Raw genomic sequence first — 55,363 nt, 5'->3', positions numbered from 1 at the left:
GAGTACCCCGCCCCGCCCCTTCGTCGGCCGGCGAGGACGACCGGGCCGGCTGTGGCAGCGCGGCCGCTCCTCATGTATTCCGTTCGTCCCCTTTGAGTAAAGAAACGGCTCTCTCCATGGCGTCCACTTCCGTGGATATCTCCGCCCCGGCCACGGCTGCTTCCGCCCGGCCGAAGCCCGCGGGCCGCCGGGGCAACCCCTGGCTCTCCCTGATCGCGGTGTCGTTCGGCCTGCTCATGGTGCAGCTCGACGGCTCCGTCGTCGCCATCGCCAACCCGGCGATCGGCAAGGACCTCCATGCCAGCACCGCGGAGCTGCAGTGGGTCACCAACTCCTACCTGCTCGCGCTCGCCGCCTCGATGATCCTCGGTGGCAAGCTCGGTGACCGGTTCGGCCGGCGCTTCTACTATCTCGTCGGCGTCGGCGGGTTCGTCGTCACCTCGGTCGCCATCGGCCTGTCCGGCAGCATCGAGGGCGTCATCGCCTTCCGTGCCCTGCAGGGTCTGTGCGGCGGCATCCTGATGCCCAACACCCTGGGCATCCTGCGCGCTGTCTTTCCGCCGAGGAAGTTCGCGTCGGCGGTGGGCATCTGGGGCATGGTCTCGGCCGTCTCGACCTCGCTGGGCCCGATCGTCGGCGGTCTGCTCGTCGAGCACGTCGACTGGGCGGCGGTCTTCTACCTGAACGCGCCGATCGGCGTCGTCGCGCTGCTGTTCAGCATGGCGGTTCTCGCGGAGTCCAAGAACTCCACCGGTCATCACCGCTTCGACATCGCCGGTGTCGTCCTGCTCGCCGCGGGTCTGCTCGCGCTCGTCTTCGGCATCGTCAAGGGCGAGACCTGGGGGTGGACTTCCGCCGGAACCCTCGGCTCCATCGTGCTCGGCCTGGTTCTCCTGGTCCTCTTCGGCTGGTACGAGACCCGGCAGGAACACCCGCTGCTGCCGATGCGCCTGTTCCGCAACCGGTCGCTGACCACCGGTGCGGTCATGACCCTGCTGAACTTCTTCGTGATGCTCGGCGGCATCTTCTTCATCATGCTGTACCTGCAGAACGTGCGCGGCTACACGCCGGTCGAGGCCGGTATCAGCACGCTGCCGATGTCGATCGCCTCGCTGTTCGCCTCTCCGATCGGCTCTCAGCTGACCGCCCGCTTCGGCCCGCGCGTCACGATCCCGCTGGGTCTGGTCCTGTCGGCCGCCGCCATGTTCTCCATGCTCACCTGGAGCGTCGACTCCTCCTACGCGACCATGTGGCCGCCGTACGTCGCGATGGGTCTCGGCGTCGGCATCGTGCTGCCCGCCACCGCCGCCGCGATCATCGGCAACGCACCGGTCAGGGACGGCGGTGTGGCCTCCGGCCTGCAGTCCACCATGCTGCAGATCGGCGGCGCTCTCGGCACCTCCGTACTGGTCACCGTGATCGCCGGCAAGGTCGGTTCCTCGCTGTTCGGTGAGCTCACCGGCGCGGGTGTCCCCCCTGCCGTGGCCCACGGTCTCGAGAAGGCCGAGGACGCCGTCGCGATGGGCATCGCCCCGGTCTCCTCCGACATGCCGACGCGGATCAGGGCCGCGGTCGTCGAGGGCAGTGGCCAGGCGTTCGTCAACGGTCTGCACTCCGCCGTCGCCGTGACCGGAATCCTGTGCCTGATCGGTGCCGTGGCTGCCGTGATCGGCATCAAGAGCCGTGCCGAGGAGGCGAGGAACGGCGCGGGCGACGTACCGGGCGTCGCCGCGCACTGAGCGACGGCACACGCGCGGGAGAGCGGCACCGCCGGGGCCGGACGTGGCCCGGGCGGTGCCGCTCTCGCCTGTCCGCTCCGGCTCACGCCGCCGTACGCCGGCCCGCGTGAACAGGCCGTCGCCTTCAACGACCGGATGAACGAAGGCGGGTTCGTCCGGCCGAGGGCCTTGCGCGGTCGGTTGTCCAGCCTGTCGGCCCGGGAACACCGACACGAAATCCGGACCCCATGAAACACCCCCTCCCCCGAACAGTCCGGTACTGCCGAAGCGCCCGGAGTGCCGGGACACCGGATGTACCGATGCCGCGGCCGGTGACGTGTCACCAGGTGATCTCCGTCCGCACTGGCCACATCCAGCAAGATGGCGCCGCGCATGGCCAGCATGCCAGGCATCGGGATATCAAGTTGGTTCGCGATCGGGAAACCGCTTGACCCGCTCACCCCGGACGACAGCATTCTCGTTGGGCATGTACCACCCGGGGCGAGCGAAGCGCGAAAGCGGTCCGCGCTGCCCGGGGTGGGCAGCCTCAAGGCCGTCCACGATGTCGTGGCCCAGCAGGGCGGCCGGCGGAACGGGGACCCTTTCCCACCACAGCGACGACGTCACGAGGGAAGAGAGCAGACGGCGGGCATGAATGTTCCAGCAGTTCGGGAATCCGGCGGACGGCCAAGGCCCTGGGCCGGATACGCGGCCGCGGTACTGGCCTTCGTCTTCGGCCTGTTCAGTTTCTACTGGGCGGCCGGAGGCACCTTCGGCCTCGACACCCTCGGCGGCGTGATCCAGCGGATGGCCGGACGGCGGGACCCCGGATTCATCGCCGTCGTCTGGATCACCGGCGCACTCAAGATCGCGGGCGCTCTCTTCTCCCTGTCGCTCGTCCGGCCGTGGGGCCGCGTCGTCCCCCGCCCGCTGATGCTCACCGTGGGCTGGGGCGGCGCGGCACTGCTGACCGTCTACGGAGCCCTGCAGGTCGGCAGCCTGCTCCTGGTGGCGCTCGGCGTGGTCACCCCCTCCGGCCCCGTCGAGTGGAAGCCGCTGCTGTGGCGCCTGTTCGTCTGGGACATGTCGTTCCTGGTGTGGGGGATCCTGCTCCTGCTCGCCACCCGGACCTACGTGATGAACCATCCGCGGCGTCCAGAAGGCGCGTGAGGCATTGAGCCCGGCACGCGGGCCGGGGCACCGGCGGGGTGGCTGTGTTCTCTCCTGTCGCGTGCCCCGGCAACGGACGGGTCCGCGGTCAGTGCCGAGCAGGTCGCCCCAGGGGCTGTTCTGTCGCCGGCGGCGTACAGGCAGGGGGGTGGTCTCCCGGCCGGTTGCGCCGGGCCAGGGAGAAGTTCAGGGCGGTGGCGTACAGACACCAGGCCGCATAGGGGGCCAGGGCTTTGGCGGCCGAACGATCGGTGACGGCCATGCGGCGGATGAGCTGGGCGTTGCTGAGGTCCAGCAGAAGGGTGCCGGCCAGACCGGCCCTCGGGCTCTTTCGCCGGAAGAACAGGTGGTTCCAGGCCGCGTTCAGCGCCAGATTGACCGTCAGGCCGGCCGCCAGCCCCGCACGGTCACGGCCGCGTGCCCGGCCGAGCCCCCGTCCCGCGGCCCAGGCGATCGTCGCGTACAGCGGTGTCCACACCGCGCCGAACGCCCAGGAGGGTGGCTGCCATGCCGGCTTGTCCAGTGATCGGTACCAGGTGCTGTCGGCGTCGACCGCGCGGGCACCGGCCACTGCGGTCGCGGTCACGGCGACGGCCGCGCAGGCCGTCCACGGGCCGCTCCTGGTCCGCTGCGGGCTCTCACTGATGATCCTCACAGCTGTACCTGTACCCGCCACGCCGCGCCGGATGTGAGACCCCGGTGCGCTGCCTTCACACCCCCGCCCGGCGTCCGGGACCTGGTCGGCGTGCACCGGGGCCGGGCGCGGGTCGGGCTGCGCCGCATCGGCCGAGCCGCCCGTCCCGGCGCCGGTGGCAACGTCGTGCGCGCCGGTCGGCCTGTCCACCGGTGGAGCGTCGGGCTCGGCCGACGAGCTCGTGGCCCGCCTCGTCGACGGCGGCTCGGACGGCCGCCGACAGTGGTGGGCCGGGGGCTGCGCCTTGTCAGGGGGTGGTGCAGGTTCGTGTGAGGTGTCCTGTGCGGACGAAGTCGTTGAGCAGGCTTGTGGCACAGGGGCCGTGGTCGGAGGTGTGGCCTGCCCCGGGGACGAGCACGAAGGTGGAGTGGCGGAACTGGGCGGCGGCCTGCCGGCCGTAGGCGGCGCCGGTGTTGGTGTCCAGGTCGCCGGCCAGGACGGGGACGTCGGGCATGGGCCCGGTGGGCCGGTAGGTGGTGTCCGTGCGGCCGGGCCGGCGCAGGCAGGCGTCGACGGTGTCCATGGAGCCTTCGGTCCAGCCTGCCGCCGAGAAGGGGGCGAAGGGCCGGTCGCCGATCCCTTGCCGGCCCTGGAGGAGCTGGTCCTGCCGCACGGGCAGGGACGCGCCGCGGTCGTGCGGGACGGCGTAGTCGTGGCAGACCACGGAGAAGGCCATCGCCGCGAAGTGGTGGGTCCCGGCCGTGCGGAGGTCGGAGACGGGTGCGTAGAACTCCTTGGCCGGCCGGACGAGTGCGTCCGGGTGTCCGTGCAGTGCCTGCCGCACGGCGGTTGTCAGGCGTGGCCAGAGGTCCGGGGAGCCGCCGGCGTGCGGACGTGATCGCCTCGGTCCACCTGGATCCAGGCGGTGGGGAGGGGCCGTTAGCCCACCTGGCGGGGCGTGGCGGAGCGGGTCACGGGTCCGTGCTGTCTGTCGTGATTCCATCGCGCCAGGAGGCAGACGGCATGACTGATCAGCGACAGCACGAGAACCGTTTTCGATGCACCGCGTCCCGGCGCCGAGCACTGGCCGCCGGGCAGGGGAACCGTGCTCTCGCCGAGCCCGCGGACCGGCCGGGTGTCCGGTGGGTTCGTCCGCACGCCCACGGCCACGCCCCTGCCGCCCTCGCCCGCGGTCCGCGTGCCGCGCTCAGCGGTGCCCTGGTGACGATGGCCGGGGAGGTCCAGCCCGTTCTCACGGCCTGCGGCACGGCGGGGCTCGCACGCGCCCTTCGCCGGGCCGTGGGCACCACCGACGTCGTACCCCTGCCCGGAGGAGCCAACTGATGACCGGCGAGAACGAGACGGTCAGCTGCCCGTTCGACTTCAGCGAAGCCCTGGAGTTCGACCCCGCGCTCGCGGACCTGATGCGCCGTGAGTCCCCCGCACGGATCCGGCTTCGCTACGGCGACGCCGACGCCTGGCTGGTCACCGGCTTCGACGCCGTCAAGCAGGTGACCACCGACCACCGCTTCAGCCGGGCGGGCATCATCGGCCACGACTACCCCCGGATGACGCCCGAGCCCATCGTCTCGCCCGAGTCGATCAATGTGATGGACCCGCCGCACAGCAGCCGCGTCCGTCACCTGGCCTCGCAGGCCTTCACCCAGCAGCAGGTCGAGCGCATGCGGCACCGGATCGTCCGGCTCGCGGACCAGCTGCTGGACGAGATGGAACAGGCGGGCCCGCCGGCGGATCTGGTCCAGCACCTGTCCGACCCGCTTCCCCAGCAGACCGTGCTGGACCTCCTCGGCATCGAACGGCAGGAGTGGCCCCGCCTCCAGGAGTCCGTGCGCCAACTGCTCGTCGTGGGTGCGGACAACAAGGAGGCCTCCGCGAGCGCCAAGGCCGATCTGACGACCTACTTCGCCAAACTCGTCGAACAGCGCCGGAGCTCACCCGGCGCGGACCTCATCAGCGCGATGGCCGCGGCGCGGGACGGTGAGGAGCAGCTCGACGACAGGGAGCTGGCGGTCATGGCGCTCACACTGGCGCTCAGCGGCCAGGACACGGCGACCTGCGAGATCAGCGACATCGTGTATCTGCTCCTGACCCGCCCCGAGCTGATGGAGCGCCTCAGGAGCCGGCCCGGGACGCTGACCGACGTCCTGCACGAGCTGCTCCGCCACATCCCGTTCCGCAAGGGCGTGGGGATTCCCCGGGTGGCTCTGGAGGACGTGGAACTGGACGGTGTGCTGATCCCGGCAGGCGACTTCGTCCACGTGTCGTACCTGACCGCCAACCGTGACCCGCGGCGCTACTCGGATCCGCACGCCATCGACCCCGACCGGCCGGTCCGCCCGCACATGACGTTCGGCTGGGGCGGGCACCGGTGCATCGCGATGCCCTTGGCCATGGCGGAGCTCGAGGTGGCCGTCGGGCGGCTCGTGGAGCGCTTTCCCGGGCTGCGGCTCGCGGTGCCGCCGCAGGAGGTGCGGTGGGACACGGAGACGATCAGGCGGTTTCCCCTGGAGCTGCCGGTGGCCTGGTAGGCACTGCCGTCATGCTCAGGCCGGCAGCCGCGGCACGCTGTCGATCAGGCGGTGGGTGTACGGGTGCGCGGGCCGGCCCAGTACCTGGGCGGTGTCGCCGTGTTCGACCACGCGGCCGCGTTCCAGGACGGCGGTGCGCTCGCACAGGGAGGCGACGACCGACAGGTCGTGGGAGACCATCACGAGCGTCAGCCCCTGCTCCTGCTTGAGCTCGGCCAGCAGGTCGACGACCTTCACCCGGGTGGTGACGTCGAGCGCGCTGACGGGTTCGTCGGCCAGCAGGACCCGCGGTGAGCAGACGGTGGCGCGGGCGATGGCGATCCGCTGGCGCTGTCCGCCGGAGAACTCGTGCGGGTAGCGGTCCGCCGCGTCCGCCGGCAGACCGACCCGCTCCAGGGCCGCGGCCACCTTCGGCCCGGCCGTGGCGCGGCGGTCGATGCCGAGGGAGAGCAGCGGTTCCGCGACGGTGGCGCCCACGCGGCGGCGCGGGTCGAGCGAGGAGTAGGGGTCCTGGAAGACGCACTGGACGCTGCGCCGGAAACGGCGCGTCTGCTGCCGGTCCCGTCCGGACAGCGCGGCGCCGTCGAAGCGGACCTGGCCGGCGGTGGGGCGGGTCAGGCCCAGCAGCAGCCGCAGCAGCGTGGTCTTGCCCGCTCCGGACTCGCCGACCAGGGCGAGGCTCTGTCCGGTCTCGACCGCGAGGGAGACGTCCTCGACCACGTTGTGCGTGCTGCCCCGGTGGCGCAGCGCGACGTCGGACAGTTCGAGTACGGGGGTCATCGCGCGCTCCTCAGGTCCAGGGCGGACTCCAGTTGCCGGGCGCTGGCGACGAGGGCCTTGGTGTACTCCTCGCGGGGCGCGCCGACGAGGGTGTGGACCGGGCCCTCCTCCACCGCCCGCCCGTCCTTCAGCACCAGGGCGCGGTCGGTCACCTTGGCCACCACGGCGAGGTCGTGGCTGACGAACAGCACGGCCATCTCGCGCTCGCGGACGAGCGTGTCGATGAGTTCCAGCATCTCGGCCTGCACGGACACGTCCAGGGCGGTGGTCGGCTCGTCCGCGATGAGCAGCTTCGGTTCGCAGGCCAGGGCCATGGCGAGGGCCACGCGCTGGCGCTGCCCGCCGGAGATCTCGTGCGGGAACGCGCGGATGATGCGCTCGGGGTCGGGCAGCCGTACCTGTGCGAGCGCGTGCGCCACCGCCCGCCGCAGGTCCTTGCCCTTGAGGCCGGTGCGCCTGCCGAGGGGTTCGGCGATCTGGCGGCCCACGCGCATCAGCGGGTCGAGCGCGGTGAGCGGTTCCTGGAAGACGACGGCGGCGTCCCGGCCGCGGACGGCGGTGAGCCGTTTCTCGGGGGCGCCGATGATCTGGGTGCCCGCGAGTTCGACGCTGCCGGTGGCGGTCATGCCGTCGGGCAGCAGGCCGAGCACGGCGAGTGTGGTCAGGGACTTGCCGGAGCCGGACTCGCCGATGAGGCCGAGGCGTTCGCCGGCGGCCACGGTGAAGGACAGGTCGTCGACCAGGGTGCGGCCGTCGCCGGTGCGGACGGTCAGCCCGCGTACGTCGAGGAGGGTCATGCGCGCCTGCCGCGGGTGGCCGGGTCGAGGGTGTCGCGCAGGCCGTCGGCGATGAGGTTGACGCCGATGACGAGCAAGACGAGCAGGATGCCGGGGGCGAGGGCGCCCGCCGGGGCGGTGGTGAAGGTGGCCTGGGCCTCCTGGAGCATCCGGCCCCACGAGGCGTTCGGCGGGGGCGCGCCGAGCCCCAGGTAGGACAGTCCGGCCTCGGCCAGTACGGCGAGCCCGAACTGGAGAGCGAGGTTGACCACGAGGGTGGGCCAGATGTTGGGCAGTACGTGGCCGGCCACGGTCCGGGGCCAGGAGGTGCCGGAGGTGCGGGCGGCGGTGATGTAGTCCTGCGCCAGCACCCGCTTGACCAGGACGCGCACCAGCCGGGCGACGACCGCGCTCTGCGCCAGGCCGATCGCGAGGACGGCCGAGCCGAGGGTCGCCGAGCGGGCGGCGACGATGAGCATCGCGAGCAGCAGCGTCGGGAAGGCGATCAGGATGTCGAGGAACGCCGCGAGGGTGTCGTCGAGCCAGCCCTGTGCGAACGCGGCGAGCACACCGAGGGTGACGCCGATCGCGGCGGCGATGAGCACCGATCCCAGGCCCGCCTCGACGGCGATCCGTGAGCCGGTCATCACCTGGGCGAACAGGTCGCGCCCGAGCTTGTCGGTGCCCAGCAGGTGTCCGTCCCCGGGGCCGGCCAGCCGTCCGCCGGAGGTGTCGTCGGCGGGGTAGGGCAGCCAGAACAGGGAGACCAGGGCGAGCAGCGCGATGAGGCCGGCCAGGAGGCAGCCGGTGACGAGGGTGGCGGAACGCCGCGGCCGGCGCCCGCGCGGCGGGGCCTTCTCGTCCCGTACGGGTCCGAGCACGTCCGCCCGGGTCATCGGGCACCTCCCGAGAGGCGGCCGCGCAGCCGCGGGTCGATGATCCGCTGGGCCAGGTCGGCGACGAAGCCGATGAGCAGCACGGCCAGGGTGGAGACGAACAGCACGCCCTGGACGACCGGGTAGTCGTGCTGGGCGATGCCGGTGGCGAGCAGGGAGCCGAGTCCCGGCAGCGCGTACACCGACTCCACGACGACCGCGCCGAGCAGTGTCGAGGCGAGTTCGATGCCGAGGACGGAGATGACCGGTACGGAGGCGTTGCGCAGGCCGTGCCGCCACATCGCCTGTCCGAACGACGCTCCCAGGGCGCGGGCGGTGCGCAGGTGGTCGCTGCCGAGGACGTCGAGGGTGGCGGAGCGGACGTAGCGGATCAGGGACGCGCTCATCACCAGGGCGATGGTGACGACCGGCAGGACGAGTGCGCGGATCGCCTCGGCCGGCTCCGACCAGCCGTCCGGGGGGAAGCCGCCGGCCGGGAGCCAGCCGGCGTTCAGCGCGAAGACGGCGATGAGGATCATGCCGAGCCAGAACACCGGGACGGCGATGCCCAGCTGGGACACGCCGCTGAGCAGCGCGCCGTACCAGGTGTGCCGTTTGTGCGCGGCGACGAACCCGGCGGGTACGGCGATGAGGACGGCGAGGACGAACGCGGCGAGGGTCAGCGGCACGGTGACGTGCAGCCGGGAGGTGACCTCGGGTCCGACGGGCAGCGAGCTGACGAAGGAGGTGCCCAGGTCGCCGTTCGCCAGCTGCCCGAGCCAGTGGGTGAACTGCTCGGGCAGCGGCCTGTCCGATCCGATGGACCGCCGTGCCGCGGCGATCTGTTCCGGGCTCGCGCCCACCGCGGTGAGCGCGTTGGCCGGGTCGCCGGGCAGCATGCGCAGCAGGGCGAACAGCACCACGCTCGCCAGGGCCAGCGACACCACCAGGAAGGCGAGGCGGCGCAGGAGGTAGCGGGCCATCAGCCCTTCTTCTTGATGTCGTAGGCGTGGAACTGGGAGTTGAGTCCGTTCACCGGGTAGCCGGACAGCTTGCTGCTCGCGACGACGATCTGCGGGTAGAGGTAGAGCCAGTCGCTGGCTGCGTCCTCGGCGGTCTTGCGGTTGACCTTCTTCAGCAGTTCGGTCTGCTCGGCGGTGGTGGAGGCCTCCTCGGCCTGCTGGACCCACTTCGTGACCTGCTTGTCGTCGTAGCCCCAGTAGAAGTCGGGGTTGCCGTACCAGACGAGGTCGCGGTCGTTGACGTGCTCCTGGAGCGTGGCCGTGAAGTCGTGGTTCTTGTAGACCTTCGTGTACCACTCGTCCGGCGTGATCGTGTTGATCTTGACGTCGATGCCGACCTTGGCGAGCTGGGACTTGATGAAGGTCGCGGCGGTGGGGTGCGGGTCGTAGTTGGGAGTGTCGAGGGTGAAGCTGAAGCCCTTGGCGTAACCGGCCTCGGCGAGCAGCTTCTCGGCGCGGGCCGGGTCGTAGGCGTTGACCTCGGTGAGGTCCTCGTACCAGGGGTCGGTGGGCGGCACCATCGAGCCGATGAGCTTGCCGTAGTCGCCCCAGACGGACTGCAGCAGCTTCTTGTCGTCGATGGCGGCGGAGACGGCCTGGCGCACCTTGACGTCGGTGAAGGGCTTGGCCTTGTCGTTGAAGGCGAGCAGCAGCTTGGTGGTGGAGTTGCCGTCGGTGACCTTGTAGTTCGGGTTGTTCTTGAACTGGTCGAGGGCGTCGGGCGACTGCTCGCTGGTGACCACGTCGACGGCGTTGGTCAGCAGCGCGTTGTTCAGGGCGGTCGCGTCCTTGTAGTAGTGGAAGACGACGCGCTTGTTGCTCGCGGCGTCTCCCCAGTAGCCGGGGAACCGGTCCAGGCTGAGGGCGGAGCCGCGGGTCCACTTGGCCAGGGTGTAGGGGCCGGTGCCGTCCTCGGTCGTCTTCAGGTTCTTCGCCTGGGAGTTGACGATCCAGACGTAGGAGAGGTTGTAGACGAAGGAGATCGACTTCTTCGACAGCGTGACCTCGACCGTCCGCGCGTCGGGGGTGGCGATGTCCTTGATGACCTGGAGGTTGCTCTTGCGGGCGGACTGGGAGTCGTCCGCGATGACCTTCTCCAGGCTGTACTTGACGTCCTGGCTGGTCAGTTGCTTGCCGCTGTGGAACTTCACGCCGTCGCGCAGGGTGAAGGTGTAGGTGAGCCCGTCGTCGCCGACCTTGTGGTCCTCGGCGAGCAGCTTCTCGACCTTGCCGCCGTCGGTGAGCCTGAAGAGCCCTTCGTAGACGTTGCCGTTGAGGGCCTCGGTCACGCCCTGGCCGCCGCCGGCGGTGTTGTCGAGGTTCTGCGGCTCGTACAGGGAGCCGATGTTGACGGTGGCGTTCTTGTCCCAGGTACCGCCCGAGGCGCTGCCGCCCGAGCCGGAGCCGCCGCAGGCGGTGAGGGTCAGGGCGAGGGTGGCCGCGGTGGCGGTGCCGTACAGGAACGTCTTGTTGGTGCGCATGGGTGAGGGGCTCTTTCGTGCTGTGGTGCGGGAAGCTACGGGGCGATCAGTGCTGTGCGGGGAAGCCGCCGCGGAAGACGGGGAGCTTCTCGCCGGCCTCGACGGGCAGGTGGAAGCGGTTCTGCCGCGGCGGCATCGGACAGTTGTACTGGTCGGAGAATCCGCAGGGCGGCACGAAGGCGCGGTTGAAGTCGAGCAGGACGCGGTGGTCGTCCCCGGTGCGCCGGACGAAGAGGAAGCGGCCGGCTCCGTAGGTGGTGCCGCCGTTGGTGGGGTCGCCGAAGACGAGCAGCAGGGAGCCGTCGTCGTCGAAGGCGCTGAGGGTGTAGGCGCGGCCGTCGACGGTGAGGGTGATGTCGCCGGGGACGACGAGGTCGCGGGTGCCGCCGTTGTCCCGGATGTGCTCGAAGGGGACGCGACGGGCGCCGGGTACGGGCGTGTAGGTGGCCTCGAGCACCCAGGCGGGGTCGTAGGGGAAGGCGTCGACCCGGTCGAAGTGGCGGACGGCGGGCGAGTCGGCGTCCCAGAACCGCAGGCCGTGCTCGGGCTCTCCGGTGACGAGGTCGGTGCGCTGGAGCGTGGTGACGGTCACCGTGTGCGGCCGGCCGGTGCGGGCGGCCTCGGCGTCGGGGCGCTCGCCGGCCGGCAGCCAGCGGGTCTCGACGAGGGCGAGGTTCCCGGTCGGCGAGGTGAGGGCGCGGTGGCGCTCCGCGCGCCAGGCCTGCCACTCCCCCACGGGAGCGGCGGCGGACCGGCCGGAGGCGGACTGGGACATGTCAGGACTCATTCATTCACGCAGCGTTCGTCGTCATCACGCCGCAGATGTCACGCCGCGTGAACAGATGGCCAAAGCATCACCTTTATCTGCCATAAGGACCTCTAATGTCAAACGAGATGCCCAGGTCAGGTGGCCTTTCTCACAGCCGCGCACAGCGGTCGGCGCCCCGTGACCGCCCGGCCCGGCGGTCACGGGGCGCCGGGCGGTCACGCTCAGCTCTTGGCCCGTGTCGGAACGGCTCGGCCGAGGCCCCGGGCCACGGCGGTCCGATCGGTGGCGGCCGTGCGCACGGACTCCAGCCGCCGGTCAGGAGCGGAACCGAGCCCAGTACGTGAACTCCTGTTCGCAAGGCGGGATTTCCCCGATCGCGGCATCAAGACGCTGGTGGTCGCACCCGGCGGACCCGAGGCGCCGGGGCCGGACGGGTGCGCGCACGGCTCAGCGGAAGACGCCGCTGTAGGCGTTGAGGGCGGGCTGGCCGCCGAGGTGGGCGTACAGGACGTTGGAGTCCTTGGGGATGTCTCCGCGCCGGACCAGGTCGATGAGTCCGGCCATGGACTTGCCCTCGTAGACGGGGTCGATGATCATGCCTTCGAGGCGCCCGGTGAGCCGGATGGCGTCCAGGGTGGACTGGACGGGGATGCCGTAGAGGTCGCCGGCCCAGCCCTCCAGGACGGTGATCTCGTCGTCGCGCAGGTCCCGGCCGAGGCCGATGAGTTCGGCGGTGTTGCGGGCGATCTTCGCCACCTGGGCGCGGGTCTCGTCGATCTTCGCCGAGGCGTCGATGCCCAGCACGCGGCGGGGCCGGTCCTGACCCGCGAAGCCGGCGATCATGCCCGCGTGGGTGCTGCCGGTGACGCTGCACACCACGATCGTGTCGAAGAAGACCCCGAGTTCGCGTTCCTGCTGCTGGACCTCGTAGGCCCAGTGGGCGAAGCCGAGGCCGCCCAGGGGGTGGTCGGAGGCTCCGGCGGGGATCGCGTACGGCGTGCCGCCGGCGGCCCGGACGTCCTCCAGTGCCTGCTGCCAGCTGTCCTTGAAGCCGATGCCGAACTCCGCCTGGACCAGGCGTACGTCGGCGCCCATGACGCGGGACAGCAGGATGTTGCCGACCTTGTCGTTGACCGCGTCCGGCCAGTCCACCCAGCTCTCCTGGACCAGGACGGCCTTCAGACCCGCCTTCGCGGCGACCGCGGCCACCTGCCGGGTGTGGTTGGACTGGACCCCGCCGATGCTGACCAGGGTGTCCGCGCCCTGCCGGAGCGCGTCGGGGATCAGGTACTCCAGCTTGCGGGTCTTGTTGCCGCCGTAGGCCAGCCCGCTGTTGCAGTCCTCCCGCTTGGCCCAGATGCGGGCGCCGCCGAGGTGGTCGCTGAGCCGGTCCAGCGGGTGGACCGGGCTGGGGCCGAACAGCAGGGGGTAACGCTCGAAGGCCTCGAGGGACATCTGTGGCTCCTTGCAGGGTGCGCCCGCCGTGGGCTGGGGGCTGTGGGTCGTCGGTGTGCTGGGTCAGTGCGGGGAGGAGACGCCGCCGGATCCGCCGTCCGGCTCGTCGCCGTCGGGGAGCACGGTGTCGAGCAGGGGCAGCAGCGTCTGCCAGTTGGCGCGGGTGGCGGCTACGGCCCCCTCGACGTCCCCGGCTTCGCACAACCCGATGATCCGGTCGTGCTGGGCGACCGAGCCCCGGCCGCTCAGCGAGGAGAAACGCAGCCTCTCCAGCCGCCGCAGCACCGGCGTGAACTGCTCCAGGACGGTGCGGACGGCCGGATTGGCGCAGGCGGTGACGGCGACGCCGTGGAAAGCGTCGTCGGCCGCGATCGCCGCGTCGACGTCATTGCGGCGCAGAGCCTCGGCGAAGCGTGCGTTGGCCTCGCGCATGGCGTCCAGTTCGGCGGCGGACAGGTGGGGCATTGCCTCGCGGACGGCGAGCTCGTGCATGGCCGCCGTCACCGACTGGGCCGCCCGCACGGCGCGGACGTCCAGCGGGCTGACCATCGTGTAGCGGCCGGGCTTCGTCAGCACCAGGCCGGCCTGCTCCAGACGCGCCAGCGCCTCCCGGACCGGCGTGCGGCTGACCCCCAGCCACTCCACCAGGTCACTGTCGTTGAGGCGCTCCCCCGGTGCGAGCGTGCCGTCGACGATGGCGTCCCGGATCGCCCGGTAGGCGTTGTCCCGGAGGAGTGACCTGGAGACGAGTCCGCGACCCTGTGGCACTGGCATGCAACATATTGCACGCTGCATGACAGACGCCTGTCAAGACCCCTCCCCCGGCGCCGCCCGGCCGGAAGCCACGGCCACAATGAACGGGACCCTTCCTCCGCTCGGCCGGCGTCCTGCCGACGGAGCACATCGGCGCGCGGTGGAGACGGGCGCCGGCCCGCACACCGCCATCCGCGACGGCACCCGCCTCCCCATCGCCACGGCTCGTGACCGGACGCACGGCTGCCGGCACCGAGCCGGCCGACCCCACGATCGTCGCCGTCGAGCGCGAGGGCACGGGCCGCCGCACCGCCCGCGAACCGCGCCTCGGGGCCCGGGGCCCGCCTGGAACTGACCGAACCGTCCGGCCCGGTCGCGTACGACCACCACGGTGGCGCATCCAGGTGGCGGGCCCGCGTCGACATCGCGGAGGGCGGCGAACCGCACTGGGACGCCAGGCCGTTCGTGGTCTGCGACGGGGCTCGGGTGGAGGCTCGATGGACGTCACGCCGACGGCCACCCGTGTCACGTACGACGGGCACGAGCTGCTGATCGAGGAGCTGGACCTGGCGGAGCCGGTCCTGCGGGAACTCCCCGGAATCCTGGGACCCGGCCGCGTCATCGGTTCGGTCACCGTCCTCGGCTGCCGCCCCCAGGGTCCACCCCACCCGTACCGCACGGAGCCGGCCGCGGTCTGGCGGAACTGGCAGACCGCGGCCGGCTCCGTGCGTCGACGCCTCAGCCGGTCTTCGCGGTTTCGCCGGTCGCGTCGGCGCGATGGGGATGCGTCCGGCAAGGACGAGCGGATGGAGGCCCGTTCCTCAGATGCCGCCGGAGAAGGTGTCGCACCGGGCCGGGGAACCCGTGGTGTACCCGGTGGTGAACCAGTGCACGCGCTGCTGGGAACTGCCGTGGGTCCAGCCCTCCGGATCGACGCGGCCCTGGACGCGCTCCTGGATGCGGTCGTCGCCGACGGCCCCCGCGGCGTCGAGGGCCTCGCGGATGTCGTCGTCGGTGAACGGCTTCTCGTAGAAGCCGGTGGCGACGGCGTTCTTGGCCCAGACTCCGGCGTAGCAGTCGGCCTGCAGCTCCAGACGGACCGACGCGCTCTCCGCCCCCGTGCGGTCCCGGCCGACACGGTTCATGGTGCCCAGCAGGTTCTGCACGTGGTGGCCGTACTCGTGGGCGATGACGTACGCCTGCGCGAACGGGCCGCCCTTGGCGTCGAACTTCTCCTCGAGCTCCTGGAAGAACCCGAGGTCGAGGTAGACCCCGTGGTCGGCCGGGCAGTAGAACGGGCCCACGGCGGAGCTTGCCCGGCCGCACCCCGTGCTCACGCCGCCGGAGAACAGCACCGTCCGTGCCTGGCTGTACGACTGCTGGGCGTGCTCGGGCAGGGCGCCCCGCCAGTAGCGCTGGATGCTGTTGACCACCCCGACCACGCGGCACTTCTCGGACTGGTCGGCATCGCTGCCCGTCCGGCACTGGGCGCTCAGGTCCGACCCCTGCCGCGGTGCGCCGGAGTCCGAGCCGGAGCCGTCGAGGAGGCCGGCGGGGTTGACGCCCAGGAGCAGTGCGACGATCACGGCGACGATCCCGATGACGCCGCCACCGATGGCGAGCCCGCCTCCGGGCAAGCCGCTGCCGCGGTCTTCGACCTGCGAGGCATCAAGATCCACATCGTCGCGGAAGTCCATCGTTCCTTCGTCTCCTGAGCGTTGGCGATCACCCCATTGTGCCCAAGAGACTCACCGGGTCACACCGGCCAGTGGTGGCCGAGGGTGAAGTCCACCGTGACCGCGAACGTCAGGTACATCAGCCAGGCGCCCGTCAGGATGCGCACCAGGCCGAGCGCGCGCTCGGCGAGGGCGATGCCGACCGAGGCGAAGAGGTCGCTGAGGTGGACGGCGAACTGGCCGAGGAAAAAGATCCCCACCGGCCAGTCCCCCACGGAGAAGAACACGGTCGCGCCCAGCGCCGAGAGGACCATGTAGGCGATCGCCGTGCCGGCGTCCGGCCGGGGATCGTCGCCGCGGCAGCGGTTCCACCCGAGGGCGAACCAGTGGACGCCGTAGGCCGAGAACGCGAGCGCGGCCATGTACAGCAGCGGTTCCCTGAACACCTGGAACCAGGTCAGGCCGACGAACAGGATGACACCGGTGACGAACGGGCAGAGTCCCGGCAGCCAGATTCCCCACATGCCGAGCGACCGGTCCACCCGTTCGTCGCGACGGGGTCGGCCGACCAGCTCCGTGGGTCCCCAGATCAGGTAACCGGTGCCGAGGCCGAAGAAGCCGAGAGCCAGCGGGGGGAACGCGGAGGGCTCGAGAACCACCACCCTGTCCTCCTCTTCCTGCGAAGCGAGGCGTCACAGCGACCATTGTGATCATTCAGTATTCATGCAGCTTTCGGCATTCGGTGCAGCAGCTCGCCTCGCCCGCATCATCGACTTGCGGAACCCCGCCCCCGCGTTAGCGTCGAAACCGGTGAACGCCCCGAAGAAGGAGCAGGCACATGAGCCTGGAACGGTGGATCGGCGCGTGGCCGGTGTACCGGCAGATCACGGGGGCGGACCGGCTGGGGCGGGGCAAGGCGGCCGAGTCCCGGCGCTCGGCGGGGCTCGCGCCCCGCACGGACACCGCGGACCGTGTGGTGGCCTCCGTCTGCCCGTACTGCGCGGTGGGCTGCTCGCAGCGCGTCTATGTGAAGGACGAGCGGGTCATCCAGATCGAGGGCAACCCGGACAGCCCCATCTCGCGGGGCCGCCTGTGCCCCAAGGGGTCGGCCAGTAAGCAGCTGGTCACCGGCCCCCAGCGTGAGCAGAAGGTGCTGTACCGGCGGCCGTACGGCACCGCCTGGCAGGAACTGGACCTCGACACGGCCATGGACATGGTGGCCGACCGGGTGCTGGACGCGCGCCGCAGGGGCTGGCAGGACACCGACTCGGCCGGCCGCACGCTCCGCCGCACCATGGGCCTCGCCAGCCTGGGCGGCGCCACGCTCGACAACGAGGAAAACTACCTGATCAAGAAGCTGTTCACCGCCCTCGGAGCGTTGCAGATCGAGAACCAGGCGCGTATTTGACACTCCGCCACCGTTCCCGGTCTGGGAGCCTCGTTCGGACGCGGCGGCGCGACCGACTACCAGCAGGATCTGGCCAACGCCGACTGCATCGTCATCATGGGCTCGAACATGGCCGAGGCCCATCCGGTGGGGTTCCAGTGGGTGATGGAGGCCAAGGCGCGCGGTGCCAGGGTCATCCACATCGACCCGCGCTTCACCCGCACCAGCGCGCTGGCCGACCAGCACGTCACCCTGCGCACGGGCACCGACATCGCCTTCCTCGGCGGCGTGATCAACCACATCCTGTCCCACGGGCTGGAGTTCCGGGAGTACGTGCGGGCGTACACCAACGCCCCGTTCCTGCTGAGCGAGCGCTACCGGGACACCGAGGACCTGGACGGCCTGTTCAGCGGGTACGACCCGGCCACCGCCTCCTACGACGCCTCCAGCTGGGCGTACGAGAGCGTCGAGGCGGAGGAACGCGGCGGCGCCCGGCACAAGGAGCAGGCCGCGCCGTACCAGCACGGCGCCGGCGGCCCGTCCGTCGAGGGCGGCGCGGGCCGCATCGCGAGCGACCCGACGCTGGAGCATCCCCGCTGTGTGTTCCAGGTGCTCAAGCGGCACTTCTCCCGCTACACGCCCGAGATGGTGGAGCGGATCTGCGGCGTGCCCCGGGAGCGTTTCCTGGAGGTGTGCCGGGCCTGGACCGAGAACTCCGGCCGGGAGCGCACCGCAGCGCTGGTGTACAGCGTGGGCTGGACCCAGCACTCGGTCGGCGCCCAGTACATCCGGGCGGGGTCGATCATCCAGCTGCTGCTGGGCAACATCGGCCGTCCCGGCGGCGGGGTCTTCGCGCTGCGCGGGCACGCCAGCATCCAGGGGTCCACGGACATCCCGACCCTGTTCAACCTGCTGCCCGGCTACCTGCCGATGCCGGACACCACGCACGAGAACCTGGCCGGCTATCTGGACAGCATCCGCCGCCCGGGCCAGAAGGGGTTCTGGGGCAACGCGGACGCCTACGCGGTCTCGCTGCTCAAGGAGTACTGGGGCGAGGCGGCGACGGCGGAGAACGACTACTGCTTCGACTACCTGCCGCGGATCAACGGCGACCACGGCACCTACCGCACCACCATGGACATGATCGACGGGAAGGTCTTCGGCTACTTCCTGCTCGGCCAGAACCCGGCGGTGGGCTCGGCCCACGGCCGTCTGCAGCGGCTGGCCCTGGCCAACCTCGACTGGCTGGTCGTCCGCGACCTCACCATGATCGAGAGCGCCACGTTCTGGAAGGACGCCCCCGAGACCGAGACCGGGGAGATCGTGCCCGAGCGCTGCCGTACGGAGGTCTTCTTCTTCCCCGCCGCCTCGCACGTGGAGAAGTCCGGCACCTTCACCCAGACCCAGCGGATGCTGCAGTGGCGGGACCAGGCCGTCGAGCCGAGCGGCGACCAGCGTTCGGAGCTGTGGTTCTTCTACCACCTCGGCAGGCTCGTCAAGGAGAGGCTGGCCGGCTCGGCCGACGAGCGCGACCGCCCCGTCCTCGACCTCGCCTGGGACTACCGGACCGAGGGCGACGAGCCGTCCGCCGACGACGTGCTGCGCCACATCAACGGCATCGACCTGCGCAGCGGACGCACGGTCGACGGCTACGCCGACCTGAGGGCCGACGGCACCACCGCCTGCGGCTGCTGGATCTACAGCGGGGTCTACGCCGACGAGGTCAACCAGTCCCGGCGCCGCAAGCCCGGGTCCGAGCAGGGGCCGTACGAGGCGGAGTGGGGCTGGACCTGGCCGCTGAACCGGCGCGTGCTGTACAACCGCGCCTCGGCCGACCCCGAGGGGCGGCCCTGGAGCGAGCGCAAGGCCCTGGTGTGGTGGGACGAGGAGCGCGGTGAGTGGACCGGGCACGACATCCCGGACTTCGAGCGGACCAAGCCGCCCGGCCACCGGCCTCCCGAGGGGGCTTCGGGGCCCGAGGCCCTCGCCGGTGACGACGCGTTCATCATGATGGCGGACGGCAAGGCGTGGCTGTTCGCCCCGGCCGGGCTGGTCGACGGCCCGCTGCCCACCCACTACGAGCCGCACGAGTCACCCGTGCGCAACCTGCTCCACGGCCAGCAGGGCAACCCGGCGCGCAAGGTGTACGGGCGGCCCGACAACCCGTCCAACCCCGCTCCGCCCGAGGCGCACGGCGAGGTGTTCCCCTTCGTGGTCACCACGGCGCGGCTCACCGAGCACCACACCGCGGGTGGCATGAGCCGTCAACTGCCGTACCTGTCGGAGCTTCAGCCGGAGCTGTTCGTGGAGGTCTCGCCCGAGCTGGCGAGGGAGCGCGGCCTGCGCCATCTGGACTGGGCCCATGTGATCACCAGCCGGACCGCGGTGGACGCCCGGGTCGTGGTCACCGACCGGCTGGCGCCCCTGCGGGTCGAGGACCGGGTCGTGCACCAGGTCTGGCTGCCCTACCACTGGGGTCCGGTGGGACTCGTCAGCGGCGACGTGGTCAACGACCTGTTCGGCGTGGTGGCCGACCCCAATGTGTTCATCCAGGAGAGCAAGGTGGCGACCTGCGACATCCGTCCCGGCCGCAGGCCGAGGGGCCCCGCCCTGCTCCAGTACGTGCAGGACTACCGCCGCCGGGCCGGGATCACCGCTCGGACCGGCACCCGCATCGTGACGGCGGGCGGCGAGCACAAGCCGACCCACACCGAACCGGACGGCCCGGAGGAATCCCCATGATGGACGAGAACAGCCTGTACGGGCCCCTCGCCGACCCCGCCGCGGACGCCGGCCACCCCGACCCGCCGCCCCGGGTGGGCTTCTTCACCGACACCTCCGTGTGCATCGGCTGCAAGGCGTGCGAGGTGGCGTGCAAGGAGTGGAACGACGTTCCCGAGGACGGCCTGGACCTGCTCGGCATGTCGTTCGACAACACCGGAATGCTCGGCGCGAGTTCCTGGCGGCACGTCGCCTTCGTGGAGCAGCAGCGCCCGCTGGGCCGGCAGGACGCGGGGCTGTCCGGCCTGCCCACCGGCCCCTCCGGCACCGAGGCCACGGACCGGGTGGTGGCCGGCGCCCTGCGCGACTCCGAGCGGGGCGGCGGCGAGCTGGGCACCGGTCCGGTCGATCTCGGCTTCCCCTCCTTCGGCCTGCCCGGCGCCTCCGGCGGCGCCGAGAGCCGTACCGAGTTCCGCTGGCTGATGTCCTCCGACGTGTGCAAGCACTGCACCCACGCGGGATGCCTCGACGTCTGCCCCACCGGGGCGCTCTTCCGCACCGAGTTCGGCTCGGTCGTGGTGCAGCCCGACATCTGCAACGGCTGCGGCTACTGCGTCTCCGGCTGCCCCTACGGGGTCATCGACCGGCGGCCCGACGACGGGCGGGCCTGGAAGTGCACCCTGTGCTACGACCGGCTGCGCGGCGGTCTGGAACCCGCCTGCGCCAAGGCCTGTCCCACGGACTCCATCCAGTTCGGCCCGCTCGACGAGCTGCGGGAGCGGGCCGACCGGCGGCTGGAGGAACTGCACGGGGCGGGCGTGGGCGAGGCACGGCTGTACGGCCGCGACCCCGACGACGGCGTGGGCGGCGACGGCGCCTTCTTCCTGCTGCTGGACGACCCGGAGGTCTACGGGCTGCCACCGGACCCGATCGTGCCCACGCGTGATCTGCCGTCCATGTGGAAGCACGCGGCGGTGGCTGCCTCGGCCCTGCTGGCCGCGTCCGCCGCCGTCTTCTGGAAGGGAGGCCGGCGATGAGTGGGGGCGACGGAACCCCGCGCGAACCGCGCAGCGACGCCGGAGCCGGCGACGTCCACGCCCGCCCGTTCGGCTCGGGCGCCCGGACGGCGGACGGCGAGCGGCCCGCCGAGCCGCGCCCGGAGTTCCGCTCCTACTACGGCCGGCCGGTGCTGAAGCCGCCGGTGTGGACGTGGGAGGTGCCGGCCTACCTGTTCACCGGCGGGCTGTCGGCCGGTTCCGCCCTGCTCGCCGCCGGCGCCGACCTCACGGGGCGTACCGCCCTGCGCCGGGCCGGACGCCTGGGCGGCTTCGGCGCACTGGTGGCCAGCACCGGACTGCTGATCGCGGACCTCGGCCGGCCCGAGCGGTTCCACCACATGCTGCGGGTCGCCAAGCCGAGTTCGCCGATGTCCGTCGGTACCTGGATCCTCGTGGCCTACGGGCCCGGCAGCGGGCTTGCCGCCGTGGCCGAGCTGCTGCCCGCCCGGGTGCGCGCCGGCCTGCCCGGGCGGCTGCTGTGCCGGGCCGCCCGGCCGGCCGGTCTGTCCGCGGCCGCCTTCGCGCCGGGACTGGCCGCGTACACGGCCGTGCTGCTCTCCCAGACGGCCGTACCGGCCTGGCACGACGCCCGCCGGCAGCTGCCCTTCCTGTTCACCGGGTCGGCGGCGGCGAGTGCCGCCGGGCTCGGCATGCTGGTGGTGCCGCCGGCCGAGGCGGGCCCCGCCCGCCGGCTCGGCGCGATCGGCGCGGCGGCGGAGGTCGTCGCGGCCCGGCTCATCGAGCACCGGCCCGGCCTGGTGCCCCGGGCGTACACCACCGGCCGGGCCCGCCGCCTGCGCCTGGCCTCGGAAGGCCTGACGCTGGCGGGAGCGCTCGCGGCCGTGTCCGCCGCCCGGCGCAGCCGCCCGGCCGCGGCCGCGGCGGGACTGGCCCTGCTCGCCGGGAGCGTCCTGCAGCGCTTCGGCACCTTCGAGGCGGGCGTCGCCTCCACCAGGGACCCCGCCTATGTCGTCGTCCCGCAGCGCGAACGCCTGGACGCGGCCGGCGCCGGCCGGGAGGTCCCGTGACACCTCAGACGATCGGCGTGGACACGGTGCCGATCCCGTCGATGGTCACCTCGACCCGGTCCCCGGCCTTCAGGTACTGCTGCGGCGTGCGGGCCCTGCCCACTCCCCCGGGCGTGCCGGTGAGGATCAGGTCCCCGGGACGCAGCGGCAGCATGGTGGACACGTAGGCGACCAGGTGAGCGGGCGTGAACAGCAGGTCGGCGATCCGGTGCTCCTGGACGGGGACGCCGTTGACCGTGGTACGCAGCACCGCGGTCGCGGGATCGAAGTCGTCGGATGCGGCCATGACCGGACCCACGGGGGTGGAACGCGCCCAGATCTTGCCCTGCAGCCACTCCGTCGAGCGGTACTGCCAGCCGCGCATCGAGATGTCGTTCGCCACCGTGAAACCGGCGATGCACTCCTCCGCCTCGTCCTCGCCCACTCGGTACGCGGTGCGTCCGACGACGACGGCGAGTTCGCCTTCCCAGTCCATCTCGGGATCCTCCGCCACGGCCTCCACCGGATCGGTGGGGCCGGTCAAGGAGTCGGCGAACTTCGCGAAGAGGGTGGGGTACGCGGGAAGGTCCCTGCCCATCTCCTGGATGTGGCTGGTGTAGTTGAGGCCGGTGCACAGCACCTTCGACGGGTTCGGCACGAGCGTGTGCAGCCCGGCCTCGCCCATGCGGCGCTCCCGCCCGGTGGCGTTGCCGGCGATCTCCCGCCAGTTCTCCTGCGCCAGCAGGGAACCGACGTCGCCGTATCCGGGTATCTCGGTGAGCACCTCCCCGTCCAGGCGGGCGGCGACCGTCCCGCCGCCGGTGCGTACAGTTGCCAGTCTCATGTCTCTTCTCTCCTGTGGTCCCGTTCGCGCCGAATCAGCGTGCCGTCAGGTGCCGACGGCGGCCTGCTCGGGCACGACCAGGTCGAAGAATCCCCAGTGCGACCCGGCGGGCAGCGTGCCCGACAGCATCCGGCCGCACTTCTGCGTCACGATGTGCGAGGAGCCCCGGTGCTGGCTGCCGGCGTGGCTGTCGCGGAAGAAGCGCTGCAACGTGCCGTCCCGCATGACCTGCGCACCCGCGAAACGGTGCACGAGCTGGCTGATCTCCAGCGCGGTCCGGGAGGCGAGGCTGCACGCGAGCCGCGACATCGTCTCCTGCTCGTCGTCCAGTTGGGCCCGGGCCGCGAGCGTCGACTCGTTGTCCCGCCAGGTCTCGCGCAGCAGTGCCATGGTGCCCCGCACGTGCGAGAAGTGCCGTGCGTACTCCGCGAAGAACTCGGCGCTGGTGACCGGGGATCCCCCCGCGGGGTCCTTGCGCTGCGTCAGCTCCCGCAGCTCGTCCAGCATGCGGCGTCCGACGCCCTGCGACCAGGCCGCCTGGTGCAGACCGGCCATCAGGGCAGGGCTGTACACGGATCGGCCCCGCCGGACGTGCTCCGGACCGATACGGAAGACGAAGGCGTCGTCCACCAGCAGGTCCTCGGCCCGGTAGTCGAGGCTCGCGGTCGCGCGCAACCCGAGCATGTCCCAGTTGTCGCTGATCCGCAGCGCCGGGCGGGGAACCAGGCAGACCAGCCGCTCACCCGTCTCCTGGACGGTCACCGCGAGATTGATGTGCGTGGCCATGGACACCCCGGGGGCGAACTGCCAGACCCCGCTCACCCGGTAGCCGCCGCCGTCCCGTACGGCCTGACCGGTGAACGCGGTGGACTGCCCCGCCACCAGCGGAAGCGCGCCCTCGGTGAAGAGCTCGGCCACCGCCTCGTCGCTCAGATACGTCGCCGCGGTCGTCGTCTCGCTCGCCACGGCGCGCACCAGCCACCCCAACGAGGAGTCGGCGTGCGACAGCTTCTCCATCACCTGCAGGATCTGCAAGGGAGAGGCCGCCATGCCGCCGAGCTCGGCCGGCACCATCAGCCTGAGGATGCCGCTGGCGCGGAGTACGTCCTGCACCACCGGCGTCGGACGCCGCAGGCGCTCGCTGTCCGCGGCCTCGCGCTGCAACAGCGGGTAGATCTCGTCCAGTTCCTTCAGCAACCTGGAGATGTCCTCGGTCACCTGTGTACGGTCCGTCACGACCGGCTCCTCTCCGACTGCGCGCCGCCGTCCGCGTCACCGGCCTCCTGGGCCAGGGCGCTCCACTGGCCCCGGTAGAAGAGCAGGGGCTGGGTGTCGTCCTGCTGTCCGTAGGACATCACGCGCCCGAGGACCAGGACGTGGTCGCCGCCGTCGTACCCCGCCCACGGCGTGCACTGGAAGTACGCCAGCGAACCGTTGATCCGCGGCGCGATGTCGTCACCGACCCACTCGACGAGGTGGGCGTCCTGCGGCTTGCCCGCGAAGTGTAGTGCGGTGGCGAGCTGGTTGTCCCCGAGCACGTTGACCGCGAAGGGCCGCTCGAGCAGGTAGGTCAGCGCTCGCGAGGTCCGCTGCATGGAGACCAGGACCAGGGGCGGATCCAGGGACACCGAGGTGAAGGAGTTCACGGTGACCCCGTAGTAGCTGTCGCCGGACTGATAGGTGAGCACGACGACGCCGGTGGCGAAGTTTCCCAGAGTGTTGCGAAGCTGACGGGGATCGGCGAGCGATGGGATCGCCGCGCTCGACGCGAGGGTCTTGGCGTCGGCGGCTTTCTCATAGATCTCGGAGTCCCACATGATGTCGGTCATCCCGAACCTTCCTGGATGAGTCGTGGGTCGGACCCCTGTCCGATGGCCAGGGGGGCAGGGCCGGCAGGTGCGTCGCGTCGGGCGTACCTGCCGGCCCGGGGCAGGTCAGTGGGCTTCTTCGACTGCTTCCTCGCTCGTGACGAAGGAGGTGCCGGTGCCTTCGGGCAGCCAGTTCCGCAGCACCGGGTAGACGGCGACCGCCAGGACGAAGGACACCAGGAAGCCGAGGGCGAAGACGTCGGTGGCCATCAGGATCACGCCGACCGCGGCGGACAGGACCAGCGTGGCGACTCCGGCCCAGTTCCACTTCTCGACCCGGTGGGTGGCGCTGTCGGACCGCGCTCGGCGCACCAGGTAGTAGTCAGCGATCATCACGCCGCACATGCCGAGCGTCGTGGCGCCCAGGTAGGCCAGGTACTGGGTGAACTTCTCCAGGATTCCGGCGGCGATCATCAGCAGCGCGATGATGTTGCCGACGACCACCATCGCCGCCCGGCCCGGCTTCCTGCCGGTGAGGGAGTCGACCAGGTTGACCAGCGAGAGCGATCCGGAGTAGGCGTTGATCGCCTGGGCCTTGGCCTGGGCCGCGTAGATGGTGACGAAGCCCGCCCAGCCCGCGAAGATGACGAAGAAGGCGCCCGTGTTCTGCATGACGAACGCGTTGCCCGCGACGGCGGCCGCCTCCGGGCCCATGCCCTTGTTGTGGGCCATCAGGTAGCCGATGACCTGGGGCATGCCGCCGATCACGACGAGGGAGCCCAGGACGGTCATGACGATGTTCTGGGTGATCGGGCCGGCCACGGCCAGGACCGTCACGTCACGCCGCGTGCGGCAGTAGCGCGCGAAGTCCGTCGTGACCAGGGCGATGGTTCCCGCCGTAGCGCCCATGACCGAGACCGCGGCCTCGAACCGCGGCCACAGGCCCCCGGGGACGACTCCCGCATAGGTGAACACGTCCATCGGGCTGGCGCCCTGGATCACATAGATGTCGACGATCATGTAGATCGTGACGAGCAGGGTGACGACGATCAGGGCGCCGGTGGCGCGCAGGGCGAGTTTGAGGCCGAAGATGGCGAGCCCGATCCACAGCAGCGTCATGCAGCCGTAGATCAGAATGCGCCATCCCCACGAATCGGGCAGGTCGAACATCAACAGCGTGCCCTGGTAGAGGAGGGCGGACTCGACGGCGAGGAAGCCGAGGATCATGAACGCGAAGACGACCGAGCCGATCGCCGAGCCCTTGAAGCCGAATCCGAAGAACCGGGAGGTGATGGTGCTCGACATGCCGGTTTCGAAGGCCATCCGCCCCAGGGCCTTGCCGAGGCCCACCGCGAAGGCCGCGACGAGGACACCGACGGTCAGGCCCACGGTGAAGCCGGCGAGCACGACGGTGAAGCCGGCGATGGCGAAGATGACGAGGGCGGTGGCGACGCTGACCGGGCTGAGGGCGAGTTGGTAGCCGCTCCTGCGCTCTGCCATCGGCACGCTGACCAGGGCATGGTCTTCCGCCGCAGCCGCCAGTGATGAATCAGCAGGTCTGAGATTCCTGGTGTGTGAAGACACGGTGGTTCCCGTCCTTGTGAGAAATGTGGCGCCTGCGGCGGAATTTCCATGGGCTGGACCCGCCCGATGTCGCCGCGAGAGGTCAGTCCGCGCTGCAGCCCGCTACGGCGATGGCCTCGATTTCGAGGAGAATCTCGGGCTTGGCGAGGGCGGAGACCTCGACCAGCGTGCAGGCGGGGAAGTCACCGGAGAAGAACTTCTGACGGGCCTTCCACACCTCGGAGTTGTCACTCATGTTCGTGACGTAGATGGTCATCTTGACGACGTCGTCCATGACCCCGCCGGCCGCTTCGACCAGGTCCTTGATCTTCTGGAAGATCACCTCGGCCTGCTCGTACATGGTGTCGCCCAGGACGGTCTCCCGGTCCTGTCCGCGCGCCGTCATTCCGGAGACCATGATCAGGTCGCCGATCCTCAGGCAGTTCGACCACATCTTGTCCGCCGGCTCCCGCACGGCGTCGGAGTAGATACGCTGCTTCTTCATCACTGTTGTCCTCAGAGGTCGATGCGGTTGTCCCACGCGGACGTTCCGCCCCAGTTCACGCACACGCTCTGGCGGCGCATGAATCCCTTCCAGGCGTCCGAACCGGCTGTACGACCACCGCCGGTCTCCTTCTCGCCGCCGAAGGCGGAACCGACGTCGGCGCCCGTCGTGCCCATGTTGATGCGCACGATTCCGCAGTCACTGCCCCGGGCCGACAGAAACGTTTCGATGTGGGTCAGGTTCGTGCTGTGCATGCCCGAGGCGAGGCCCTGGGCGACGCCGTTGTGGATCTCGATGGCCTCCTCGAGATCCTCGTAGGTCAGCACGGAGACGATCGGCACGAAGGTCTCCGCCTGGGCGATCTCGAAGTGCGGTTCGACGCCCGTGACGATGGCCGGCTCGACGTACAGACCCGGGCGGTCGATCACGTTGCCGCCGTACACCACGGTGGCGCCCTCGCGTTCGGCACCGGCGAGGACCTTCTGGTAATCCTCCACCGCGCGCTGGTCGATCAGCGGGCCGACCACGGTGTCCGGGCCGCGTGGGTCGCCGACGGTGATCTGGTCGAAGGCCTTCTTCAGCAGCTCGACCAGCTCGTCCGCGATGCTCGCGTGGGCGATGATGCGGCGGGTGCTCGTGCAGCGCTGGCCGGTCGTGCCGACCACGCCGAACGTCAGCGCCTTGGCGGCGAGTTCCAGGTCGGCGGTCTCGTCGACGATGCAGCCGTTGTTGCCCGAGCACTCCAGCTGGTAGCGGCGGCCGAGTGTGGAGCCGACGATCTCGGCGACCTTCCTGCCCACGGTCGTGGAACCGGTGAACGAGATCATGGCGACACGGGTGTCGGAGACCATCTTCTCGGCGACGGCGTTGTCGTCGGGGATGAAGAGGGAGAAGACGCCTTCACACCCCATCTCCGCCGCCGCCTTGTTGACCAGCTTCTGCACGGCGATCGCGGTCAGCGGCACCTTCGGGCTCGGCTTCCAGATCACCGTGTTGCCGGCGATCGCGGAAAGGAACCCGTTCTGCGCCCAGACGGCGGCCGGGAAGTTGTACGCGCTGATCAGCCCGACGACGCCCAGCGGCAGCCACTGGTCGTACATGCGGTGCTCGACACGCTGGGACTGCTGGGTGAAGCCGTACATCATCCGCGCCTGGCCGGCGGCCAGCGTCGACATGTCGACCGCCTCGCGGAGCTCGCCCTTGGCCTCCATCGTCGACTTGCCGGTGTCCAGCGAGACGATCGCGGCCAGGCTCTCCAGGTTCTCCTCGATCAACTGGCCGATCCGGCGCACGAACTCACCACGTCGCGGCGGCGGTACCATCCGCCACCTCTTCTGGGTCTCGACGGCGGCGGCCACGAGCGTCTCGTAGTCCGCTCCGTCCGAGGCCGCGATCCGGCCCACGACCTCACCGTCGGCGGGACACTGCGCCTCGATGACCGGCCGGCCCTCGACGGTTCCCCAGCCGAGCGAGTCCGCGTAGGTGCCGGAGTGCACCTGGTCCAGGCCGAATTCGGCGAGCACCTCATCGGTGTCGAACAGAGTCTTCGTGGTTTCGCTCATCATCGCTTTCCCTCAACGTCGCGGGCTCGGCAGGAATACGTCGGACGGGCCGGTGCCTCACTCCTTGGCAAGGAAGTCCCCGATCGTCTCGTCCGTGTGGTATTCGGGCTTCTCGTAGTAGTGCGGGCCGTCGTAGATCTCGATCAGCACGCTGCGCTCGTGCGCCAGGGTCGGGCCGTGCGGGTGGTCCTTCGGGTTCATGTAGAAGGAGCCGGGGCGCAGCCGGAGGCCGGAGTCGGTGTACTCGTAGTCGCCCTCGAGGCAGTACATGAACTGGTTCGAGGCGTGCGTGTGCTTGGTCGGGATGGTGCCGCCCTTCTCGTACTCGAGCAGGGCGATGCTGGCGCCGGTGTCCGGGTTCTTGTAGAGGAAGTACTGCCGGAACCCGTAGTCGGGGTAGTCGATCCAGTCCTCGTCCTTGAGGTCCGCGGCATGGATCAGGACCTCGAGCGACTTCATGGTCGCGGGGTCGATGTTCATCGTTCACTCCCGTCCGGGGCGGCCGGCGGCCACCCACGTGTCGTATTCCTGGCGGCTTTGGGGCGTGGCGGGAAAGAGCCCGAAGAGGGACCGGCCGCGCTGGATCTCAAGAGCCGCGAATTCCTCGTACGCGGCGGCGTCGGCGGCCTCCGCGGCGATGTCCGCGGCCAGTTCCCGGGGGATGACCGCGACGCCGTCGCTGTCGCCCAGCACCACGTCGCCCGGGTAGACCGCCACTCCGCCGCAGCCGACGGGTTCGTCGAGCGCGACCGGGTGCAGGGCGATGGGGGTCGCCCTGGGCGCGTTGTCCCGCTGGTAGCACGGCAGGCCGGTCTCCCTGATGGCCGCCGAGTCCCGGTAGCCGCCGTCGGTGACCACGCCCGACACACCGCGCTGCTTCAGCCGCGCCGCCATCATGTCGCCCATGGACGCGGCGGCCGTGCAGCCGAACGCGTCGATCACGAGCACCGCGCCGGGCGGGCACTCCTCCATCGCCCGCCGGTGCAGGTTCTCGCTGCTCGAGTAGTTCGCGAGGGTGTCGAGATCTTCGCGTGCGGGGATGAACCGCAGGGTGTAGGCCGTGCCCACCAGCGGCTGCTGGTCGGCTGCCAGCGACCGCACGCCGTTCATGATCACGTTCCGCAGGCCGCGCCGGAGCAGCATGTTGGCCACGGTGGCCGAACCCGCCCGTACCAGCTGTGCGCGGACCGTCTCCGGCAGCGGTTCGGCGAGGTCCGTGCTCGCTGCGCCGGTCACTGGAAGAACTCCAGGGGCGGGCGGTTCCCCCACTGGGTGGTGTCGCTGGCCGTGCCGTTGAACTTGGTCGGCCGGTGGTTGTGGTCAACGACGTCGCCGTCGGTGTAATGCTCGATGCGGAAGCCGAAGGGGTCCTTCCAGTAGTCGAAGATCTGGCTGCCGAGCAGGTGGCGGCCGACTCCGACGTCGAGGTCGTACCCCTGCTGGATGAGGTAGTCGTGCGACGACATGACCGCGTCCATGTCGGTGACCTCGAACGCGCTGTGGTGGATGCCCGCCCAGTCCGACTGCAGGACGAGCATGAAGTGGTGGTCCACCAGCTGCTCGCCCAGGTCCAGCCGGACGAAGGTGCCGACGACGGGGCCCTCCTCGCCCGGCGGGACGAAGTGGTCCGAGGGCAGGAAGTTGAAGCGCTCGCCCAGCCAGGCCATCGACGCGTCGTGGTCCTTCACATGGAGCACGAAGTGCCCCAGGCGTGCGATGGTGCACGGCGCGACGGACTGGCGGACGGAGGCGTTCACCCGGTTCTTGTCGCGGATGTTGTTCATCACGAAAGGTTCCCGGTCCGGGATCGGCTCGGCCTTCCGCCGGCCCCAGATCGCCCGGATCTCGATGCCGTCGGGCATGGTCATCGAGACCTCGTGGCCGCCGCCGGGCTCCGTCGACTCCCGGACCGGGGAGGACCCCGGCTTCGCGGCGAGCTCGACGAGGTCGTCGTAGGCGGCGACCTCGATCGAAGCCCCGATGAAGCGCTGCTTGCCGGCCTTGCGGGTCACATGGATGTGATGCTGAGTGCCCGTTCCCCGCATGTACAGGGTCCGGTCGTCGCTGCCCTCGGCCTTCACCATGCCGAACGCGGTCAGGAACTTCTCCATCACCTCGAGATCCGGTGCCTCGTAGGTGACTTGGGCGGCATCGATTGCCGTAGCCACGGGTCCTCCTGTGGTGGATGGGAGCGCGGCGGCGAACAGGGAACCATCGCCGCCGGATGAGCCTGGGCTCCCGCTCGGCCGGGAGCCGCGGACGGTCAGGCCTTGAGGATGCTGACGTCGTCCGGACCCTTCAGGTCCGGCACGGTCCAGCCGTCCAGGTCGTACTCGTCCATGGCGCTCTGCGCGAAGTCCCTGCAGTAGTCGAGGAGGCCGCTGCCCCGGGCGCCGAACAGGTTGGTCTGACGCGTCACGTCGTTGCTGCCGATGTAGTTGATCTCGTACAGCTCGTGGCGGGCTCCGAACTCGGTGCCGATGGAGTCCCAGAGCATCTTCATGACCTTGACGCGCTCCTCGGCGTCGATGCCTCCCGTACCGCGCAGGTAGGTGTCCAGGTAGCCGCGGATCTCGGGGGTCTTGAAGTCGTTCGCGTGGGAGTTGAGGTAGATCAGGCCGCTGGCCACGACCTGCTCGATGATGTTCTTGATCTTCGGCATGGCCAGCTGGTTCATCACGCGGTAGGCGCCGGCGAACTGCGGGTCGGGCTGGATCATGCCGCCCTTCCACGGCACCGCGCTCTTGGCCATCGCGTCCGACAGCGCCCAGAACGTGTTGCGCCAGGCGATGACCTCGCCGAGCTGGGACATGACACCGTGGAACTGGCCTGCTCCGGTGACGTCGAGGGCGCGGGACAGCATGCCGACCAGGAAGTCCATCTTGACGGCGAACCGGGTGCAGCCGTGCAGCGAGGCGCGCTCCAGATAGCCCGAGTGGATGTTGTACTTGTTGGCCTGCTCCAGGTCGTTGTAGATGAACGCGTTCTCCCAGGGGACGAACACGTTGTCCAGGACCAGGATCGCGTCGTTCTCGTCCAGGCGGCTCGACAGCGGGTAGTCGAACGGGCTGCCCAGCACCGCCGCGCGGTACTCGTTGGAGGTACGGCAGATCAGCTTCACGCCGGGAGCGTTGGTGGGCGTGATGAACACCGGCGAGAAGGCCGGGTCCTGCACGGCGACCTGGCCCACGTGACCGACGAAGGTGTAGTGCGTCAGGGCCGATCCGGTGGCCACCACCTTGGCACCCGTGACGTAGAAGCCGGCGTCGGTCTCCTTGGTGACCCGGATGAACACGTCCTTGCCCGCGTCCGCACCGAGACCGCGGTCGACCGGGGGGTTCATGATGGCGTGGTTGATGTACCACGTCTTCTCCTGGGCCTTGCGGTACCAGGCGCGCGCGTTGTCCTCGAACCCGCGGTAGAACTCGGCGTTGGCGCCGAGGGTGCCGAGGAAACAGCCCTTGTAGTCGGGGGAGCGGCCCATCCAGCCCCAGGCGATCCTCTGCCACTCGGCGATGGCGTCGCGGGAGGCCACCTGCTCCTCGACGCTCTTCGGCGCCTGGTAGAAGCGGTGGGTGAAGCCTCCCCACTCCGTGGGCGCGGTGAGGATGTCCTTGCGCGCCGGATCGTGCAGGGCGTCGTACATGCGCGCGATCATGCGGGCGGAGTTACGGAAGGCGGGGTGTTCGGCGATGTTCTCCACCCGCTCCCCGTAGATCCAGACCTCGCGGCCGTCGTTGAGGCTCTCGAGATATTCATCTCCGGTAAAAGGGAGGTGATCACGGCCGGCAGGCTTGTGTGCCGACTGATTCGCGTTTCCCGTCGTCATTGACCGAGGCCCCTTCTTCATCGTGCGCAGAACCGGGTCGAGCCCTCGGTTCGTGCAGCCCATACGAAAGCAGCGATCGCACGAGGTTTTCCCTCTTCGATCCGAAGCTGCCCACGCCTTCGAATTGCCGGGAAGACTGGCACGGCCGTATGACGCAGGGGAAGAGAGGCGGGAGGAAATCAACGGCGCTCGGCTCCGGTCGACGGCCGGCCCGTCAACCGGAGCACGACCCGGAAACCGCCTCTGAACAGGTGTTTTGAACGTTGAGGCGGATACCGGCGCCAGCGGACGCGCACCCGAATGTGATGCACGTCACACGGAATTCATCGCAGTTCATGGAACTGTTCACTTGACTTCCCCCTCCCTTTCCATACAGGGCACAATGGAGGGGCATAAAGTTTTGTGTATGGCTCTGCTCACCGTCCGAGCGCGCGGCGATGCTCGGCGACGATTCGAGTCGCTTGCAGCCACCGCTCCATCAATGGGGTGATCTCGGCCCCGCGCTTCCACAGGAGCGTTGCCTGCATGGGCCTGAGCCATCGCGGAGGATCGAGGAGGGCGACCGCATCGCTCTTGCCGGCCATGCGCTCGGTCACGGGGGCGACGCCCAGTCCCGCGGCGACGAAAGCGAGTGCGGTCTGTGGCGTGGAGACCTCGAGGACTTCGAAGGATTCGTCGGCCGCCAAGGCTTTCTCCGCAGCGTCGGGCATGCCCGAGAAAGCGGGAATCGGGGATGGGAGAATCCAGCGGCCCCACCCTTTGCCGTCAGGGTGATGTTCCTTCGCGCGATATTTCGGCACGGCAAGCTTGATGTCGATCTCGATAATGGGAGACCAGTCGCAGATGTCCGCGACGAACCCGGCGAACTGCGCGGGGGCGAACGGGACACAACCCATGTCCAATCCACCGCTCTGAATTCCCTGAACAATGACATCGGGAGTGACGTCGGCCAGGCTCACATGCGCGCTGGGAACCTGTTCGAGGAACTCCGCCAGGACGTCGGCGATGATTTCGTTGATGACCATGGGCTCCACGCCGACGTGCAGATCTCCGACCGCGCCCTCGCCCATCAGCTTCAGCGTCTCGACGGCTCGGTTCCGGTCGGCCACCAGGCGCTCGCCCTTGGACAGAAGGTACAGCCCGGCCTTGGTGGGATTGACGCCTTTCGCTGTCCGCTCCAGGAGACGCACCCCCAACTCCCGTTCCAGTTTCGCGACGGCGTGGCTCACCGGCGGCTGTGTCATGTTGAGATTCTTGGCGGCCTGTGAAACGGAACCCGCTTCGACGACGGCCTTGAAGTACTCGAGTTGACGAAAGTCCATGGTCCTCACCTTTCATGACTCATGAGGAATGTCAACGATCAGGCAGGTCGGGCTCGCCCTGCCTGGCATGGCCGAAATAAACGCAGTGGACCCACTGCGCGTTTTCCCGCTCAGGGCATGGGCGCGAGAGCGCGGGCCGGCGGTGATCCTCCGGCCCGCGCAGGAAAGGGTTGCGGAAAGGACGACGGCGGCTCGTCGGCGGCTATGTGCCGTTGTGCTGCTGCCGGCGGTCACCGTCCCCGCGGCGCACGTCGGCCCGGCCGCACGCACCGCCCGGGTGCGGGGCCGGTGCGCGGACGGCGACGGCCGGCCGCGCGGAGGGCTCGGCGGCGGGCGCCGTGGGCGTCCTGCCGTCGCGTCCGCGGACCAGTGAGGCGGCCGCGGCGGCCAGGGACATGGCGATGGCCAGGGAGAAGACCACGACGAGGCCGTCGTGGAACGGCTGCGCGACGAGGTGGGGGAAGAACTCGCGCCCGGTCAGGTGGGCCTGCGCGGACGGGGAGAGGGGGGCGAGGATCGTCGGGCCCAGCAGGTGCTGGATCGGGTTGTAGCCCAGGAAGGCGGCGAACAGGACGCCCACCGGTGGCAGTACGGCGACGGTGTGCGCGGCCCCGGCCGGGACGCCCTGGGCGGTCAGGCCGGAGGTCAGGGTGTGCGGCAGGGTGCCGGAGAGCCCGGCCACCATGAGCGAGAAGAAGACGCCCATGGACAGCACCATGCCGGCGTTCTGGAAGGTGGCGCGCATGCCGGAGGCCGCGCCGCGGGCGTCGGCGGGCACGCTCGACATGATGATCGCGGTGTTCGGGGCGGCGAACAGACCGCCGCCGAGACCGTTGAGGAGGATCAGCGCCGCGAAGATCCCGTACGAGAAGTCGCCGGGCAGGACGAGCAGTCCGGCGAACGACACGGCCATCACCACGAAGCCGGCCGCGGCGAACAGGTGCGCACCGAACTTGTCGGACAGCACGCCGGCGACAGGGCCGGCCAGCAGGAAACCGATGGTCAGCGGCAGCATGTAGATGCCGGCCCACAGCGGGGTGTCCGCGTAGTCGTAGCCGTGCAGGGGCAGCCAGATGCCCTGCAGCCAGATGATGAGCATGAACTGCAGTCCGCCCCGGGCGATGGCGCCCAGGAGGGTGGCCGCGTTGCCGCCCGCGAAGGCCGCGTCGCGGAACAGGCGCAGCGGGAACATCGGCTCGGGGACCTTCAGCTCGACGAGGCAGAAGACCGCGAGCATCACCGCGCCGCCGATCAGTCCGGCCAGGACCCAGGGGTTGGTCCAGCCCATGGTGTGGCCGCCGTAGGGCTGGATACCGTAGGTGATCCCGGCGAGCAGCGCCGTCAGACCGGCCGCGAAGGTGATGTTGCCCCACCAGTCCATGCGTCCCGGCGTACGGACGCCGGTCTCGCGCAGTGACCTGTACGCCCACACGGTGCCGGCCAGGCCGATGGGTACGTTGACCCAGAAGACGGAGCGCCAGTTCCACGTCACGAGGAACCCGCCCAGCACCAGGCCGATGAACGACCCGGCGATGCCGGCCACCATGTTCACGCCGAGGGCCATGCCGCGCTGCCGTGCGGGGAAGGCGTCGGTGAGGATGGCCGCGGAGTTGGCCATCAGCATCGAGCCGCCGACCGCCTGGGCGATGCGCCAGCCGATCAGCCACAGGGCGCCGCCCGCGCCGTGGAAGGGGTCGAGGGAGAGGATGACGGAGGTGAGCGTGAAGATCAGGAAGCCGGCGTTGTAGATGCGGACCCGGCCCAGCATGTCGCCGAGCCGGCCGAGGGCGACCACCAGCACCGCGGTGACCAGCATGTAGCCCATCAGGATCCACAGCAGGTAGCTGACGTTGGCGGGCTGGAGCGGGTCGAGCCGGATCCCGGTGAAGATGCCGGGGAGCGAGATCAGCACGATCGAGCTGTTGATGGTGGCGAGCAGCATGCCCAGCGTGGTGTTGGTCAGTGCGACCCACTTGTAGCGCGGGTGGTCCACGCCGATCCAGGTCCTGCGCTCGCGGTGCCCGGCGGCGGCGCCGCCCGGTGTGCGGCCGTGCTGCCCGGTGGTCATCGCGTGCCCCCGGTGCTGTGCTGCGCGGCCGGTGGACGCGGCTGCGCGTCGTCCTCGAGCACGCGTCGCACGAGCGGCAGGGCGGTCCGCATCGCCGCTCCCAGTTCCCGTTGCTGCTCCACGGGCAGGCCGGCCAGCAACTCCGCCAGGCGGGCGTCGCGCGCCCGCCTGCGCTCGGTGAGTACGTCGCGGCCGGCGTCCGTGACGGCGACGAGGGTGACCCGCCCGTCGCCGGGGTCACCGACGCGCGCCACCAGACCCTGGCGTTCCAGACGCTGCACCAGCTGGGTCATCGACGGCTGGGTGACGCCCTCCGCCGCCGCGAGCGCGGTGAGCCGGGCCGGGCCCTCGCGCTCCAGGCGGGCCAGGGTCGAGGCGGCGGTGAAGCTCATGCCGCGCCGGTCCGTCACGGCCCTGATCACGGCGGAAGCCACCTCGGCCAGGGCATGGGCGGTTGTCTGCGGGTCGTTCTCCCGGTGCGTTCCCTCCACGGCCCCCAGTATCACGCGCCTATATAGGCGGGCCTATGAAAATCCCGGTAAGAAAACCCCGTGAAGCGGCCGTCATCCCTGGCGCAGATCCCTGACCCGGCGAATCTTGCCGACGGAGCGCTCCAGGGTCTCCGGCTCGACCACGCAGACCTCGATGCTGACGCCGACCGAGTCCTTCACGCCCTTGGTGATGGCCTTGGCGGCTGCCTCGCGCTGGTCCGGGCCGGCGCCGGGGCGGGCCTCGATGTGGACCGTCATGTGGTCCATGCGGCCGCGCTGGGTCAGCTGGATCTGGAAGTGCGGGGCGACGCCCGGCACGCCCAGGACCACTTCCTCGATCTGGCTGGGGAAGACGTTCACACCGCGCAGGATGATCATGTCGTCGCTGCGGCCGGTGATCTTCTCCATGCGGCGGAAGGCGGGCCGTGCGGTGCCGGGCAGCAGGCGTGTGAGGTCACGGGTGCGGTAGCGGATGATCGGCAGGGCTTCCTTGGCCAGCGAGGTGAAGACCAGCTCGCCGCTCTCCCCCTCGGGCAGGACCTCGCCGGTGAGCGGGTCGACGACCTCGGGGTAGAAGTAGTCCTCCCAGACGTGCAGGCCGTCCTTGGTCTCCACGCACTCCTGCGCCACGCCCGGGCCCATGACCTCGGACAGGCCGTAGATGTCGACGGCGTGGATGTCCATGCGCTCCTCGATCTCGCGGCGCATGGCCTCCGTCCAGGGTTCGGCGCCGAAGATGCCGACCTTCAGGGAGCTGGTGCGCGGGTCGATGCCCTGCCGCTCGAACTCGTCGAGCAGGGTGAGCATGTAGGAGGGCGTGACCATGATGATCTCGGGCTGGAAGTCCCGGATGATCTGCACCTGGCGCGCGGTCATGCCGCCCGAGGCGGGGATCACGGTGCATCCGGCCCGTTCGGCACCGTAGTGCGCGCCGAGGCCGCCGGTGAACAGGCCGTAGCCGTAGGAGATGTGGACCTTGTGGCCCGGCCGGCCGCCGGCGGCGCGGATGGAGCGGGCGACGGCGTCGGCCCACATCGACAGGTCGTTCTCGGTGTAGCCCACGACGGTGGGGCGGCCGGTGGTGCCGCTGGAGGCGTGGACGCGCCGGACCTCGGACATGGGGACGGCGAACATGCCGAAGGGGTAGGTGTCGCGCAGATCGGCCTTGGTGGTGAAGGGGAAGCGGGCCAGGTCCTCGAGGGAGCGGCAGTCCTCGGGCTTCACTCCGGCCTCGTCGAACTTCCTGCGGTACTGCTCGACGTTGTCGTAGGCGTGCCGCAGGGTCGCCTGGAGCCGGCTGAGCTGCAGTTCGCGAAGCTGCTCGCGGGTCAGGCGCTCTCCACTGTCCAGCAGCGCGTCCGGGAGGGGCTGCCCCAGCCGGAGCCCCTGTTCCACCGGGGCCGTCAGTTCGCTGCTCATTGCGACTCCTTCGTCTTCTCGCTCCGCAGGCTGCGGCTGCGTCCGCGGAACTCCGCGATCACTTCGCCGACCGCCCGTCGCCCGCCACCACCCTCGACAGCCCGCGCTTCGCGCGGGCTGTCGTCGATACGCCGGACGCTCACGTCGTAGATCCCGCTGCGGCCGTACCGGGTGCGTTCGCGGGCGGTCGCCTCGAGGACGTCGCCCTCGTGGGCCGGGGCGATGAAGTCGATGTCGGCCGCGGCGGCGACCGTCACGGGGCCGTGGCTGTTGCAGGCGCAGGCGAACGCGGTGTCGGCGAGCAGGAAGAGATAGCCGCCGTGGGCGATCCGGTGCCCGTTGACCATCGCCGGCGTCACGGTCATCCGCACCACGGCGGTCCCTTCGCCGTGGTGCACCAGCTCGATGCCGAGACTCCGCGAAGCCTGGTCCGCGGCGAACATCGTCTCCACCGGACCGGGGTCCACGCCAGTGGCCTGCGTCACGTTTTCCACCACCTTGTGTACCGACCGAACATTCGGTTAGCGTCGGCAAAGCCAAGTAATTCAAGCTTCGCCACTGCCTGTCAAGAGGTGGACCGCATGCCACACGCCACTCCCGAGCCCGTCGATTTCTTCGCCCGCCACCGAGAACTGCTGGACAAGGCCGTCGCGGCCACCGCGAGCCGGGACCACTGGACGCCGTATCCGGAGTCGCCCAGCAGGTCGGTGTACGGCGAGGAGGCCGCGAAGCTCGGCGAGGCCGCCTTCCGGGACCAGTTGGGCAAGCCGTTCGAGCTGCCCGGGCACCCCGGGGACGGGACCGTGCGGGCCACCGAGACCTCTCCCTACGGCTTCGCGCTCGGGATCAGCTACCCCCGTGTGACGCCCGAGGAGGCCGTGGCAGCCGCAAAGGCGGCCACCGGCACCTGGCGCGCGGCGGGCCCCGACGTACGGGCCGGAGTCGCCGCCGAGATCCTGGCCCGGCTGAACGCCGCGAGTTTCGAGAACGCGCACGCCGTGCAGCACACCACCGGCCAGGCCTTCGTCATGGCGTTCCAGGCGGGCGGCCCGCACGCGCAGGACCGCGGCCTGGAGGCCGTCGCCTACGCCTGGGCCGAGCAGAAGCGGCACCCGGCCTCGGCCCGCTGGACCAAGCCGCAGCGCAAGGGCGGGGCGCTGGTCATGGACAAGAAGTTCACCCCGGTCGGCCGTGGTGTCTCGCTGCTGATCGCCTGCAACACCTTCCCGACGTGGAACGGCTATCCGGGCCTGTTCGCCAGCCTGGTCACCGGCAACCCGGTCGTGGTCAAGCCGCATCCGGGCGCCGTGCTGCCGCTGGCGCTCACCGTGCGGACCGCCCGCGAGGTCCTGGCCGAGGCGGGTTTCGATCCCAACCTCGTGATTTTGGCCGCCGAGGAGCCCGGCGAGCGGACCGCGGGCCTCCTCGCGCTCCACCCCGACGTCCGCGTCATCGACTTCACCGGCTCCACGGAGTTCGGCGACTGGCTGGAGACCAACGCCCGCCAGGCCGCCGTGTACACCGAGAAGGCGGGCCTGAACACGGTCGTCCTGGACTCCACCGACGACTACCGCGGGCTGCTGGGCAACCTCGCGTTCTCGCTGTCCCTGTACAGCGGGCAGATGTGCACCACCCCGCAGAACCTGCTGATCCCCCGCGCGGGCATCGCCACCGACCAGGGCGTGAAGAGCCCCGACGAGTTCGCCGCGGACCTGGGCGCCGCGCTGGACAAGCTGCTGGGCGATCCGGCGCGTGCGGCCGGCACGCTCGGCGCGATCGTCAACGACGGGGTGCTCGAGCGTCTGGAGAAGGCGGCGGCGCTGGACGGCGTCGCGCATCCCTCGCAGCCCGTCGAACACCCCGAGTACCCGCGGGCCGTCGTCCGTACGCCGCTGGTCGCGCGCCTGGACGCGGAGGCGGACGAGGAGACGTACACCCGCGAGTGGTTCGGGCCCGTCTCCTTCGTCATCGCCACCGACTCCACCGAGCACAGCCTGCGGGTCTTCCGTGACACGGTGCGCGCCCACGGTGCGCTCACCGCCGCGGTGCACTCCACCCGTGAGGAGGTCCTCGCCGCGGCCGAGTCGGCGGCCCTGGACGCGGGGGTGCACCTGTCGGAGAACCTCACGGGCGGGGTCTTCGTCAACCAGTCCGCGGCGTTCAGCGACTTCCACGGCAGCGCCGCCAACCCCGCGGCCAGCGCCACCCTGTCCGACCCCGCGTTCGTCACGGGCCGCTTCGCGACGCTGCAGTCGCGCCGCCCCGTCGTCCCCCAGGAGGGTACCCATGCCTGACGAGGTCTTTCTCATCGACGGGGCCCGCACCCCGCAGGGCCGCTACGGCGGCGCCCTGGCCTCCGTACGCCCCGATGACCTGGCCGCCCTGGTGGTCGGTGAGGCCGTCCGCCGCGCCGCGATCCCGGCCGAGGCCGTGGACGAGGTCATCCTGGGCGCGGCGAACCAGGCCGGCGAGGACAACCGCGACGTGGCGCGCATGGCCGTGCTGCTCGCCGGGCTTCCGCACACGGTGCCCGGCTACACGGTCAACCGGCTGTGCGCCTCGGGCCTGACCGCGGTCGCCTCCGCGGCCCAGGCGATCCGGTCCGGGGAGGCCGATCTGGTCGTCGCGGGCGGCGTGGAGTCGATGACCCGGGCCCCGTGGGTCATGGAGAAGCCGGGCACCCCCTGGTCCAAGCCGGGCGAGGTGCACGACACGTCCCTGGGCTGGCGCTTCACCAACCCGCGCTTCGCCGCCGCCGACCGCGCGGTGCCCGCCGGCGCGGGCCCCGAGACGGTGAAGGTGACCCTGTCGATGGGCGAGACGGCCGAGGAGGTCGCCGCGCTCGACGGCATCACCCGCGCCGACTCCGACGCCTTCGCGCTGCGCAGCCACCGGCGTGCCGTCGCCGCGCAGGAGGCCGGGCACTTCGACCGCGAGATCGTTCCGGTCCCGGTGAAGGACGGCCTCGTGGAGCGCGACGAGGGGCCGCGCCCGTCGACGACGCCGGAGAAGCTGGCCTCCTTGCGCACGATCTTCCGCAAGGACGGCATCGTCACCGCGGGTTCGTCCTCGCCGCTGTCCGACGGGGCCGCGGCCCTGGTGGTGGCGAGCGCGGCGGCCGTCGAGCGGTACGGGCTCACGCCACGTGCCCGGGTCGTGACGTCCGCCTCGGCCGGGGTGCAGCCCAACGTCATGGGCCTCGGGCCGGTCCCCGCCACGCAGAAGGCGCTCGCCCGCGCCGGCTGGCAGACCGCCGATCTGGACGCCGTCGAGCTCAACGAGGCCTTCGCCGCGCAGGCGCTGGCGGTCGTCCGCCGGCTCAAGCTCGACGAGGACAAGGTCAACGCCGACGGCGGCGCCATCGCGCTCGGCCACCCGCTGGGCTGCTCGGGCGCCCGTATCCTCCTCACACTGCTGGGCCGCCTGGAGCGCGAGGACGCCCGCCGTGGCCTGGCCACGCTGTGCGTGGGCGTCGGGCAGGGCATGGCGATGCTGGTGGAGCGGGTATGAGTGACGCTCCGAACGACATGACGAACGACACGGCGAGTGACACGACGAGTGACACGGCGTACGAGACGCTGCTCGTCGAGGAGCGCGAGGACCGGGTCGTGGTCACCCTGCACCGCCCCGAGGCGCGCAACGCCATCAGCGGGCTGATGATCCGCGAACTGCACGCGGTCTGCGACCTGCTGGAAGACGATCCGAAGCTGCTGCTGCTCACCGGCCACGGCAACGTCTTCGCGGGCGGCGCCGACATCGCGGAGCTGCTGCGGCGCGGCCGGGACGAGGCGCTGCAGGGGATCAACAGCCGTCTGTTCGAGCGGGTACGCAGGCTGCCCATGCCGACGGTGGCCGCCGTCGACGGCTGGGCCCTGGGCGGCGGCGCCGAGTTGTCGTACGCCTGCGACATCCGTATCGCCGGCCCCGATGCCGTCTTCGGCAATCCGGAGCCGGGGCTCGGCATCCTGGCGGCGGCCGGGGCCTGCTGGCGGCTTTCGGAGCTGGTCGGCGAGTCGGTCGCCAAGCAGGTGCTGCTCGCCGGACGGAATCTGGACGCGCGGGCGGCTCTGGCGGCGGGCCTCGTCATCGACGTCGTGCCCGCGGAGAAGCTGCTCGACGAGGCGCACGCGCTGCTGGACCGCATGGCGCGTTCCTCGGCCACGGCGCTGCGCCTGACCAAGCTCGTCGTCGACGCGCCGGGCGCGCATCCGGTCGCCGACGACCTGGCGCAGGCCGTGCTCTTCGAGGGCCGGGACAAGCAGGACCGTATGACGCGTTTCCTGGCGAGGAAGAACAGGAGCAAGGCATGAGCAGTCCGACCGCGCCCGCCGTCGTCGGTGTGATCGGCGGCGGCCGGATGGGGGCCGGCATCGCGCAGTCGTTCGCGGCGATCGGCTCGTCCGTGACCGTCGTGGAGAGCGGGGCGCAGGCCGCCGCCGCGGCGCTGGACCGGGTCGCCACCGGGCTGCGGCGGGCCGCCGAGCGCGGCAAGCTCGCCGAGCCCGCCGAGCAGGTGCTCGGCCGGGTCACGACCGTGGAGTCCGTGGAGGGGCTGCCGCCGGATGCCGGACTGGTCGTCGAGGCCGTTCCCGAGGACGCCGCCCTCAAGGCCCGGGTGCTCGCCGCGACGGAACAGGCTGTGGACGCCACGACCGTGCTGGCCACCAACACCAGCTCGCTGTCGGTGACCGAACTGGCCTCGGCGCTGAAGGCGCCGGGCCGCTTCCTGGGCATGCACTTCTTCAACCCCGTGCCCGCCTCCGAACTGGTCGAGGTCGTCGTCGCACCGGACACCTCGCCCGAGGTCGTGCGGGCCGCGCTGGCCTGGACCCGGGCGCTCGGCAAGAAGGACGTCGTCGTCAGGGACTCCCCCGGTTTCGCCAGCAGCCGGCTCGGCCTGGCGCTCGGCCTGGAGGCGATCCGCATGGTCGAGGACGGGGTCGCCGAGCCGGAGGCCATCGACGACGCGATGAGCCTCGGCTACAAGCACCCGATGGGTCCGCTGCGCCTGACCGACCTGGTGGGGCTGGATGTGCGCCTGGCCATCGCCGAATACCTGCACGCCACCCTCGGGGAGCGGTTCGCCCCGCCGCAGCTGCTGCGCGACAAGGTCGCCCGGGGCGAGCTGGGCCGCAAGTCGGGGCAGGGGTTCTACACCTGGCAGTGACCTCGCCGGGAGCGGCCGGGGCGGAGCCGGGCACCGTACCGGAGTGTGAGGCGGTGCCCAGGGGGTTGCCGGAGCCGCCGAAATTCGACAGACTATGTACCGAACGAACGGTCGGTTGGGGAGCTGGTTATCGATGACCACGTCACAGGGCGCTCAGTCGGGCGACGACGGTGCGGAGCGGCGGCTCCAGGAGCAGTTCGACGCGACGATCGCGAAGGACCAGCGAATCGAGCCCCGGGACTGGATGCCCGAGGGCTACCGCAGGACGCTGATCCGGCAGATCGCGCAGCACGCCCACTCGGAGATCATCGGCATGCAGCCGGAGGGCGAGTGGATCACCAGGGCGCCCTCGCTGCGCCGCAAGGCCATCCTCTTCGCGAAGGTCCAGGACGAGGCCGGACACGGCCTGTACCTGTACTCGGCGGCCGAGACCCTGGGCGCCGACCGCGCGGACCTCACCGAGCGCCTCATCGAGGGCCGGCAGAAGTACTCGTCGATCTTCAACTACCCGACGCCGACCTTCGCCGACGTCGGCGTGATCGGCTGGTTCGTCGACGGCGCGGCGATCTGCAACCAGGTGCCGCTGTGCCGCAGCTCCTACGGTCCGTACGCCCGCTCGATGGTGCGGATCTGCAAGGAGGAGTCGTTCCACCAGCGGCAGGGCTACGAGCTGCTGATGACGATGATGCGCGGCACCGACGCCCAGCGCGAGATGGTGCAGGACGCGGTGAACCGCTGGTGGTGGCCGTCCCTGATGATGTTCGGCCCGCCCGACGGCGACTCCCCCAACTCCGCGGCCTCGATGGCCTGGAAGATCAAGCGGCACAGCAACGACGAACTGCGCCGGCGCTTCGTCGACATGACCGTCCCGCAGGCCGCCAAGCTGGGCGTCACCCTGCCCGACCCCGAGCTGCGCTGGAACGAGGAGCGCGGCCACCACGACTTCGGCACCCCCGACTGGTCCGAGCTCAAGCGCGTGATCAGCGGCGACGGCCCCTGCAACGAGCAGCGCGTCGCACGGCGGCGGGCCGCCCACGAGGAGGGCGCCTGGGTGCGCGAGGCGGCGACCGCCCACGCGGCCAAGCGGGCCGCCCGGTCCGCGCGGGCCCAGGAAGCGCAGAACACCCAGGAAGGAACGGCGGCATGAGCAACACCGAGGGCACGAAGAACGGCTGGCCGCTGTACGAGGTCTTCGTCCGCGGCAAGCGCGGCCTGAACCACGTCCACGTCGGCTCCCTGCACGCAGCCGACGACGCGATGGCGCTCAGCCACGCCCGCGACCTGTACACCCGGCGCAACGAGGGCGTGAGCATCTGGGTGGTCCGCTCGGAGCACATAGCCGCCTCCACACGCGACGAGAAGGACCCCTTCTTCGCCCCCAGCGCCGACAAGGTCTACCGCCACCCCACCTTCTACGACATCCCCGACGATGTCCCCCACATCTAGGAGCAGGACGACATGAGCGACGTCACCGACGACCACGTCTACCTGTCCCTGGTCGAGGACCACGGGGACTCGGACGCCCGCTGGGCCTTCGGCACCGGGTTCGAGGACCCGCTGCACGGCGTCGACACCACCGTGCCGGCCGCGGTCGACGCCGCCGAGCTGGCCGCGTGCTGCCTGGCCCTCGGCGACGACGCCCTGGTCGGCGCGCAGCGCCTGGCCCAGTGGTGCACCCGGGCCCCGGAGCTGGAGGAGGAGGTGGCCCTGGCCAACATAGGCCTCGACCTGCTCGGCCAGGCACGGCTGCTGTACGCGCGCGCCGGGCAGGTGGACGGCAGCGGCCGGGGCGAGGACGCCTACGCCTACTTCCGCGACGCGGAGGACTTCCGCAACGTCCGGCTCGCCGAACTCCCCAACGGCGACTTCGCGTTCTCCATCACCCGGCTGCTGGTCCTGTCCTGCTGGCGCCTGGCCGTCTTCCAGCGGCTCGCGGCCACCGCACCGGACCCGGTCCTGAAGGCCATCGCGGCCAAGGGGGTCAACGAACTCGCCTACCACCGCCAGTTCGCGGCCGACTGGGCGGTGCGCCTGGGCGACGGCACCGAGGAGTCCCACCGGCGGATGCGGGCCGCCCTGGCCGGCATCGCCCCGTACACGGCCGAACTCTTCGCGTCCCGGCCGGGATTCGGCGTCGACCCGGCGAACGTGCGGGAGGAGACGACGGCCGTGCTCCAGCAGGTCCTCGACGCCGCCGGGCTGGAGCTGCCCGAGGCCGGGGCCCTGCCCGGACAGGGCAGGGAGGGCGACCACACCGAGCACCTGGCCCCCCTGCTGGCCGAGCTGCAGAGCGTGGCCCGCGCCCACCCGGAGGCGACATGGTGACCACCCTGGACGAGCGGCGCGCCCGGCGCGTGGCCGAGCAGGTCCCGGACCCGGAGCTGCCGATGCTCACCCTGGCCGACCTCGGCGTCCTGCGCGACGTCGAGGTGAGGCAGGACGGCACGGTCGTCGCGGACCTGACCCCCACCTACTCGGGCTGTCCCGCGATGGCGGAGATGCGCGCCGACGTCGCCGCGCGGCTGCGGGCGGCCGGCTTCGCGCGGGTGGAGATCCGTACGGTGCTCGACCCGCCGTGGACGACGGACTGGATCACGCCCGAGGGCCGCCGCAGGCTCGCCGAGGCCGGCATCGCGCCGCCCGGTGCCGCGCCCCGGCGCACCGGCGGGCCCGTGCCGCTTCAGCTGTCGGCCACGCGCCGCGCCGTGGCGTGTCCCCGCTGCGGGTCGTCGGACACCGAGGAGACGTCCCGCTTCTCCGCCACTTCCTGCAAGGCCCTGTGGCGCTGCCGCAGCTGCCTGGAGCCGTTCGAGTACGTCAAGGAGATCTGATGGGCCCGACCCCCACGACGGCGGACACCCCCGTGTCCGCCGCCCCCGCGCGCCCGCGGCGCCGTCCGGCCTTCCATCCGCTGCGGGTCGCCGCGGTGCAGCCGCTGTGCGACGACGCGGCCGCCATCAGCTTCGACATACCCGACGAGCTGGCGGAGGAGTTCGCCCACCGGCCCGGCCAGTCGCTCACCCTGCGCCGCGAGATCGACGGCCGCGACGAGCGCCGCTCGTACTCCATCTGCTCCCCCGTCGGCTCCTGCCCCCGCATAGGTGTGCGGGTCGTGCCCGGTGGCCTGTTCTCCTCCTGGCTGGTCCACGAGGTACGCCCCGGGGACACGGTCGAGGTGATGGCGCCCACCGGTGTCTTCACCCCCGACCTCGCCGAACCGGGCCACCACGTCCTGATAGCCGCCGGCTCCGGCATCACCCCGATGCTGTCCATAGCCGAGTCCGTGCTGGCCGCGGACACCCGCTCCCGGGTCACGCTCTTCTACGGCAACCGCCGCACCGACACGGTGATGTTCGCCGACGAACTCGCGGACCTGAAGGACCTCTACCCCACCCGCTTCCAGCTCGGACACGTGCTGTCCCGCGAGCCGCGCGAGGCCGAACTGCTGTCGGGGCGCCTGGACGCCGAGCGCCTCGCCGCCCTCATCGACGGTCTCGTGGACGTGCGCGGCGCGGACCACTGGTGGCTGTGCGGCCCGCACGGCATGGTCCGTGACGCGCAGAAGCTCCTCGGGGACCTCGGCGTCCCGGAGGACCGCGTCCACCAGGAACTGTTCTTCGCCGACGACGAGCCGATCCGCACCGTCCGCCACGAGGACGCCGCCGCGGACGGCCCGGTCAGCCAGGTCACCATCACCCTCGACGGCCGCTCCACCACCTCCCCGCTCTCCCGTGAGACGACGATCCTGGACGGGGCGACCCGGGTGCGCCCCGACATGCCGTTCGCCTGCAAGGGCGGCGTGTGCGGCACCTGCCGTGCCCTGGTCACCGACGGCGAGGCCGACATGCGCCGCAACTACGCGCTCGAACCCTCCGAGGTCGACGCCGGATACGTACTGACCTGCCAGACGTTCCCCGTCTCCGAGAAGCTGACCGTCGACTTCGACAGCTGAGTGCACCTTCGACAGCCGAGTGCACCTGAGTACGGCTGAGGGCTGAGGCACGCCGTCCGCCGGTGCGGCCGGAGGACGTCCTCCTCCGGTACGGCGACCTGGTCGATTACGGCGACCTGGTCGAACGCGCCGGGTCCGTTCCGCCGGCAGGCGGCCGGTCATGGCCCGGCAGGAGACGGCGCGACCGAAGACGGCCGGGATCCCGGCCCGGGGAGCGCCACGGCGGTCGGTCGCCTCGAGCACGAGGGCACACGCCCGTTGCGGCCGAGACCGTGGGAGACGGGGGAGGAACCGGTGCCGTGGATCAGGCGCCGCACCCCTCAAAGGGGTGCGGCGCCCGCCTTCGTCGTGCCGCGGTGACACCACGGACCCGGCCGTTTCCGGGCGGGCGGGAAAACAGCCCGTGTGGACGCGCGGGACACGGCACGCGGACCGCAGGGCGTCCCCCTGCCGGACGGTCGTTCCGGCGAACAGTGCGGAAACACTTGCGTCTTGGTCCGCCCCACACCTTGTTGCAGGCAATCTACGCGCGTATCTTTCCACGAGTCGTCGCCACCTCCCACGGCTTTTGTCGCGTCGTTCTCTCATCGACTCCCCTACGAAAGAGCCCCACGTGTCTCCACGCATACCGCTCGCCCTGCGCGGCAGAGGTGTCAAGGCCGGCCTCATCGCGCTTCCCCTCGGCATCGCCGGATCACTGATCGCCCTTCCCCTCACCGCCCAGGCGGCACCGTCGCCGGACGCCGTCATCTCCGAGGTCTACGGCGGCGGTGGCAACTCCGGCGCCCCCCTCACCCACGACTTCATCGAGCTCGGCAACGCCGGCACGGCGCCGTTCGACCTGAGCGGCTGGTCCGTGCAATACCTCAGCGGCTCGCCCACCGCCACTACCAAGTGGCAGGTCACGCCGCTGACGGGAACCATTCCCGCGGGCGGCAACTACCTGGTCCAGGAGGCCAAGGGCTCCGCGGGCGACACCGCCCTGCCGACGCCCGACGCCACCGGCACCATCGCCATGTCGGCGACCAGCGGCACCGTCGCGCTGGTCCACTCGACCACCGCGCTCACCTGCCTGACCGCCGCCGACTGTGCGGCGGACGGCACCGTCAAGGACCTGGTGGGCTTCGGCACCGCCGTGGTGCGCGAGGGCAGCCCCGCCACCGGGGCCGGCAACACCACCTCCGTCTCGCGCGACGCCGCCCTCACCGACACGGACGACAACGCGGCCGACTTCACCGGCTCCGCGCCCAGCCCGCGCAACAGCACCGGGGGCGGCTCCGGCGACCCGTCGCCCTCCCCCACCCCCTCGCCCACCGACACCGCACCGGGCAGCCTGCGCATCCACGACATCCAGGGCACCACCCGGACCTCCCCGTACAACGGCAAGACCGTCACCCATGTGCCCGGCGTGGTGACCGGCGTGCGCAGCACCGGCACCAAGGGCTACTGGATCCAGGACCCGGACCCGGACGGGAACCCGGCCACCAGCGAGGCCGTCTTCGTCTACACCGGCTCCGCCACGCCCTTGGTCAAGGTCGGCGACTCGGTGCTCGTCTCGGGCAAGGTCAGCGAGTACTACCCCGGCGGCCAGAGCAGCGGCTCGCAGTCCGTCACCGAACTGACCGGCCCCAAGGACGTCGTCCTGTCCGCCGGCAACCCGCTGCCGGCCGCGGAGGCCGTCGACGCGGCCACGCTGCCCGACGCCTACGCCCCGCAGACCCCGGGCGGAAGCATCGAGTCCCTGGAACTGAAGCCCGACACCTACGCGTTGGACTGGCTGGAGTCCCATGAGGGCATGCTGGTGCAGATCGGCGACTCCCGCGTCGTGGGCGCCTCCAACGCGTACAACGAGACGTGGATCACCACCAAGCCGAAGCAGAACCCGACCCCTCGCGGCGGCACCGTCCTGACCGGCTACGACAACCCCAACTCCGGGCGGCTGCTGGTCGCCTCACTGACCGGCGACAAGCTGAAGGCCGACGTCGGGGACACCCTCACCGGTACGACCGCGGGCCTGCTGGACTACGGCAACTACGGCGGCTACAGCATCCAGGCGACCAGGCTCGGCACGACCGTACCGGGCGGGCTGACTCCGGACGTGGCGAAGCCGGGCAAGTCCAACGAGCTGTCCGTCGCCACGTACAACGTCGAGAACCTCTCCCCGGCGGACTCCAAGAGCAAGTTCGACCGGCTGGCCCAGGGCGTCGTCAAGAACCTGGCCGCCCCGGACATCGTGAGCCTGGAGGAGATCCAGGACAACAACGGGCCCACGGACGACGGCACGGTCGCGGCCGACAAGACCGTCGCCAAGTTCGTCGACGCCATCAAGGCGGCGGGCGGCCCGGCGTACGACTGGCGCTCCATCGACCCGGTCAACGGCCTGGACGGCGGCCAGCCCGGCGGCAACATCCGCATCGTCTTCCTCTTCGACCCCCAGCGCGTGAGCTTCGTGGACCGGCAGGGCGGCGACTCCGGCACGGCCGTCGAGGCCGTCCGCGACGGCAAGAAGGGGGTGCGGCTCTCGGTCTCGCCGGGCAGGATCAACCCCGCCTCGGACACCTGGAAGAGCAGCCGCAAGCCGCTGGTCGGTGAGTTCACCTTCCGCGGTGAGCAGGTCTTCGTGGTGGGCAACCACTTCAACTCCAAGGGCGGCGACCAGCCGGCGCACGGCGTCTTCCAGCCGCCGACGCTCGGCTCCGAGACCCAGCGCACGGCCCAGGCCAAGGAGGTCAACGGCTTCGTCTCCTCCCTGCTGGCCCTGGACAAGAAGGCCAAGGTCGTCGTCCTGGGCGACCTGAACGACTACCAGTTCTCCAAGCCGCTGGCCACGTTGACCTCCGGCGGAGTCCTGACGGACCTGATCAACACGCTGCCCGTGAACGAGCGGTACAGCTACGTCTACGACGGCAACTCCCAGACGCTGGACCACATCCTCGTCTCGCCCGCCATCAAGAAGCCCCACTACGAGATCGTCCACATCAACGCCGAGTTCTCCGACCAGGTCAGCGACCACGACCCGCAGGTGGTCCGGTTCAAGTAACCACTCCTTCCCGGTGACCGGCCCCCGGCTTCGGCCCCCTCTCGCGGGGTGCCGGGGCCGGGGGCCGCGCATACGGCGGTGTCTCAGCGCGCCGCGCGCGCGTGCGTCCGCTCGAAGACGCCGAAGGCGGTCTCCTGCCGCCACTCCAGCTCCGCCTTCCGGCTGCTCGCCAGCAGACGGCGGCAGTCCGGTGCCCGGACGGGCAGACCGGGGCGCTCACCTCGGCAGGCCGCGACGAGGTGGTAGCCCTGGGCCGTGGGATTGCCCTGCCACAGGCCCTCGCCCGGCACGAACGCGTACTCCAGCGAGGCGCGGGCCAGGTCCTTCAGCTCGGGGTAGCCCAGACCGTAGGTGCCGGCCGCGTACTCGTACTCGTGGCTGATGTCGGTCCGGGACACGCCGGGGTCGTCGGTGGCCAGGACGACCGGGACGCCGTAGCGGCGGTAGGTGGTGAAGGGATGCTCGGCCCCCTTGACCCCGAGGATCTGGGCGTTGCTGGTGAACGGCACTTCGACGGCGACCTGGCGGGCGGCCATCGTACGGGCCGTCCGCTGCCAGTCGTCCTCGTGGACGAGGTCGACGCCGTGCCCGACGCGCTCGGTGCGGGCGACGCCGACGGCCTCCTCAATGTGGAACTTCAGGTCCGCCGGTTTGACCAGGCCGGGCCACAACTCGCCCGCGTGCAGGGTGACGTGGGCCTTCGGGTACTGGGTGCGCAGATAGCCGACCATGCGCATCTGCAGGCTGTAGTCGCGCAGCGCGCTGTCCCCGTCCTCGGGCTGGACGAGGTTGACCGCGACGAAGCGCGGGTCCTTCTCGGCCAGCCGCATTCCCAGCGCCAGCTGTGTGAAGACCCGCTCCGGGGCGCTGCCGCGGGATGCCTGGGAGATCCAGCGGACGGTGAGCCGGCAGCCCGGCCGCGGCTGCCCGGTGCCGCAGCGTTCGGTGGCCCGGAACTCGGCGTCGCCGTCGTCGGCCTCCCTGCGGGCCTCGGCCACCAGTTCGTCCAGCTTCCCGCCCGCCACCAGCTTCCGGTGCAGGGCGGCGAGGTCGTCGTCCCAGCCGACCTCGGCGGCCAGTTGCCGGGCGCCGTCGGACGCGGGGGTGACCATGGTCTCCAGGTAGAACTGGTTCTGGCCCACGACGCCGTCGGCGACCTCGGCGAGCAGCCTGCCCCGGTGCCGCCAGGTCACCTCACCGAACTTCCCGAAGGTGTCGAAGAAGTGGTCATGGCCACTCCGGCCGGGCGGGAAGTCCTCCATGGACCAGGCGCGCACCAGCGCTTCGTGGAAGGCGCGGTCGGTACGGGCATCGGCGGCGGGGCGCGTACCGGTCCCGCACGGCGGGGTGACGGCGGTCATCGTCGCGGTGGTGACGCACAGCCCGTCCTCGGCGGCCAGTTCGACGAGGTACTCCGTGGACACCGCGCCGGAGAGGTGGTTGTGCAGGTCTCCGCCCTTGGGCAGCCGCACGAAGAAATCCCGCAGCAGCCCGGGGCGGCCGCGCACCGAGTCCAGGTACGCGTCGGTCCCGGCCTCGGCGGCCGTCGCCTTCCTCGATGCGGGCACGGCGGGAGTGCCCTGCCCGGCGGCCGGCTGTGCGGCGGCGGGCAGGGCGGACAGCAGGGACAGGGCACCGAGGGTGCCCATGGCGGCCGGAACGAACCGGCGGCGTACGGTACTTCGGCGTTTCGAGCTCACCCGGGCATGATCAGGGGACGGTCGTACGCCGAATCGATTCTCTCGGGCGAACGGCTCCCGCACAGCACCCGATCGGCCGACACGGACGTACAGGACGCGCCTGCCCGACGCCCGTGCAGTCGATCACGAAGTAGGCCGTCAGCTGTTCGGTCGCCCCCGTCGGTCCCTCCCCGCTCCACCGAGTCACCGTCGTGCCCTCCGGGTGGGCCGGTCCGGCTCCGTTCAGCATCTCGCCGGTGCCCGTCAGATCCTGATCGCAGAGAGGGGAAGGCGCGGCTGCTCTGTCTCTCGGCGTTCTCTCGGAGTATTCACGTGGTTGCCAAACGCATCCTGTACCAGCCGCACGACGGACCTTCCCTCCACCCCGCTGCCCGGACTCCTCCCGGAGATCAGCGTCACCGTGGGCGTCAGCGACGCCGGGGTGGACTCCTCTTGCGCCGGGGAACAAGGGGGCCCGGACCATGGCCCGAGGACTGGGTGCAGAGCCCCACCGTGAAACGCGGTCCGCCAGGCGTAGGAATTCCTCATACCGTCGTCGGGCGGTTCCCGGCTCGGCCGGGCGCGGCGCCGGCGGACTACCAGGGGAGGCGACCCGTGACGTCGAAGTAACCTCCGGTGGGACCGTCGGGGCTCGTCTGCGCCATGCGGACGATGATCTCGGCACCTTCCTCGACCGTCTGCGTACCCGTGTGACGGTTGAGGTCCGTCGCCGTGTATCCGGGCTCCACCGCGTTGATCCGCATCCGCGGAAACGCCTTCGCGTACTGCACAGTGATCATGTTGACCGCGGCCTTCGACGCGGGGTAGGCGACCCCCGGGTAGGCGTGTGCCGGTGTGTCCGGGTCGGTGAGCCGGGTCAGCGACGCCAGGCCGCTGCTGACGTTGACCACGACCGGGTTGGCGGAGCGTTGCAGCAGAGGCAGGAACGCGTGGGTGACGCGCACCACGCCGAAGACGTTGGTCTCGAACACCGTCCGCATCGCCTCGGCGGTCACCTCCTCGGCTCCGATCACGCCTCCGTCCGGTGACCGTGCTTCCACGCCGGCGTTGTTGACCAGCACGTCCAGTCCGCCGTCGGCCTCGACGGCTTTCGCCGCGGCGGCGACGGAGGCGTCGTCGGTGACGTCGATGCGCACCATGCGCGCGCCGAGCCGTTCGGTGGCGCGACGCCCGCGCTGGAGGTCCCGGCTGCCGACGTAGACGGTGTGGCCGGCGGCGACAAGGCGGCGGGCGGTCTCGAATCCGAGCCCCTTGTTGGCTCCGGTGATCAGGGTTGTCGTCATATCTCCAGGGTCCGGGCGGGGACCGCGGTCGGCCAGTCGTCCTCTCATCCGGGGCTCGGCCTCCCCTCGATGCACATCAGGGCTTCCCGGCCCCACCATCACCTCGACTCCCCCTGTTCACCGACGCTTCGAAGACTTCGAGCGTCCCAAGCAGTACGCCCTTGTCGGCACAGGAGTTGCGGATGAGCCACGGTCACAGACACGGCCACGGTCCGCCTTTCCGGGAATCGGCGATGCCGACCGCCGGGAAGCCGTCGCACCGTGCCCACGCGCCGGAGAGCGGACGGCGGCGGGAACCGGGGGTTCCCGCCGTCCGGGAGGCGACCTGCCGCCTCCGCTCGAAGCGCGGTCTGCCGCGCCGCCGGACCGTGCCGTGGCCCGGCATCGCCGGACCGGCCCGCATCGTCCGCGTGCCGGGCCGGCCGTCGGCACGCATCACGAAGCCGGTCCAGGGCTACCCGGCGGCCGGGACCGGGTAGGTCAACCGCCCGCCCCGGACGCGTGCGTGCTCGTGCAAAGTGGCGGGCTTCGTCGTCGTGGGCGACATGATGTGCACGACCTCCACGCCTGCGACGATCAGCGCGTCGGTGATCAGCCGGCGATGGCAGCGCCACGGCACCGCCTCACTGCACATGATCGCCGGCCGTTCACGCTCTGCCAGTTCGAGCAGTTCGTTCAGGCCCTCCGCGAACGCGTCCGTCGCCATGTAGTCGGCGTAATCGCGGAACGCCTTGACGCGCCACGCCCCGTTCGCGCTCGGCGTGCCCTCGGGGGTGTGCCGACGGCCGCCCAGTTCCCGGATCCACCGGTATCCGATGTCGGCGGGCAGCGCATCGACGATCGCCGGCCGGTTCCACTGCGGGAACTTCCTCGACGAGGGGAAGGAGCGGACATCGACCAGATGAGTGACGTCGTTGTTCCGCAACATCGTCAGCATCTCGTCGAAGTCGCGGGTCGAGTGTCCCACCGTACAGATGCGGTTCGCCATCCTCCTACCTCTGCAGTCTCGTCAGCGCACCCCCCTTGTGCATGGCGACATGGCCGGTCTTGTCGCTCCTGATCTCGTACTGGGGGTCTTCCTCGGTGCACCGGCGCATGTGCCCCTTGTACTCCACGTCCTTCGTGTGCTTCTTGACGACGACTCCCTCCACGTACCCCGCTTCGGAGTTCCACCGCACGTGGTCACCCACGGAGAACCGCTCTGCCATCCCGGCTCCCTTCGCCCTTTCCCACGGTCACGGCATCACGCCCCGGGGCACTCACCCGGCCGGCCCCCCTGCGGTGCCCATCCTCTCCCCGCCTGGTCAGGTTCGCCCGGTGGTGCGACGCTGGGGAGGTGAGGTGTCCCTGGAGGGAAATCCGGGAGGGCCGATGGGGCGTGACGTCCCGGCTATGGTCTTCACCCGAGAGGACCGCCGCCGGTACCGGAACAAGATGAAGGAGTGCCTCGAGGCGTTCGCGCAGATGCTGCGCGAGTCGCGGTTCGAGTCCGAGCGGCCCCAGGTCGGGCTGGAGATCGAGCTGAACCTGGTCGACGGCGAGGCGGAGCCGGCGATGCGCAACAGCGATGTGCTCGAGGCGATCGCGGATCCCGCCTGGTCCACGGAACTGGGCCGGTTCAACCTCGAGATCAACATTCCGCCCCGCCGGCTGACGGCGGGCGGCCCCGACGCCTGGGAGTCCGAGATCCGCGCCGCGCTGAACCACGCGGAGCAGCGCGCGCGGTCGGTCGGCGCGCATCTGATCATGATCGGTATCCTTCCCACGCTGCGGCAGGAGGACGTCGGCGAGGCCGCGCTGTCGGAGAACCCGCGCTACCGGCTGCTCAACGACCAGGTCTTCGCGGCCCGGGGCGAGGACCTGCGCATCGAGGTGGACGGCGACGACCGGCTGCGGACCTACGCGGACACGATCACCCCGGAGGCCGCGTGCACCAGCACCCAGTTCCACCTCCAGGTGTCCCCGGAGGAGTTCGCCGGCTACTGGAACGCGGCGCAGGCGATCGCCGGTGTCCAGGTCGCGCTGGCGGCGAACTCTCCGTTCCTGTTCGGCAAGGAGCTGTGGCACGAGACCCGTATCCCGCTGTTCGAGCAGGCCACCGACACCCGCCCGCAGGAGATCAAGATGCAGGGGGTGCGGCCCCGGGTGTGGTTCGGGGAGCGGTGGATCAACAGCGTCTTCGACCTCTTCGAGGAGAACCTGCGCTACTTCCCGGCGCTGCTGCCCCTGTGCGACGAGCAGAGCCCCGCGGAGACGCTGGACCGCGGCGACGTCCCCGAGCTGAGCGAGCTGACCCTGCACAACGGCACCATCTACCGCTGGAACCGCCCGGTCTACGCCATCGCCCACGACAAACCGCACCTGCGGGTGGAGAACCGTGTACTGCCCGCCGGCCCGACCGTCGCCGACACCCTCGCCAGCGGAGCCTTCTACTACGGGCTCACCCGCGCCCTGGTGGAGGAGGACCGGCCGGTGTGGTCCCGGATGTCCTTCTCGGCCGCCGAGGACAACCTGCACACGGCGGCCCGGCACGGCATCGAGGCACGGCTGTACTGGCCCGGGATGGGCGAGGTGCCGGTGCCCGAACTCGTCCTGCGGCGGCTGCTGCCGCTGGCGCACCGGGGGCTGGAGCGCTCCGGCATGGACGATGCCTGGCGGGAGCCGCTGCTCGGCATCATCGAGCAGCGGTGCGTCACCGGCCGCAACGGAGCGGTCTGGCAGAAGGAGATGTTCCACCACCTCGACGACACCACCCACGTCGGCCGCCACGAGGCCCTGCGGCGCATGACGCGGATGTACAGCGACTACATGCACCTCAACGCCCCGGTCCACACCTGGCCGGTCGACTGAGTGGTCCGGTCGCCTGCCGGACCCCCGCCGGGTCGGTGGGGGTCCGCATCAGGGCGGGACCGACGGCGCTCGTCGCGGTCCGCGCCCCCGGCTTCCCGGTTGCGCGGCGACCGCCGCCCCTGCCCGCGC

At 70.8% G+C, this 55,363-nt stretch carries 49 protein-coding genes; 18 read left to right on the top strand and 31 right to left on the bottom strand.

Features of this window, described 5'->3' with window-relative positions:
• The first annotated feature begins 116 nt into the window (after window positions 1–116).
• Both C1I97_RS00800 and C1I97_RS00795 read left to right on the top strand, forming a co-directional pair.
• Window positions 117–1,739: an MFS transporter gene (locus C1I97_RS00800; RefSeq protein ID WP_111001266.1), complete on the top strand. Its 1,623-nt coding sequence runs from the start codon at window positions 117–119 to the stop codon at window positions 1,737–1,739.
• A gap of 630 nt (window positions 1,740–2,369) precedes the next feature.
• Window positions 2,370–2,888 (top strand): DUF3995 domain-containing protein, encoded by a 519-nt coding sequence (locus C1I97_RS00795; protein ID WP_111001265.1) that lies wholly within the window; start codon window positions 2,370–2,372, stop codon window positions 2,886–2,888.
• 88 nt (window positions 2,889–2,976) lie between these two features.
• Here C1I97_RS00795 and C1I97_RS00790 read toward each other — a convergent pair whose 3' ends face one another.
• Entirely contained in the window at window positions 2,977–3,543 is a 567-nt protein-coding gene (locus C1I97_RS00790; RefSeq protein WP_111001264.1) for a TspO/MBR family protein, read from the bottom strand.
• A gap of 286 nt (window positions 3,544–3,829) precedes the next feature.
• On the bottom strand, window positions 3,830–4,366 hold the full coding sequence (locus C1I97_RS00785; RefSeq protein WP_111001263.1) for an alpha/beta hydrolase: 537 nt from the start codon (window positions 4,364–4,366) through the stop codon (window positions 3,830–3,832).
• Window positions 4,367–4,545: 179 nt separating this feature from the next.
• Here C1I97_RS00785 and C1I97_RS39170 point away from each other — a divergent pair, with 179 nt between their 5' ends.
• Window positions 4,546–4,866: a hypothetical protein gene (locus C1I97_RS39170; protein WP_146608123.1), complete on the top strand. Its 321-nt coding sequence runs from the start codon at window positions 4,546–4,548 to the stop codon at window positions 4,864–4,866.
• Window positions 4,866–6,071: a cytochrome P450 gene (locus tag C1I97_RS00780; RefSeq protein WP_111001262.1), complete on the top strand. Its 1,206-nt coding sequence runs from the start codon at window positions 4,866–4,868 to the stop codon at window positions 6,069–6,071. Before C1I97_RS39170 ends, C1I97_RS00780 begins: the two co-directional genes overlap by 1 nt.
• A gap of 15 nt (window positions 6,072–6,086) precedes the next feature.
• Here C1I97_RS00780 and C1I97_RS00775 read toward each other — a convergent pair whose 3' ends face one another.
• The 10 genes from C1I97_RS00775 to C1I97_RS00725 all read right to left on the bottom strand — a co-directional run bounded on the left by C1I97_RS00775 (window position 6,087) and on the right by C1I97_RS00725 (window position 16,320).
• The gene (locus tag C1I97_RS00775; RefSeq protein WP_111001261.1) at window positions 6,087–6,851 is read right to left on the bottom strand and encodes an ABC transporter ATP-binding protein; all 765 of its coding nucleotides are present in this window, start codon (window positions 6,849–6,851) and stop codon (window positions 6,087–6,089) included.
• Window positions 6,848–7,648, bottom strand: a complete 801-nt coding sequence (locus C1I97_RS00770) for an ATP-binding cassette domain-containing protein (protein WP_111001260.1) — start codon at window positions 7,646–7,648, stop codon at window positions 6,848–6,850. The genes C1I97_RS00775 and C1I97_RS00770 overlap by 4 nt, the downstream gene beginning before the upstream one ends.
• Window positions 7,645–8,523 carry an ABC transporter permease gene (locus tag C1I97_RS00765; protein WP_111001259.1) on the bottom strand — a complete coding sequence of 293 codons (879 nt, stop codon included), beginning with the start codon at window positions 8,521–8,523 and terminating at the stop codon, window positions 7,645–7,647. The genes C1I97_RS00770 and C1I97_RS00765 overlap by 4 nt, the downstream gene beginning before the upstream one ends.
• On the bottom strand, window positions 8,520–9,485 hold the full coding sequence (locus C1I97_RS00760) for an ABC transporter permease (RefSeq protein WP_111001258.1): 966 nt from the start codon (window positions 9,483–9,485) through the stop codon (window positions 8,520–8,522). Before C1I97_RS00760 ends, C1I97_RS00765 begins: the two co-directional genes overlap by 4 nt.
• Window positions 9,485–11,005, bottom strand: coding sequence for an ABC transporter substrate-binding protein (locus C1I97_RS00755; protein WP_111001257.1), 1,521 nt, complete (start codon window positions 11,003–11,005; stop codon window positions 9,485–9,487). The genes C1I97_RS00760 and C1I97_RS00755 overlap by 1 nt, the downstream gene beginning before the upstream one ends.
• Before the next feature lie 46 nt (window positions 11,006–11,051).
• Window positions 11,052–11,780 carry a DUF1684 domain-containing protein gene (locus C1I97_RS00750; RefSeq protein ID WP_258382356.1) on the bottom strand — a complete coding sequence of 243 codons (729 nt, stop codon included), beginning with the start codon at window positions 11,778–11,780 and terminating at the stop codon, window positions 11,052–11,054.
• Between the two features lie 441 nt (window positions 11,781–12,221).
• A complete protein-coding gene (locus C1I97_RS00745; RefSeq protein WP_111001255.1) occupies window positions 12,222–13,229 on the bottom strand; it encodes a 1-aminocyclopropane-1-carboxylate deaminase in 1,008 nt (335 codons plus the stop codon).
• A 63-nt stretch (window positions 13,230–13,292) separates the two neighbouring features.
• Window positions 13,293–14,003, bottom strand: a complete 711-nt coding sequence (locus C1I97_RS00740) for a GntR family transcriptional regulator (RefSeq protein WP_111001254.1) — start codon at window positions 14,001–14,003, stop codon at window positions 13,293–13,295.
• A gap of 800 nt (window positions 14,004–14,803) precedes the next feature.
• Entirely contained in the window at window positions 14,804–15,679 is an 876-nt protein-coding gene (gene ypfJ, locus C1I97_RS00730) for a KPN_02809 family neutral zinc metallopeptidase (RefSeq protein ID WP_111001253.1), read from the bottom strand.
• Between the two features lie 59 nt (window positions 15,680–15,738).
• Entirely contained in the window at window positions 15,739–16,320 is a 582-nt protein-coding gene (locus C1I97_RS00725) for a hypothetical protein (protein ID WP_220040761.1), read from the bottom strand.
• Window positions 16,321–16,496: 176 nt separating this feature from the next.
• Between C1I97_RS00725 and fdh the strand changes: the two genes are divergently transcribed.
• From fdh to nrfD, 3 genes are read left to right on the top strand one after another with little or no spacing between them, the layout of a single operon-like run.
• Window positions 16,497–19,787, top strand: a complete 3,291-nt coding sequence (fdh, locus tag C1I97_RS00720) for a formate dehydrogenase (protein WP_111001252.1) — start codon at window positions 16,497–16,499, stop codon at window positions 19,785–19,787.
• A complete protein-coding gene (locus tag C1I97_RS00715) occupies window positions 19,784–20,803 on the top strand; it encodes a 4Fe-4S dicluster domain-containing protein (protein ID WP_111001251.1) in 1,020 nt (339 codons plus the stop codon). Before fdh ends, C1I97_RS00715 begins: the two co-directional genes overlap by 4 nt.
• Entirely contained in the window at window positions 20,800–21,852 is a 1,053-nt protein-coding gene (gene nrfD / locus C1I97_RS00710; RefSeq protein WP_111001250.1) for an NrfD/PsrC family molybdoenzyme membrane anchor subunit, read from the top strand. The genes C1I97_RS00715 and nrfD overlap by 4 nt, the downstream gene beginning before the upstream one ends.
• A gap of 4 nt (window positions 21,853–21,856) precedes the next feature.
• Here nrfD and C1I97_RS00705 read toward each other — a convergent pair whose 3' ends face one another.
• The 15 genes from C1I97_RS00705 to paaI all read right to left on the bottom strand — a co-directional run bounded on the left by C1I97_RS00705 (window position 21,857) and on the right by paaI (window position 37,727).
• Window positions 21,857–22,675, bottom strand: a complete 819-nt coding sequence (locus C1I97_RS00705; RefSeq protein ID WP_111001249.1) for a fumarylacetoacetate hydrolase family protein — start codon at window positions 22,673–22,675, stop codon at window positions 21,857–21,859.
• A 45-nt stretch (window positions 22,676–22,720) separates the two neighbouring features.
• Window positions 22,721–23,911: an acyl-CoA dehydrogenase family protein gene (locus tag C1I97_RS00700; protein ID WP_111001248.1), complete on the bottom strand. Its 1,191-nt coding sequence runs from the start codon at window positions 23,909–23,911 to the stop codon at window positions 22,721–22,723.
• The gene (locus C1I97_RS00695; RefSeq protein ID WP_111001247.1) at window positions 23,908–24,504 is read right to left on the bottom strand and encodes a flavin reductase family protein; all 597 of its coding nucleotides are present in this window, start codon (window positions 24,502–24,504) and stop codon (window positions 23,908–23,910) included. The genes C1I97_RS00700 and C1I97_RS00695 overlap by 4 nt, the downstream gene beginning before the upstream one ends.
• Before the next feature lie 105 nt (window positions 24,505–24,609).
• The gene (locus C1I97_RS00690; protein ID WP_258382358.1) at window positions 24,610–25,983 is read right to left on the bottom strand and encodes a purine-cytosine permease family protein; all 1,374 of its coding nucleotides are present in this window, start codon (window positions 25,981–25,983) and stop codon (window positions 24,610–24,612) included.
• 166 nt (window positions 25,984–26,149) lie between these two features.
• Window positions 26,150–26,551, bottom strand: coding sequence for a RidA family protein (locus C1I97_RS00685; RefSeq protein ID WP_111001245.1), 402 nt, complete (start codon window positions 26,549–26,551; stop codon window positions 26,150–26,152).
• A gap of 11 nt (window positions 26,552–26,562) precedes the next feature.
• Window positions 26,563–28,113, bottom strand: coding sequence for an aldehyde dehydrogenase family protein (locus C1I97_RS00680; protein ID WP_258382355.1), 1,551 nt, complete (start codon window positions 28,111–28,113; stop codon window positions 26,563–26,565).
• A gap of 57 nt (window positions 28,114–28,170) precedes the next feature.
• On the bottom strand, window positions 28,171–28,593 hold the full coding sequence (locus C1I97_RS00675) for a cupin domain-containing protein (RefSeq protein ID WP_111001243.1): 423 nt from the start codon (window positions 28,591–28,593) through the stop codon (window positions 28,171–28,173).
• Window positions 28,594–28,596: 3 nt separating this feature from the next.
• A complete protein-coding gene (locus C1I97_RS00670) occupies window positions 28,597–29,349 on the bottom strand; it encodes a dimethylmenaquinone methyltransferase (protein ID WP_111001242.1) in 753 nt (250 codons plus the stop codon).
• Window positions 29,346–30,281, bottom strand: a complete 936-nt coding sequence (locus tag C1I97_RS00665) for a VOC family protein (protein WP_258382354.1) — start codon at window positions 30,279–30,281, stop codon at window positions 29,346–29,348. Before C1I97_RS00665 ends, C1I97_RS00670 begins: the two co-directional genes overlap by 4 nt.
• A 95-nt stretch (window positions 30,282–30,376) precedes the next feature.
• Window positions 30,377–31,942: a 4-hydroxyphenylacetate 3-hydroxylase N-terminal domain-containing protein gene (locus tag C1I97_RS00660; protein WP_111001241.1), complete on the bottom strand. Its 1,566-nt coding sequence runs from the start codon at window positions 31,940–31,942 to the stop codon at window positions 30,377–30,379.
• A 416-nt stretch (window positions 31,943–32,358) separates the two neighbouring features.
• Window positions 32,359–33,264 (bottom strand): LysR family transcriptional regulator, encoded by a 906-nt coding sequence (locus tag C1I97_RS00655; RefSeq protein ID WP_111001269.1) that lies wholly within the window; start codon window positions 33,262–33,264, stop codon window positions 32,359–32,361.
• Window positions 33,265–33,466: 202 nt separating this feature from the next.
• On the bottom strand, window positions 33,467–35,332 hold the full coding sequence (locus C1I97_RS00650; RefSeq protein ID WP_111001240.1) for an MFS transporter: 1,866 nt from the start codon (window positions 35,330–35,332) through the stop codon (window positions 33,467–33,469).
• Window positions 35,329–35,823: a MarR family winged helix-turn-helix transcriptional regulator gene (locus C1I97_RS00645; protein ID WP_258382353.1), complete on the bottom strand. Its 495-nt coding sequence runs from the start codon at window positions 35,821–35,823 to the stop codon at window positions 35,329–35,331. Before C1I97_RS00645 ends, C1I97_RS00650 begins: the two co-directional genes overlap by 4 nt.
• Before the next feature lie 72 nt (window positions 35,824–35,895).
• Window positions 35,896–37,242 (bottom strand): phenylacetate--CoA ligase PaaK, encoded by a 1,347-nt coding sequence (paaK, locus tag C1I97_RS00640; protein ID WP_111001239.1) that lies wholly within the window; start codon window positions 37,240–37,242, stop codon window positions 35,896–35,898.
• Window positions 37,239–37,727 (bottom strand): hydroxyphenylacetyl-CoA thioesterase PaaI, encoded by a 489-nt coding sequence (gene paaI / locus C1I97_RS00635; RefSeq protein WP_258382352.1) that lies wholly within the window; start codon window positions 37,725–37,727, stop codon window positions 37,239–37,241. Before paaI ends, paaK begins: the two co-directional genes overlap by 4 nt.
• A 96-nt stretch (window positions 37,728–37,823) precedes the next feature.
• Between paaI and paaN the strand changes: the two genes are divergently transcribed.
• The 10 genes from paaN (at window position 37,824) to C1I97_RS00585 (ending at window position 49,401) form a co-directional block, all read left to right on the top strand.
• Window positions 37,824–39,536, top strand: a complete 1,713-nt coding sequence (gene paaN / locus C1I97_RS00630; RefSeq protein WP_111001237.1) for a phenylacetic acid degradation protein PaaN — start codon at window positions 37,824–37,826, stop codon at window positions 39,534–39,536.
• Window positions 39,529–40,752 (top strand): thiolase family protein, encoded by a 1,224-nt coding sequence (locus tag C1I97_RS00625; protein WP_111001236.1) that lies wholly within the window; start codon window positions 39,529–39,531, stop codon window positions 40,750–40,752. Before paaN ends, C1I97_RS00625 begins: the two co-directional genes overlap by 8 nt.
• A 17-nt stretch (window positions 40,753–40,769) precedes the next feature.
• Entirely contained in the window at window positions 40,770–41,552 is a 783-nt protein-coding gene (locus C1I97_RS00620) for an enoyl-CoA hydratase/isomerase family protein (protein WP_111001267.1), read from the top strand.
• Window positions 41,549–42,409: a 3-hydroxyacyl-CoA dehydrogenase family protein gene (locus C1I97_RS00615; protein WP_111001235.1), complete on the top strand. Its 861-nt coding sequence runs from the start codon at window positions 41,549–41,551 to the stop codon at window positions 42,407–42,409. Before C1I97_RS00620 ends, C1I97_RS00615 begins: the two co-directional genes overlap by 4 nt.
• 133 nt (window positions 42,410–42,542) lie before the next feature.
• Window positions 42,543–43,556: a 1,2-phenylacetyl-CoA epoxidase subunit PaaA gene (gene paaA, locus C1I97_RS00610; RefSeq protein WP_111001234.1), complete on the top strand. Its 1,014-nt coding sequence runs from the start codon at window positions 42,543–42,545 to the stop codon at window positions 43,554–43,556.
• Entirely contained in the window at window positions 43,553–43,855 is a 303-nt protein-coding gene (paaB, locus tag C1I97_RS00605; RefSeq protein ID WP_073947825.1) for a 1,2-phenylacetyl-CoA epoxidase subunit PaaB, read from the top strand. The genes paaA and paaB overlap by 4 nt, the downstream gene beginning before the upstream one ends.
• 12 nt (window positions 43,856–43,867) lie before the next feature.
• Complete coding sequence (paaC, locus tag C1I97_RS00600; RefSeq protein ID WP_111001233.1) at window positions 43,868–44,734, top strand: 1,2-phenylacetyl-CoA epoxidase subunit PaaC; 867 nt, start codon at window positions 43,868–43,870, stop codon at window positions 44,732–44,734.
• Window positions 44,728–45,240 carry a 1,2-phenylacetyl-CoA epoxidase subunit PaaD gene (paaD, locus tag C1I97_RS00595; RefSeq protein WP_111001232.1) on the top strand — a complete coding sequence of 171 codons (513 nt, stop codon included), beginning with the start codon at window positions 44,728–44,730 and terminating at the stop codon, window positions 45,238–45,240. Before paaC ends, paaD begins: the two co-directional genes overlap by 7 nt.
• A complete protein-coding gene (gene paaE / locus C1I97_RS00590) occupies window positions 45,240–46,361 on the top strand; it encodes a 1,2-phenylacetyl-CoA epoxidase subunit PaaE (protein WP_111001231.1) in 1,122 nt (373 codons plus the stop codon). Before paaD ends, paaE begins: the two co-directional genes overlap by 1 nt.
• Window positions 46,362–46,974: 613 nt before the next feature.
• Window positions 46,975–49,401, top strand: coding sequence for a lamin tail domain-containing protein (locus C1I97_RS00585; protein ID WP_111001230.1), 2,427 nt, complete (start codon window positions 46,975–46,977; stop codon window positions 49,399–49,401).
• 83 nt (window positions 49,402–49,484) lie between these two features.
• Here the strand turns inward: C1I97_RS00585 and C1I97_RS00580 are convergent, their stop codons facing one another.
• The 4 genes from C1I97_RS00580 to C1I97_RS00560 form a co-directional block, all read right to left on the bottom strand.
• Window positions 49,485–51,050 carry an adenosine deaminase family protein gene (locus C1I97_RS00580; protein ID WP_181446492.1) on the bottom strand — a complete coding sequence of 522 codons (1,566 nt, stop codon included), beginning with the start codon at window positions 51,048–51,050 and terminating at the stop codon, window positions 49,485–49,487.
• A 626-nt stretch (window positions 51,051–51,676) separates the two neighbouring features.
• Window positions 51,677–52,384, bottom strand: coding sequence for an SDR family NAD(P)-dependent oxidoreductase (locus tag C1I97_RS00575; RefSeq protein WP_111001228.1), 708 nt, complete (start codon window positions 52,382–52,384; stop codon window positions 51,677–51,679).
• Window positions 52,385–52,838: 454 nt separating this feature from the next.
• Window positions 52,839–53,372 carry a DUF488 domain-containing protein gene (locus tag C1I97_RS00565; protein WP_111001226.1) on the bottom strand — a complete coding sequence of 178 codons (534 nt, stop codon included), beginning with the start codon at window positions 53,370–53,372 and terminating at the stop codon, window positions 52,839–52,841.
• A gap of 4 nt (window positions 53,373–53,376) precedes the next feature.
• Window positions 53,377–53,592: a DUF2945 domain-containing protein gene (locus tag C1I97_RS00560; protein ID WP_111001225.1), complete on the bottom strand. Its 216-nt coding sequence runs from the start codon at window positions 53,590–53,592 to the stop codon at window positions 53,377–53,379.
• Between the two features lie 163 nt (window positions 53,593–53,755).
• Between C1I97_RS00560 and C1I97_RS00555 the strand changes: the two genes are divergently transcribed.
• Window positions 53,756–55,234, top strand: coding sequence for a glutamate-cysteine ligase family protein (locus C1I97_RS00555; RefSeq protein ID WP_111001224.1), 1,479 nt, complete (start codon window positions 53,756–53,758; stop codon window positions 55,232–55,234).
• Window positions 55,235–55,363 lie beyond the last annotated feature (129 nt).

Source organism: Streptomyces sp. NTH33, from assembly GCF_003236365.1.
Classification (GTDB): Bacteria; Actinomycetota; Actinomycetes; order Streptomycetales; family Streptomycetaceae; genus Streptomyces.
Note: the sequence above shows the minus strand (reverse complement) of the source record. Positions and strands in the feature narration are given on the sequence as shown.

Bases quoted from the DNA above. Each gene is read 5' to 3' on its own strand.
- C1I97_RS00625 (WP_111001236.1), top strand. From the start codon at position 39,529: ATGCCTGACGAGGTCTTTCTCATCGACGGGGCCCGCACCCCGCAGGGC.
- C1I97_RS00760 (WP_111001258.1), bottom strand. From the start codon at position 9,485: ATGGCCCGCTACCTCCTGCGCCGCCTCGCCTTCCTGGTGGTGTCGCTG.
- C1I97_RS00745 (WP_111001255.1), bottom strand. From the start codon at position 13,229: ATGTCCCTCGAGGCCTTCGAGCGTTACCCCCTGCTGTTCGGCCCCAGC.
- C1I97_RS00705 (WP_111001249.1), bottom strand. From the start codon at position 22,675: ATGAGACTGGCAACTGTACGCACCGGCGGCGGGACGGTCGCCGCCCGC.
- C1I97_RS00800 (WP_111001266.1), top strand. From the start codon at position 117: ATGGCGTCCACTTCCGTGGATATCTCCGCCCCGGCCACGGCTGCTTCC.
- C1I97_RS00620 (WP_111001267.1), top strand. From the start codon at position 40,770: ATGACGAACGACACGGCGAGTGACACGACGAGTGACACGGCGTACGAG.
- C1I97_RS00750 (WP_258382356.1), bottom strand. From the start codon at position 11,780: ATGTCCCAGTCCGCCTCCGGCCGGTCCGCCGCCGCTCCCGTGGGGGAG.
- C1I97_RS00755 (WP_111001257.1), bottom strand. From the start codon at position 11,005: ATGCGCACCAACAAGACGTTCCTGTACGGCACCGCCACCGCGGCCACC.
- C1I97_RS00655 (WP_111001269.1), bottom strand. From the start codon at position 33,264: ATGGACTTTCGTCAACTCGAGTACTTCAAGGCCGTCGTCGAAGCGGGT.
- C1I97_RS00650 (WP_111001240.1), bottom strand. From the start codon at position 35,332: ATGACCACCGGGCAGCACGGCCGCACACCGGGCGGCGCCGCCGCCGGG.
- C1I97_RS39170 (WP_146608123.1), top strand. From the start codon at position 4,546: ATGACTGATCAGCGACAGCACGAGAACCGTTTTCGATGCACCGCGTCC.
- paaN (WP_111001237.1), top strand. From the start codon at position 37,824: ATGCCACACGCCACTCCCGAGCCCGTCGATTTCTTCGCCCGCCACCGA.
- paaD (WP_111001232.1), top strand. From the start codon at position 44,728: ATGGTGACCACCCTGGACGAGCGGCGCGCCCGGCGCGTGGCCGAGCAG.
- C1I97_RS00795 (WP_111001265.1), top strand. From the start codon at position 2,370: ATGAATGTTCCAGCAGTTCGGGAATCCGGCGGACGGCCAAGGCCCTGG.
- C1I97_RS00715 (WP_111001251.1), top strand. From the start codon at position 19,784: ATGATGGACGAGAACAGCCTGTACGGGCCCCTCGCCGACCCCGCCGCG.
- C1I97_RS00690 (WP_258382358.1), bottom strand. From the start codon at position 25,983: ATGGCAGAGCGCAGGAGCGGCTACCAACTCGCCCTCAGCCCGGTCAGC.
- C1I97_RS00580 (WP_181446492.1), bottom strand. From the start codon at position 51,050: ATGGGCACCCTCGGTGCCCTGTCCCTGCTGTCCGCCCTGCCCGCCGCC.
- C1I97_RS00740 (WP_111001254.1), bottom strand. From the start codon at position 14,003: ATGCCAGTGCCACAGGGTCGCGGACTCGTCTCCAGGTCACTCCTCCGG.
- ypfJ (WP_111001253.1), bottom strand. From the start codon at position 15,679: ATGGACTTCCGCGACGATGTGGATCTTGATGCCTCGCAGGTCGAAGAC.
- paaC (WP_111001233.1), top strand. From the start codon at position 43,868: ATGAGCGACGTCACCGACGACCACGTCTACCTGTCCCTGGTCGAGGAC.
- C1I97_RS00565 (WP_111001226.1), bottom strand. From the start codon at position 53,372: ATGGCGAACCGCATCTGTACGGTGGGACACTCGACCCGCGACTTCGAC.
- nrfD (WP_111001250.1), top strand. From the start codon at position 20,800: ATGAGTGGGGGCGACGGAACCCCGCGCGAACCGCGCAGCGACGCCGGA.
- C1I97_RS00765 (WP_111001259.1), bottom strand. From the start codon at position 8,523: ATGACCCGGGCGGACGTGCTCGGACCCGTACGGGACGAGAAGGCCCCG.
- C1I97_RS00660 (WP_111001241.1), bottom strand. From the start codon at position 31,942: ATGACGACGGGAAACGCGAATCAGTCGGCACACAAGCCTGCCGGCCGT.
- C1I97_RS00675 (WP_111001243.1), bottom strand. From the start codon at position 28,593: ATGAACATCGACCCCGCGACCATGAAGTCGCTCGAGGTCCTGATCCAT.
- paaA (WP_111001234.1), top strand. From the start codon at position 42,543: ATGACCACGTCACAGGGCGCTCAGTCGGGCGACGACGGTGCGGAGCGG.
- C1I97_RS00770 (WP_111001260.1), bottom strand. From the start codon at position 7,648: ATGACCCTCCTCGACGTACGCGGGCTGACCGTCCGCACCGGCGACGGC.
- C1I97_RS00780 (WP_111001262.1), top strand. From the start codon at position 4,866: ATGACCGGCGAGAACGAGACGGTCAGCTGCCCGTTCGACTTCAGCGAA.
- C1I97_RS00680 (WP_258382355.1), bottom strand. From the start codon at position 28,113: ATGAGCGAAACCACGAAGACTCTGTTCGACACCGATGAGGTGCTCGCC.
- C1I97_RS00685 (WP_111001245.1), bottom strand. From the start codon at position 26,551: ATGAAGAAGCAGCGTATCTACTCCGACGCCGTGCGGGAGCCGGCGGAC.
- paaE (WP_111001231.1), top strand. From the start codon at position 45,240: ATGGGCCCGACCCCCACGACGGCGGACACCCCCGTGTCCGCCGCCCCC.
- paaB (WP_073947825.1), top strand. From the start codon at position 43,553: ATGAGCAACACCGAGGGCACGAAGAACGGCTGGCCGCTGTACGAGGTC.
- C1I97_RS00575 (WP_111001228.1), bottom strand. From the start codon at position 52,384: ATGACGACAACCCTGATCACCGGAGCCAACAAGGGGCTCGGATTCGAG.
- paaK (WP_111001239.1), bottom strand. From the start codon at position 37,242: ATGAGCAGCGAACTGACGGCCCCGGTGGAACAGGGGCTCCGGCTGGGG.
- C1I97_RS00695 (WP_111001247.1), bottom strand. From the start codon at position 24,504: ATGACCGACATCATGTGGGACTCCGAGATCTATGAGAAAGCCGCCGAC.
- C1I97_RS00555 (WP_111001224.1), top strand. From the start codon at position 53,756: ATGGGGCGTGACGTCCCGGCTATGGTCTTCACCCGAGAGGACCGCCGC.
- C1I97_RS00775 (WP_111001261.1), bottom strand. From the start codon at position 6,851: ATGACCCCCGTACTCGAACTGTCCGACGTCGCGCTGCGCCACCGGGGC.
- C1I97_RS00615 (WP_111001235.1), top strand. From the start codon at position 41,549: ATGAGCAGTCCGACCGCGCCCGCCGTCGTCGGTGTGATCGGCGGCGGC.
- C1I97_RS00560 (WP_111001225.1), bottom strand. From the start codon at position 53,592: ATGGCAGAGCGGTTCTCCGTGGGTGACCACGTGCGGTGGAACTCCGAA.